The following is a 57671-nucleotide window of genomic DNA, read 5'->3' on the forward strand; positions in this document are numbered from 1 at the left end:
AGTTCGCGGAGGATCTGCGCCTCGATTCCCGGGTAGCGCCGGGGAGCCTTGATCTCCAGCAAAAGCCGCTGCCCATTTTGGTCCAGACGGCGCAAATAGTCGGCCAGCGTCGGCACCCGCTCCCCCGCGAACCGCTCCCCGAACCAGCTTCCGGCGTCCAGCCGCGCGATCTCGGCGGCCGTGAAATCCCCGACCCGCCACGGCGCCCGTCCGGGAAACACCTTCTCCACGTCCGTCGTCCGGTTCAGGGTCGTGTCATGTATGACGACCAGTTTGCCGTCCTTGGTGCGCTGCACATCGTTCTCGACCCATACGAGTCCCCGCCGGTGCGCCGCATCCACCGCGGCGAGCGTGTTCTCCGGTGCGTGTTGGGCGGCGCCCCGATGCGCGATCACCAGTGGCGCCTCCGCACCCCGCACGGACCCGGCCTCGGCTCCGCCCCCCACACCGACCTTGACACCCGGGACGGCCGCCACCGCGGAGGACGACATCGCCGTCGTGACCAGGAAGGCAAGAGCCGCGGCGACGATCCGCGTCGAACTCTGCAGCATGGACGAGCCTCCTGGTTACTCACCCGCAGACGACAACGCCCACGTCAGGTATGCCCCATGACCCCTGCAGCCCTTTCGTCCGGGAATATGGCGGCCCCTCCAACATGCCCCGATCCCCCCGCGCCCGCCACGCGAACGTCCCCCGGACCGCGCCGTATCGCCCGCCATCTCGCCCGTTTTCCGCAGGTCAGCGCGGTGCGGTCAGTCGCGGGGAGCAGCCCTCCATCCGTGCGTCACCGTCACGAAGCGTCGCGGGCGTAGGCGCGTCACGTCCGTCGGTACATTGCCGTCATCGACATATCGCCGCCATTCGCCCGATCCGGCACCAACCGCCGACTCCCGCGCCCCGCGTCCCGCGCCCCGTGTCCGCTCGGCCACTCCAGGAGAGCCGATGGTCAGTTCCTCCCTCAGCCCCTCCCTCAGCCCCTCCCTCCGCCCCTTCCGCCCCGGTGACGGCCCCTCGCTGCTGGCCGCCTGGCGCCGCAGCGTCCCGGACGATCCGATGACCGCCGCCCGGTTCCGCGCCCTGATCCTCCTCGACGCCAATTTCGAGCCGGCGGGCCTGCGGCTGGCCGTCCTCGACGGGCAGGTGGTGGGCGCCGCGTACGCCGTGCGCCGTCTCGTCCCCGCGATGGGCACCGACTTGGAGCCGGACCAGGGCTGGATCCCCTTCTTCTTCGTGGACCCGGCGGTACGCCGCGCAGGCCTCGGCCGCCGCCTGCTCACCGACGCCCTCGACTGGCTGCGCGCCCACGGCCGCACCCGCGTCGACTTCGCCTCGTACACCCCCAACTACGTCCTCCCCGGCCTCGACCGAACGGCATATCCGCAGGCCGGGCGGCTCCTGGACAGCCTTGGCTTCCGGACCCGGTACGAGGCCGCGGCGATGAGCCTCGACCTGGCCGGCTACCGCATGCCGGACGAGGTGCGTCGACTCACCGATGAGCTGACGGCGCGGGCGTACCGGTTCGGCACACCGTGCGATGACGACCTCGTCGACCTGGTCCGGCTGGCGGGCGAGGAGTTCGGCCCCGATTGGCCACGGACGATCCGGCAGTGCCTGACGACGGGCATGCCGTTGGAGCGCATCGTCATCGCACGAGATCCGGCCGGGCGGCTGGCGGGCTTTGCGATGCACGGCGCGTACGAGGGCGTGGGTGACGGAATTGGCGAGAGGGCGGACAAGGGGACGGATCTGGGCCCGGGTGAGGGGAGAACGGCCGAGCGCCCGGCCGGCGGCGGAATCGAGCGGTTCGGCCCGTTCGGTGTACGGGAGGAGCGGCGCGGCACAGGCCTGGGCAGGGTGCTGCTGCATCTGACGCTGGAACGGATGCGGGCGCTGGGCGCACGGCGGGCGTGGTTCCTGTGGACGAGCGAGCGGAGCCCGGCGGGCCATGTCTATCGGCGGGCCGGATTCCGTACGACCCGCGTCTTCGAGGTGATGCGGTGGGAGGCGACGGAGTCGCGGCGGGAGACGACGGCATGAGGCGCCGTGAGTTCGGCGCCGGCGCCACCGCCGCCCTGTTGGCGGCCACCGGATGCGGCGCCCCCGAAGACGCCGGGGTTGATGACGGCGGGGTTGATGACAGCGCGGTTGAGGGCCGCGGCAGCCGCCCCGGCTCCCCCATCGTCCTCACCCTCCTCTCCCATTACGCGAGCGAGCCCCTCAAGTCGGCCCTGCAAAGCGCGGTCGACGCATGGAACGCCACTCACCGGCGCGTCAAGGTGCGGACGACGGCGGTCAAGTTCACCGATCTGCTGACCACGTACATGGTCCGCCAGGCAGCCGGTCAGGGCGCCGACATCCTCCACCCGTACTGCCTGTGGACCGGGCAACTGGTGCAGGCGGGTGTGCTGCGGCCGGCGCCGCCCGAGGCGGTGCGGCGGATCCGCCGGGACTTCTCACCGGCGGCCGTCACTGCGTCGTCCGTGCACGGCACCGTCTACGGGTATCCCACCGAGGTGCAGACGTATGCGCTCTTCTACAACAGGCGGCTGCTGCGGGCGGCCGGCTACTCCGGGCCGCCGCGTACCTGGCGCGAGTTGGAGGAGGCGGCGTACCGCACCGCCCGGCGCGACCGGCACGGCAACACGCTGGTGCAGGGTTTCGGGCTGTCGCGGTTCGACGACTCGACCGTGGTGGGGCAGACGCTCGCGCTGCTGGCCGCGCGCGGAGGCAGTCTCCTCACCCCGGACGGGCGGTGGACCGCGATCGACTCGGCCGCCGGGCGGGATGTGTTCGACCTGGAGCGCCGGCTCATCGACCGGGGCGCGAGCGATACCGGCAGCACGCTGCCCAAGGCGTTCCCGTCCGGCCAGGTGGCGATGGCGATCAGCGCGGGCTGGTGGACGGCGGTGCTGCGCGGCCTGATGGGCAGGGCCTACCGGGATGTCGGGGTGGCTCCGGTGCCGGGCCTCGCCGCGGGCGACCGCGGCACCCTGGCCACCGGGTTCCTGCTCGGCGTGAACTCCAGGTGCCGGCATCCGGAGGCGGCCTGGGAGTTCCTGCGCTGGCTGAACGCCGTCCCGGTGCCCGCCCGCGCGCGCGGAGGAGACAACGGCCGAGGCAGGGACGGGGACAGGGGCGGGGACAGCGGCAGGCAGGTTTCCGTGACGAGGATGAGCGCGCTTCAGGTCTCCGTCGGGTCTATGACCGGCCGCGCCGACGATATGCGGGCGCTGCTGGGGCCCGGCAGCGGCAGCGACCCGAATCTCGGGCCGTTTCTGGACGCCCTGCGGTACGCCGATCCGGAACCGAACGGTCCGCGCGCTCAGCGGGTCAAGTCGCTGCTGCGCAAGAACATCGAGACGGTCTGGACGGGCCGCCGGTCGGTCGACGAGGCGCTGCGTCTGGCGACGCGCCAGCTCAACCAGGAACTGGGGAGGTGACGCGAGGTGGCTCGGTGCGGGAGGGCCGGGCGCGGGACGGCTCGGCGCGGTACGGCCCCACGCAGTGCGGCTTCGTCCGGCACCGCCACGGCCGGCCGCGGCCCGGCCCGTGCCGCACAGCGGCGGCAGACCGTCATCGCCTATCTGTTCCTGACGCCCACCCTGCTGTTCTTCGCGGTCTTCCTCGCCCTGCCGCTGCTCTTCGCCGTACTGCTCGCACAATCACGCTGGGCCGGATTCAACCTCGCCGATATCGAACCGGTCGGCCTGGACAATTTCACCGACCTCTTCGCCCAGGGTTCGACATTCCTGACACCCATCCTCACCAACACCCTGCTCTACGCCATCGGCACCGTGGTGATCGCCCTCTCCGGTTCCGTCGTCATCGCCAACTGCATCAACAACCTTCGTTTCCAGGGGGTTTGGCGAACTCTCTACTTCCTGCCGATCGTGACGACCGTGGTCGCCGTCGGCAATGTCTGGAAGTACATGTACGAACCGGGTGGCCTGGTCAATGGAGCGCTCAATGCTCTCGGCCTCCCCTCCGTCGCCTTCCTCCAGGATCCCGATACGGCGCTGCCGTCGGTTGTGGCGGTGCAGGCGTGGGCGTCCGTGGGAACCGCGATCCTGATTCTCACCGCGGGCCTGAAGTCGATCCCCGAGACCTATTACGAGGCGGCCGAGTTGGACGGCGCGGACCAGTTCACCATCTTCTGGCGGATCACCCTGCCGCTGCTCCGCCCGTCCCTGCTCTTCGTCTGCATCACCCAGTTCATCACGGGATTGCAGTCGTTCGCCCTCATCAATGTGATGACGGGTGACGGCGGACCGGGTGACGCGACCAATGTCGCGGCCCTGGAGATATACCAGCAGGCATTCACCTACGGCGACTGGGGCGTGGCGGGCGCCGCCGCGTTCGTACTTTTCCTGGTGATCGCGCTGATCACGATGGCGCAGCTGTGGTTGTTCCGCCGCAAGGGAGAGGACGCGTAAATGCCCCGCATCCGCCGCCGCTTCCCCTGGATGTCATACGCCCTGGTGGGCATCGGTGCCGTGGTCACCCTCGTGCCCTTCCTCGACATGCTGCTGACCTCGTTCAAGGGCCCCGGCGAGTACGGCAGACTCCCCTACCGTTTCCTGCCCGAGGCCTTTGATCTCGCCAACTACCGCGATGCGATAAGGCAGCTGAATCTTCCGCTGCTCTTCCGCAACAGCGTCATCGCCACCGGGCTCGTCACCGGCTCCATCCTCATGACGTCCTCGCTCGCCGGCTATGCGCTCGCCAAACTCCGCTTTCCGGGACGTGACCTGATTTTCCGTCTGGTCCTCTCGACGATGATGTTCCCGCCGTTCATCTTCTTCATCCCGCACTTCCTGATCCTGGTGCACTGGCCGGGGGCCGGCGGGAACGATCTGCTGGGCCGTGGTGGCGCGGGCCTCACCGTCAGTCTCGCCGCGCTAGTCATGCCGTTCCTCGTATCGGGCTTCGGCATCTTTCTGATGCGGCAGTTCATGATTTCCATCCCGGACGAAATGCTGGAGGCGGCCCGTATCGACGGCGCCGGAGAGTTCACCGTCTGGTGGCGCATCGTGATGCCGCAGACCAAACCGGTTGCCGTCACCCTGGCCCTGCTGACCTTCGTCAATGCCTGGAACGAATACATCTGGGCGCTGCTCGTCGCCACCGCGAACCCACGCCTGATGACGCTCCCGGTCGGTATCCAGATGCTGCAGAGTTATCTCGATCCCGACCGGACGGTGCCCGTCATGATGGCCGGCCTGGTCCTGAGCATTCTGCCGATCCTGCTGCTCTTTCTGATCCTGCAGAAGCACTACATCCGGGGCGTGATGCTCAGCGGCCTCAAATGACGAACGCAGGCACACAGCAGCCGCTGGACGGCAAAGGGCGACCGCACACGGCAACCGCTGGGCGGCCGCACTTCTCGGTCGTGTAACAGCGTCCGATGAGCGGCTGTTACACGGCTGACAGGCCACCGAGAAGCGTCCCTCATAGCTTCTGTCCCGCCGACCGGGCAGCACGCACCACCGACCGAACAGCACCCCGGCGGACGACCACGAAACGGGAGCCAGAGCCATGAACCCCACCCACACCCGCCCCTCCCCCCTCACCCGCCGCAAGAGGACCGCCCTCGCGGCAGGTCTGGCCGGCGTCGCCGCCCTCGGTCTGTTCGCCACCGCCCAGGTCGCCGGCGCCGCCCCGGGACACACCGCCCCCGCCGCCGGCACCGCCCGTACGAACACCACCCCGTACGTCATCAACCACTACGGCGAGGAGAACGCCGACAAGGGCCGCGCCGAGCGCAGCCCCCAGCACCTGGTCCTCTCCGAGTTCACCGCGATCCACGACGTGACCTGGCAGAAGTGGGGCGCCAAGCAGGCCGTCGGCACCGGAAAGGTCACCGGCCACTGGTGCCTCGACACCTGCCTCGACAAGCCGCTGAAGGCGACCATCACGCTCTCCGACCCCAAGACCGTCAACGGCAGGAAGGTCTTCTCCGCCTTCACCCTGAAGCTCGACGGGAAGCCCGGCACGTACGATTCCGAGGATCTGCAGGGCAAGCGCCCGCTCGCCACCAGCTGACGCGAAAGAGACCAGAGTCCCGATGAGCAAGCCCACGGCCGTGGCCACCGTCATCGCGCTGACGCTGACGGCCGTGGGCACCGCCGGCTGCGGCGGCCCCGAACGGCTGCACGTCGAGGGCCCGGCCCCCAAGCCCACCCAGGCCACCGGGCCGGTCTACGTCTCCGACACCCTGGGCCACCCGCTGCGCCGTCCCACGGCCATCGGCCTCACCGAGTTCACCACGCTCACCCGGCTGCGCTGGCGATCCTGGGGCAAGCCCAAGGCCGTCGCCACCGGAAAGCTGAGCGGCAACTGGTGCATTCCCAAGTGCACCGACTCCCCGTACCCGGCGACCCTTGAGCTCAGCCGCCTGGAGCGTCAGGAGAACGTCTCCTATTACACCCGCGCCACCGTACGGTCCTCCCACCTCCCGCCCGCCGACTCGGGGGAAGATCTGCGCGACGTCCCCCTGCCGGTCCCCGAGCCTTAGGAACCACCAGCGATGACCGATGTGCTGCTCGTGGAGGACGACGCGCTGCTCCGTGAGGCCACCCAACTGTCCCTGGAACGCTACGGATACCAGGTGCGCACGGCCTCCGACGGCCGCGCCGGGCTGGCCCAGTTCCAGGACCGCGCGCCCGATGTCGCCGTCCTGGACGTCATGCTGCCCCATCTCGACGGGGTCAGCCTGGTCCGCCGCATCCGCGAGGAGAGCCGGCTGCCGGTGCTGATGATCTCCGCCCGCACCGACCCGGTGGACGTCGTCCTCGGTCTGGAGGCGGGCGCCGACGACTACCTCACCAAGCCGTACGACATCCCGGTACTCGTGGCCCGTATCCGCTCGGCGCTGCGCCGGGCGGCGGACTTCGCCCAGGACCTCCCGCAAGTGGCGGAGCCGCTGCTCCACTTCGGCGATCTCACCGTGAACACCGCGTCCATGGAGGTCCGCCGGGACGGCCGGCTGCTCGAACTCACCCCCACCGAACGCAAACTGGTGCTGGAGTTCGCGGCCGAACCGGGCGTGGTGCTCTCCCGGAGCACACTGCTGGAGCGGGTGTGGGACTACGCCTGGGGCGGCGACACCCGTGTCGTCGACGTCCATGTGCAACGGCTCCGCGCCAAGATCGGCCGCGACCGCATCGAGACCGTCCGCGGCTTCGGCTACAAGCTCGCCCGCTGACCGCCATGGGACTGCGCACCACAACCGCCCTGGTCGTCGCCGGAACCGCGCTCGTCGCCACGCTCATCGGGCTGCTGGTGCACCAACGCACCGCCGAGGACCAGCGGGCGAACGCCGCCCGCGCGATCGACGCGAAACTCGTCGACGCGGTCAGCGAATACGCCTCGGGTACGGACACCGGTGCCCTGATCAACCCGCCGGACCTGCCCACCGCACTCCGCGAGGCGGTCACCGACCGCCCCGTGCGCGCCACCTACCTCGGCGACCCGAAAGGGTCCGCCGCCCCCGTCATGTGGGCCGCCACCCGCAGCGACGGCGACATCATCGCCCTCCGGCGCTCCTACGCTCCCCAGGCCCGCGCCCTCGCCGATCTCGACCGGGTGTTGCTCGGCTCCGGCGCGACCGTCACCGCGCTCGGCTGTGTGCTGGGCACCGTCGTGGCGATCGGTCTGGGGCGGCGGATCGGCGCCTCCGCACGCACCGCGCAGCGCATCGCGGACGGCGACCTGACCGCCCGGGTCCGGCCCAGAGGGAACGACGAGATCGCCCGGCTCGGCGCCGCCGTCAACACGATGGCCGACGCTCTGAGCGCCCGCCTGGAGGCCGAACGCCGCGTCACCGCCGACATCGCCCATGAACTGCGCACCCCCGTCGCCGGTTTGGTCACCGCGGTCGGCCTGCTGCCCCCCGGCCGCCCGACCGAGCTGGTCCGCGGCGGCGTGGACACCCTGCGCAACCTGGTGGAGGACGTCCTGGAGGTGGCCCGCCTGGATGTGCCGGGCGTCGAGCGGGCGCAGCGCGAGGAGGTCCAACTGAGCGCCCTGGCCCAGCGGGCGGCCGGCCTGGCAGGCGGCGACGTCGAGGTGCGGGTGGTGCACGAAGCCGTCGTCGAAACCGATCCCCGCCGCGTGGAACGCATCCTCGCCAACCTCATCACCAACGCCCATCGCCACGGTGCCCCACCGGTCGTGGTGGAGGCCGACGGCGCAGCGGTACGCGTACGGGACCAGGGCCCCGGCTTTCCCGAGGACTTGCTGGCCCAAGGACCCCAACGCTTCCGCACCGGCGCCCGCGAACGCGGCACCGGCATCGGCCTGGGCCTGACCATCGTCGACGGCCAAGCCCGCGTGCTGGGCGCCGAAGTGCGGTACGAAAACCCCACGGAGGGCGGCGCTCAGGCGACCCTCGACCTCGGCCCGGGCGCGGCGGGATCGCCACCGGACTGCTGACCGGACACAGCAGCAACTATCGGGCGAGCCAGGCGAGTTGACACAAGACGGCCGAACCGGCATCGCGCCCGCATGGGGAGCCGCGCTTCGACACAGGTCACACAGCTGGAACCCCCAAGACGACTACTGCTAGTGTTTATTCGGTCACAGAAGGCAATCAGGCCTCTATGCACAGGTATCGAAGGGCCGAGGGTTCCATGCGCAAGCTTCAGCAGGTCGTGATCGTCGCCGCCGCAGCAGCTGGCGGCCTGTCCGCCGTCGGTGCCGGCGCCGGCACCGCCTACGCCCACGATGGCGGACCGAAGGTGAAGGAGATCTTCCGTCCGTACCAGGAGTGCAGTCCTCAGACGTTCTCCGACATCAACTTCCCGATCGGCGTGCTCGCCGTACCCCAGACGTTCGGCACGACCTGCGATCAGTTCAACCGCGCCTTCAACGGGTAACACCGCCGGGGGAAGCCGCACGCGACAAGTGTCGCGGGCCCTTCGAGGGGATCCCTCGGAGGGCCCGTTTGCGTATGACCTGCCGAACGGGTCGCACCCGGCGCGGCCAAACAGGTGGTTCACCGCCTGCGATTCACCGGGGAAGCGCCCGTCCGGCCGGGCCCACCAAGGCCCTGACCTGCCCAGGACCCGGGAAACTCCCGGGTCGTCGCCCATTGGCCATGGTCATACCATCCGGCGCGTCGTGGCGCGACTTCAGGACATTTCGTATTAGCTTTCAGTAACTGTCCGAAGTCGATCCATAACGGGTTGCTTCCTATCAATCCACCGGAGAAGAAATGCGCAAGCTTCACAAGGCTGCCGTGGTGGTCGCCACGCTCAGCAGCATCGGGATCCTCGGCGCCGGCACCGCCCACGCCGACGGCGGCAACCTCAACGTCGGTCAGGCCAGCCAGTGCCGGTCGCACGACCTGAACGTCAACGTCCTTGGCGAGGTCGGGCTCGTCAACGGCCTGCTGGGCAGCGCGCTCAACGGCGAGGGCTCGCCGGGTGCGCAGCAGACCCACCAGGGCTCGGACATGGGCTGCAACAACGCCGTCAGCGGCGGCGAGGACAAGTAACCGAATGGGGTCCCGGTGTCCGAGCCACAGGCCCGGCACCGGGGCCCGTTTTCTGCCCCTTCTCTAGGCCCGGGCGCGGGCCGGTTCTCGGTGCATGGCGCCCGGGCATCGATCACAAAGGAACAGCACATGTTCAGTGGGAAGAAGATCGCAGTCGTCTCGGGACTCCTGGGCGGCATCGCCATGACGTTCGCCGGCGCCAACCAGGCGAACGCCGGAGAAGCCACGGCCAGTTGCTCTCCCTACTTCCAGACCTGCATCCAGAACAACAGCGGCTACGCCAGTCCGGACGGCAGCCTCAAGGTCAACCAGTCGCAGGACTGTTTGGGTACGAAGCCCGTGGCGATGCCCGCAGGTGGCCTGCTGAACAGGGGTGCCACGCAGATCGGGCCCCAACTCACCTGTAGCAACAGGAACCCGGCGACCCAGGCCCAGGCCCAGAACCAGCAGAATCCAGGCCAGCTTCCCCAGGAGAACGGGTTCTGATCCCCGGAGCCTGAACCACCCTCGTACGCCTTGCCCGCCTTACCCGCCTCGCCGGTCACGACCGGACGAGGCCCGGCCAGAACCTCTCGAACGGCGGATGGCCAGACCGGGTCGACCCCCGGCCGGCCATCCGCCGTTTGCACGCCCGCCCGTACGGGATGCGGAGCCCGAGAAAAGCCACCCGGCCCGGAGAAGGCCATAGAGCCGAAGAAGGCCATAAACACAAAGGGGCCCCGGCGCCGAGCCTGTGGCTCGGACGCCGGGACCCCTTTCGGTTGGCTACGTGACTGCCCGACGCTCAGAAAGCGTGGTTGTCGCAGCTCATCTTCGAGCCGAGCTGGCTGGGCTGCGCACCCGGGCTGCCCTCGCCGTTGACCGCGTTGCCCAGCGTGCCGTTGAGAACCCCGACCGCCCCGAGCACGTCGACGTTCATATCGTGCGACTTGCAGTGGGTCGCCTGCTTGACGTCGACGTCGTGGCCCGGCTCGCCGTGGGCGGCTGCGGTGCCGACCCCGAGACCGCCGACGCTGCCGAGGACGGCGGCCATCACGGCAGCCTTGTGAAGCTTGCGCATTTCTTCTCCGGGTGATTGAGCGGATGCGATCCGAATCAGATCGACTTCTTATCGGTGGCGGGAGCCCAGATGACGGGAGCCCAAGATGAAACGCCCCGCACCGCCCGGCACCGCGTGGACGGGCCGGAACGGGCGGCGACGCCCCGCGGCCGGGCGCCGATGACGCCCCGGGCCTCGGGGGTGGGACCGGACGGTTGCGGCGGGCCCGCCGGAACGGCTCCCGCCGGCACCGCCGGACGGCCGATGGCGGCCGGAGCGGGCCCCGCCTCCGCTCCTACCGCGCGCCGGGGGCGGGGGCCGTTCCGGACCGTCCTCGAACGGTCAGCCGACGCCGGGCAGATCAAGCTGTCCCACCGGAGACGCCGCGAGCCGCCCGAGCCCGACCGGGGAGAGCTGCTGGCCCGGGGCGATCAGCGGGTTCACCAGCGGGTTGACGGTCGGGTTGATCTGGGGGCTGACCTGCGGGGCGGCGTGCGGGACGGTCTTGTGGGGGAGCTCCGGAACGGCGACCTGCGGGGCGACCTGCGGAGTCACCTGCGGGGCGGCCTGCGGCGTCACCTGCGGGACCACCTGCGGGACCGACTGCTGAGCCGGCGCCGGGGCAGCCGCCTGCGGAGCGGACTGCTGCGGAGCGTGATGCGAGACGGCGGCACGGGAGGCGCCCTGCGAAGAGGCCGACGCAGTGGCGTGATGGGGGGCGGCGTGCTCCTGGACGGGAGCCGGAGCGGACTGCGGGGCCGGCTGCTGCGGAGCGGGGGCCGGAGCAGGAGCCGGAGCCGGCGGAGCGGGGGGAGCCGGGGGTGCCGCCTGCGGGGCGGGCTGCTGCGGGGCGGGCGCCGGAGCCGGAGCCGGAGCCGGCGGGGCAGGGGGTGCCGCCTGCGGGGCCGGCTGCTGCGCGACAGGAGCCGGAGCCGGCTGGTAAGCGACCGGTTGCGGGGCCGGCTGCTGCGCGACAGGGGCCGGAGCCGGCTGGTAAGCGACCGGTTGCGGGGCCGGCTGCTGCTGGACATAGGCGGGCGGAGCCGCCTGCGGGGCCGGCTGCTGCGCGACAGGGGCCGGAGCCGCCTGCTGGACCGGCTGCTGCGGAAGCGGGGGCGGGGCCGCACCGTTGTAGCCCACGGGAGCGTCGGCATGACTGACGCCGGCGCCGATGGCGGACAGACCGCCGGCGGCTGCGACGACGAGCATGGCCTTGTGAAGCTTGCGCATGGAACCCTCGGCCCTTCATTACCTGTACATGGAAATCTGAATTACTTTTTTCTGTCCTGTGCGCGCCAACAGTGGTAATCCTGGGGTTTCACACCCTGCGCACCCCCGTGACGAACCACGGCGGAAGCTTCCGCAGGCCCGCGACGGCACTCACGGCGCCGCCCTCCAACGCTCCTCGAAGCCGACGGCAGATCACATCGCCCCTCCTCGGATTCGCGTCGGACAACATTGCCGGCGTGCTCGCCGCGGGCCGCCCCGGTGCCGGGGAGTAGCACTTCCCGGCGGCAACCCACGGGCCCATTCGCTGTTCTCTCCCAAGGGGCAACGGGATTTCCCCCGGCCCGGTCACGGGAACCCCTGCGCGGTCACCCATTTGCCGACCCGATATCGGCTGTTGGTGACGGCTCAGCCGTAAAGAGGGCGACGCCCCAAGTCGTCGCCCAAGGTGGCGCGTACTCCCGGAAAACCCGGTCCGATCATCCGCGGACTCGACGGCCCGACGGCCGGAGAAAGCGCGGCGACGCGCGGAATTCGCCCCCTCGACAGCGGTGTCGGGGGGCGGTGGCGATCAGCGGCCCGGGGGCATCACGGAACGGCCGACCGCCACGGCCCCATGCATCCGTCAGCCTCGGATATCGGCCTTGTGCATGGGGCCCTGACGCTTGAAAAGTTCGAAAACGGGTCCCGCCACCGGGCTTGCGGCTCCGGTGCCGGGACCCCTTTCGCCTACCTACGGCGCTCAGAGAGCGCTGTTGTTGCAGCCCATGGTCGAGCCCATGTGGGTAACCTGCGCACCCGGGGAGCCCTCGCCGTTGAGCGCACTGCCCAGGACGCCATTGAGGATTCCGACCTCGCCGAGGACGTCAACGTTCAGGTCGTGCGACCTACACGACGAGCCTTGACTGATGCCGACGCCGCCGTGGGCATTGGCCGTGCCGGCGCCGAGGAAGCCGACGCTGCCGAGGACGGCGGCCACGACGGCAGCCTTGTGAAGCTTGCGCATTTCGTCTCCGGTGGATTCGAGCGGATTCGATCGGTATTTGATCGAGTTCGTACAGTTACGGGAGGCTAATACGAAATATCCCCCCGGCCGCTCAACGACGCGCCGGGTCCGACCGCCGAGCGGGTGTCGGCCCGGCAGGCGCCCCGCACGCCCATCAGGCCGGCCCCTCGACCGGCCGAAACCGGCGCGGATGCCCCGTGACGCACCACCAGTTCGACGGCACCCTCGATGAATTCGCCGCACGCACGCAAACGGGCCCTTCGGGGGGATCACCCCCGAAGGGCCCGCGGCGCGCGTCGCGCGTGGCGGCCCAGCGGCTCTTACCTGGAGCTGGAGCTGGCGAAGGCGTTGGCCTGAGTGTTCTCCTGGGTGCAGGCGGTACCGAAGGACTGCGCAGCGCCGAGCAGGCCGACCGGCAGGTCGAAGTTGAGCAGCGTCTGCGGGCTGCACTCCTGGTACGGACGGAAGAGGCCGCTCTGGTCACCCGGGCCCGACTTCGGGGGGTTGGTGATCTGCGGGGAGAGATCCGGGTTGAGCTGCGGGTTGACCTGCGGGGAGACCTCCGGGGCCCGCTCCGGGCCGGGGGCCGGAGCAGCCTGGGGGGCGGCCTGCTGCTGGCCGTGGTGCGAGCCGGAAGTGTGCGAGGTGGCCTGCGAAGCGGTCCAGGCGGCGGCCTGGGGGGTGTCTGGCGAGCCGGACTGCTGCGGAACAGGGGGCGCGGCGGCACCGCCGTATCCGACGGGGGCGTCGGCATAGCTGGCGCCGGCACTGGCGGCGGACAGACCACCGGCCGCTGCGAAGACGAGCGCGACCTGCTGAAGCTTGCGCATGGACTCGGCCCTTCATTACCTGTACATGGAAATCTGAATTACTTATTGCTGTCTCGTGTGCGCCAGCAGTGGTGGTCCTGGTCCTTCACACCCTGCGTATCCGGCTTCGGACGGCCCACGGGCCCATTCGCCTTCGTTCGCTTTCGCTGTTCTCTCCCAAGGGCAACGGGATCTGCGCTGATCCAGTCACGGGAGCCGGCACCGGGTCACCCGTTTGCCGACTGACCTGAATCCTTTGGGGTGTTGGCCGCCGTACCTTCACAACAGCCGGCGATATCCGCCCGGTTACTACGCGAGCGCGCGTACAGCCGTCACTTCCCACACAGGCCAGTACCGCGGCGGGAACCGGCCATCGCCCAACACCGCTGATAATTCCCAACGTTCAGCCCTGACGCCCCGATCAAGGCAGGGCCTCGTATGAGTGTGGGACCCGGCGACCACCGGGCCCCACATTCATACGTGACGAAGTGACAGCCGCGAACAGCTGTCGCTGCCCACTACCTTCAGCTGCGGGCGGCGGCGCGGCGGCCCCGGCGGTAGAGCAGGATGCCGCCCACCATCAGCCCGGCGCTGAGCGGAATCGCCAGACTGACCCTTTCCGAACCGGTGCGTGCCAGCTCGGGGAGAGCGGGAGACGCGGCCTCCTGGTGACGGTGGTGCGTCACCTCAGCCTTGTGGACCGGAGCCGACGGCGGACGGTGGCGATGCACCGGCTTGTCGTGCTGCTGCTCCGGCTTCTGGGGCAACGACTGGTGGTGGTGGCGGTGCCCCTTGCCCTTGTGGCCCGATCCCTCGACGTTGGCGCAGCGGTTGCCGAAGGTGGGGTTGAGCACTCCGATGCCATTACCCGAGTTGCCGCACACGTTCACCGGCACATGCACCGGAATCTGAGCCAGGTTCCCGGACAGGACTCCCGGGGAGCCGGCGGCCAGACCCTGGGCGTGCGGTCTGCCCTTGCCATGGCCGTGGTGGCCGTGGCCGCCGATGTTGGCGCAGCGGTTCCGGAGGGCGGGGTTGAGCGCCCCGATGATGTTGACCGTGTTGCCACAGGCGTTGATCGGGATGTGAATCGGCACCTGAAGCACATTGCCGGACACGACTCCGGGAGAGCCGACGGCGGCGCCCTGGGCACCGGTGTCGGCAACGGTCGTGCCCGCGCTCGCGAGCAGCAGGCCGCCGGTGGCAGCCGAAGCGGCAATGACCTTTTTGATCATGTGACTCCTCCTTGGCGGTGCGGTCACGGCCGCGGACCGCACAAGTCTCAACGACACCGAAGGAGGAAGGCTACGAATCCGGCATTTCGATCACTCTCTCGGCTCGGTGCAGTGCGTTACTCGGCAGAGGAGTGATGCTATTTCCGGTTTTATGGAGAGATCTTCTCAACGCTATGGAGAGATCTTCTCGATAGCGATCACCTCCGGGACGTCCGGCGCTATCGCAGCGGTCCACCGAGAGGGAAACCGAATCGAAAACGCCGCACATTCTCCCGTCCGCCCCAGCCGGAGGCACCGGCCGCCCCGCACCACGGACCCGCCCGCCCTCGCGGACACACCCCGGCCGGTGCACGACCGCGATCGAATGATCAGCGCTGGCTGGGCACCGGCCACGGCAGCTCACCGAAGCGCAGCCCGGCGATGTCGGAGGCGGCCTTCACGGGGTGGCCGAGGACACCGGCGATGCCCGTAACGGGTTTGTCGGCGTGGACGGGGGCACCGATGTCGTCGGCGTGGGCGGGGACGGAGAGGGCCCCGGTGAGAGCGAGGGCTCCGACGACGGTGGCGAGTGCACGGCGCATGGCGGCTCCTACTTCACTTTGTGTCGTGGGTGTGCTGCTTGCGCAGGCCACCCTTGCACCCGTGCGCGAACGCACGAGGTGCGGCTCGCCGACAGCCCGAAGGCATCACGCAGCTGCGTGACACGCGGGGACGTTCTGGCGTCGCGGAGGTGACGGGGGCCGGAAAGGACGCGGGCGAACGTCGACGAACCACTACTCGCGCCGCTTGCCCCTGAGCGCGGGTGCGGGCGGCCCCGCCCGAGCCTCGCCGCTGGGCACCCGGCCACCCAAATCTCCGGTTTTCGCGAAGTGTTGCGCCCCAGGACGGCGGCGTCGCCCCTTGACGGACGGGTCTGACCTCAGCCGCCGGAGACCCAAGGGGCGCAACCCCGTCAGCGGCGACGCCGGCACGGGCGGAGGCGCCCCGGGACGCGGCCGCGGCCCCGGCCGAGGGGTGCGCGGCCGAACCATTCGTGTGCGATGCGGCCGAACAGGTGGTTCACCGCGTACCACCTGCTCCGGTTCCCGCCCGTCGACGTTCTGAACTGCCCGGGGGGCGGGGCGACTTCCGTGTTGACGCCAAATTTTTGATCCTACTATCCGGCGCGTCGCTGTGCGACTTCGGGACATTTCGTATTAGCGTCCGTAACTGTACGAAGGCGATCGGTTACAGATCGCATCCGCGCTACCACCGGAGAAGAAATGCGCAAGCTTCACAAGGCCGCCCTCGTGGCCGCCGTCCTCGCCAGCGTCGGCATCCTCGGCGCCGGTACCGCCACCGCCGACGGTCACGGCGGCAAGGGCGGCAAGAAGGGTGGCGGTGACATCACCATCACGCAGGGCAGCTCGTGCAGGTCACATGACACGAACGTCGACGTCCTCGGCGAGGTCGGGGTCTTGAACGGCCTGGCCGGCAACCTGCTCGGCGGCGAGGGCTCTCCGGGCGCGCAGTCCACCCACCTGGGTTCGACCATGGGCTGCGACAACTCCGTCGGCGGCGACAAGTAACGGAAAACGGAAACAGGCCCCGGCGTCCGAGCCACAAGCTCGGGCGCCGGGGCTCATTCATGCCTTTTTCCAGTGGGTCGGCCCTCGAGTGACCAGGCCGGGCCGGGCCGGGCCGCTCCGGGCGGCCGGATCCCCGCCCGTCCGGATCACGGGCGACGTTTGAGCCTCCACGGGCCTCACACCGGCCGGAGGAATTCCCCCGACCTCGCGGATCCGCCGTGCTGAGCACGCGTCATGGACGACGACCGATGCCCCTGCTGGAGGCCGGGAGGCCAGGAGGCGTTGACCGGGCGGTCATCTCACGTGTCACACCAGGCGTACTGACACCCCGCCAGTACGGAACACGGGCGCACGGCCACACGGCCTCCGCCCCATCCCCGTAGCCCCATCTCCCGCGCCCCCTCCCCCGCGCCCCCATCTCCCCCCGACACAGCAGTGCCGGGCTCGGATTTCCATCCGGCCCGGCCATGCACTGTCTGACGTTCAGAGCCCAATACGGGGCTTCTTGATGTGGGGCATCTTGAAGCCCCTGGGCAGCCGTGCATCGTTGGAGCAGTCCACGACCGGCCCCACCTTCGTGTACCCCCCGCCCAGGAACTCGCTGTGGGGCCACACCACATGATGGCGGGAGACCGTCTCGCAGCTCTTGTTCTGCTTGATGACGTGCTTGCCGCCCTTGGTCCTGTAGACGGACTCGCTCTTGTCCTCGCAGATGGTGTTGCCCTGGGCCGTGTGGCGGCAGCCGTTCGAGTCCCCGCCGGCGTACGCCTGGGTGGTGGCACCGGCGAACGTCACGGCGAGGCCGCCCAGAATTCCCGAGACGACAACGAGCTTCTTCCCACTGAACATGCGTTGTGTTCCTTTGCGGTCGATGCCCGGGCGCGCACCGCGAAACGGACCGCGCCCGGGCTGACGAGGGTCGAAAAGCGGGCCCCGGTGCCGGGCCTGAGGCTCGGCACCGGGGCCCCTTCCCGTTACTTTTCGCTCTTGACGGTGTTGTCGCAGCCCATGTTGGAGCCCTGCTTGGTGTGCTGCGCACCCGGGGAGCCCTCACCGTTGAGCGCGTTGCCCAGCGCGCCGTTCAGGATCCCGACCTGGCCGAGGACGTCGACGTTCAGGTCGTGCGACCGGCACTGGGTGCTCTGCTCGATCTTGACGTCACCCCTGCCGTGGTGGTGGCGGCGGCGCTTGGCCTCCTGGTCCTCCTCCTGGGCCGGGGCCTGCGGAGCGGCCTGCGGAGCCGGGGCAGCCTGCGGGGCCGGCTGCGGAGCGGCCTGCGGAGCCTGGGCGATGGGGACGACCTGCGGGGCCGGCTGGGGAGCGGCCTGGGGAGCCGGCTGCGGAGCCATCTGCGGGGCCGGGGCGACAACCTGCGGAGCCGGCTGCGGAGCCACCTGGGGAGCCGGAGCCTGCGGGGCCGGCTGGGGAGCGGCCTGAGGGGCCGGCTGCGGCGCCATCTGCGGGGCCGGGGCAGCCTGCGGAGCCATCTCCGGAGCCGAGTGCAGGTACCCGCCGTGCCCACGGCCGGCATCCGCGCTGGCCCCCGAAGCAGACGCCGACCATGCAGAGACCTCCGGGCCGCCACCGTGAGCCAAGCTGACGCCGGCACCGAAGGTGGACAGACAGCCGACGGCTGCTACGACGATCGCGACTTTCTGAAGTTTGCGCATGAACCCTTGATCCTTCATTCCAGGTGGATGGAGACCGGACTTGACTACTTGTTGTAACAATATGCACACCAAAAGTAGCCATCCTGGGATTTCATCCCATTCCGCACCCCGTGTCGGACCACGAAGTAAGCCTTCCGCGGGTCCGACGCGACACTCGCAGCGCCGATCTCCGGCACATTTCGAAGCCGACGGCGGACCCCATCGCTTCTCCCCTGATTCGCGTCATGCGCGTCAGAAGCAACACTCCCTCAGGAAATATCGAGGACACGGCCGCGGCGGATTCACCCGCCGCACTCCCTGGGAGAGCAACGAGACGTCACCCCGTTCTGGTCACGGGAGTTGATACGCGGTCACCCATTTGCCCCGCGGCCACACCGGCGACTCCACCTCGGCTCAACGCGCAAGAAGCCGCTTTCTTACGGAACGTGATGCTGCGGGCCAGGACGCGCCCGTGCGGAGCGCGAAAACACCGGAACTCGCTGACGGAGAGCCGATGATCCGGCGATACGACCGAAGGCCATCGGATGCCGATGACGTTGCCAACCACCAAGCCGGAAGGCGCCGTTCCCCTCCAGGAAAGCGCTGTTCCCCTCCGGGAAAGTGCTGTTTATCTCCAGAGGCAACCGTTGTTGATCAGTTCCGGAGCAGCGCAGACTATGCCTTCTGCCGCCCCCGGTCAGCGTGGACTTCGTGTCGCTCCGGCGCTTCGCGCCGCACACAACAACCGGTCCGGTAGCCCTTCTTCATGTCCCTAGGCCGCTGGCTTCGGTCCGCACCGCTACCTCGAGAGCCTGAACAACTTCATGAATTCCCACATAGCCGTTTGCCGGCGCCGCCTTCCCGTCTGGCTGATCCCGATGTTGTGGACTTTCGCACTCGGCCTGTGGGGGCTTTCCCGGCAGCACAGCGTATGGCGCGACGAGGCCGCCACCTGGCAGGTGGCCCGACGGACCGCCGCTGAGATCTGGCACATGTTGGGACAGGTCGATGTCGTGCACGGGCTCTATTACCTGCTGATGCATGGGCTCTTCGAGATTTTCGGCCCCAGCACCACGACTCTGCGGCTGCCTTCCGTGCTGGCAACGGCAGTGGCGGCGGGCTGTCTGGCGGTCATCGGCAAGCGGCTGGCCGGGTCCTGGACGGGCTTGGGGGCAGGGCTGGCGTTCGGGCTGCTCCCGGCCGTGCAGTTCTATCTCCAAGAGGGCCGCCCGTACGCGCTGGTCGTCGCCGGGTCCGCGATCTCCACGCTGCTGCTGGTGACGGTGCTCAAGGGCCGTGGCTGGGCGATGCGCTGGGCGGCGTACGGCGGGACGGTCCTGGTGTGCGGGCTGCTGAACTGGCTGTCGCTGCTGATCCTGCCCGCGCACCTGGCAACTCTGGCCTGGACACGGGCCGGTCGCGGTGTGTGGACACGCTGGGCAGCGGCTTCGACGGCCGCTGTGGCGTGCGTACTGCCGCTGATCCTTTTCAGCCGAGGACAGTCCGAGCAGGTGTCCTGGATACCGCCGCTGACCTGGCACATGATGATCGGCCCGGCGGTCCTGCTGACGATCGGCGGCCTCGGAGCCCTACTGGACCGGCCACGGGCAGGCCAACTCTCGGCGGCGGTCGTCGGGTTGCCGCTGCTGGCGGTGCCGCAGATCGCCCTGATCGGTATCTCCCTGGCCCAGCCGCTGTTTCTGGACCGGTACATCTTGTTCAGCATGCTGGGGCTGGCCCTGCTGATCGGGGCGGCGCTGAGTGCGGCCATACGCGCGGCCGCACCGCGGTTCCCGAGAGCATCGATGTGGATCCTCCCCGTGGCGGTGGCCGTGGCGATGGTGGCACTGCTGCCGCAATCGCTGGCCAAGCGCTCCCCCGACAGTCGGGTGGACGACGTCCTGGCGGTGGCGGCGGACGTACGACGACTCAAGGAGACCGGAGCTGCGGTGCTCTTCATACCCGCGGCACGGCGCGACACCGAGCTGGTCTCCCCCGAAGCCTTCACCGGCCTCCGGGACATAGCCCTCATGGAGGGCCCGGAGGAGTCCGGAACGCTGAAGGGTGTGGAGGCCGACCCGGCCCGGATACGGGCTGCGATGCTGACCCAGCAAAGGATCCTGCTGGTCACGGACGCCACGGAGGTGGCACAGCCGGTGTCGGCGGAGCGGGACAGGGTGAAGACCTCCGTGCTGAAGGAGTACTTCACGGTGGTGGCGGACCAGCAGATACGCGGCCGGAGGGTGACGGTCTACAAGCGCCTCGGCACACCCGGGCCAGTCGGACCAGGAGGCATGTCAGCCGCCATGTGAGAGGGAGCCCACACCTCTCGAAGGAGGCGATGCGGCGCAGGGGGCGTTCTTCGATCCCTCTGCCCCGGTGCCGCGGCTGAACGAAAAACCCCAGGTCGGATCTGCTCCGACCTGGGGTTTCGACTGAGCCGCCTTCGGGATTCGAACCCGAGACCTACGCATTACGAGTGCGTTGCTCTGGCCAACTGAGCTAAGGCGGCGTGGTGCGCGGCCCAGTCTACACATCGTGGAGGGGTGGTCTGTAACCGGTTTACGGGCTGGTCAGAGGTCGGGTGTGGGGTGGGTCACCGGCAGGTCTTGTTCTTGGGTGGGGTGGTGCCTTCGAGGAGGTAGGTGTTGATCGCGGTGTCGATGCAGTCGCTGCCGCGGCCGTAGGCGGTGTGGCCGTCGCCTTCGTAGGTGAGGAGGGTGGCACTGGAGAGCTGGGCGGCGAGGCCCTTGGCCCAGGTGTACGGGGTGGCCGGGTCGCGGGTGGTGCCGACGACGACGATCGGGGCGGCGCCCTTGGCCTCGATGCGGTGGGCCTCGCCGGTGGCCTTGACCGGCCAGTACGCGCAGTTCAGGGCGGCCCAGGCGAAGTTGTCGCCGAAGACCGGGGAGGCCTTGCGGAAGCCGGGGAGGGCTGCGCGGACCTGGTCGGGGGAGGCGAAGGCGGGTGGCAGGTCGAGGCAGTTCACGGCGGGGTTGGCGAACATCTGGTTGGCGTACGAGCCGTCCGGGGAGCGCTCGTAGTAGCTGTCGGAGAGGGTGAGCAGACCGCGGCCGTTGCCGTCCTTGGCCTGGGCGAGGTACTCGCGGAGGATGGGCCAGGCCTGTTCGTCGTACATGGCGGCGATGACGCCCGTAGTAGCCAGGGATTCGGTGAGCGGGCGGGCCTCGCCGGTCGTGGCCGGGTGCGCGTCGAGCTTCTTGAAGAGGGCGGAGAGCTGCTCGCCGGCGTCCTCGATGCTCTTGGTGCCCAGGGGGCAGTCCCGCTGCTTGATGCAGTCCGCGGCGAACGCCTTGAAGGCGGTGTCGAAGCCGGCGGTCTGGTTGACGTTGATGGTGCGGGAGTCGAGCTCCGGGTTCATCGCGCCGTCGAGGACCAGGCGGCCGGTGTGGGTGGGGTAGAGGCCGGCGTACGTCGCGCCGAGGAAGGTGCCGTAGGAGGCGCCTACGTAGGTGAGCTTCTTGTCGCCCAGGACCTGTCGCAGCACGTCCATGTCCCGGGCCGCCTCGATGGTGGAGACATGCGGGAGCACCTTGCCGGAGCGGGTCTCGCAGCCCTTGGCGAAGTCGCGGTAGGCGGTGGTCAGCTTGTCGACCTCGGCGGAGTCGTCCGGCGTCTGGTCGGTCTGGGTGAAGCGGTCCATCTGCTTGTTGGCGAGGCATCTGACCGGTTCGCTGCGGCCCACGCCGCGCGGGTCGATCGCCACCATGTCGTAGCGCGCACGGACCGCCGCCGGCTGCGGCGCGTACTGCTGGAGGTACTCGATCGCCGAGCCGCCGGGGCCGCCCGGATTGACCAGGAGGGAGCCGATCCGGCTGCCGGGTCCGGTGGCCTTCTTACGGGCCACGGCGAGTTTCAGGTCCGTGTCCGCGCTGGGCTTGGCGTAGTCCAGGGGTGCCTTCATCGTCGCGCACTCGAAGCCCGCCTCGCCGCAGGGGTGCCAGCTGAGCTTCTGGTCGTAGTACGGGCGGAGGTTCGCCGGGGTGGCGTCGGGCAGCGGCGCGAGGGCGGGGGACCCGCTGGGGGCGGTGCGTCCCGGGCCGGCCGTCGCGTGCCCCTGAGACGCTTCGCTGCCCGAGGACGAACTCCCGGACGAGCAGCCGGACATCAGCAGAGCGGCGGCCGCGATGGCGGCGGAGGTGGTGCGGAACAGGCGGCTGGTGGCCATGGGTGGTCCCTCGGTCTCGGCCGGCCCCGGAAGCGGCTGCTGCGTGGCGCTTCGAGCGGATGCGTCGGCTGCTTCGGTGGCTTCGGCGGCGATGGCGTCGGAGAGAGCAGGGGGATGGGGTGGGGAGGAGGGATGGGGTGGGGGACGGGGTGGGGGCGTGGAGTTGTGGGGCTGGTGAGTGGTGGGAGGGGTGGTGGCGGCGAGGGGTGTTAGCGGAGCGTATCGGGGTGGAGGCGGTGGGTGATCGGATCCTTTCAGGGGCTGGTCGGGGTCGGGGGCGGATCAGGTCAGGGGCGTCAGCCGGCGCGTAGGGCGGCGGTCATCGCTTCGACGGCGAGCAGGGGTGCCACATTGCGGTCCAGGGCGCCACGGCAGGCGATCACCGCTTCTATCCGGCGGAGGGTGCGCTCCGGGGTCGAGGAGGCGGCGATGCGCTGGATGTTGTCCCGGACCTCGTCGTTGGCGAGCGGCACCGAGGCGCCCACCTGGACGGCGAGGACATCGCGGTAGAAGCCCGTGAGGTCGATCAGGGCGAGGTCCAGGCTGTCGCGCTGGGTACGCGTGGAGCGGCGCTTCTGCTTGTCCTGGAGTTCCTTCATGGCGCCCGCGGTGCCGCGCGGCAGCCGGCCACCCGTCCCGGCGGCGGCGCCGAGCGCGGCGCGCAACTCCTCGGTCTCCTTGGCGTCGACCTCCTCGGCGACCTGCTTGGCGTCCTCCCCCGCGGCGTCGATCAGCTCCTGGGCGGCCTTGAGGCAGCCGCCGATGTCGTCGATGCGGAGGGGCAGCTTGAGCACCGCGGCACGGCGGGCGCGGGCCCGCTCGTCGGTGGCCAGCCGGCGGGCCCGGCCGATGTGGCCCTGGGTGGCGCGGGCGGCGCGGGCGGCGGCCTCCGGCTCGATGCCGTCGCGGCGGACCAGGACATCCGCCACGGCGCTCACCGGAGGCGTCCGGAGGGTGAGGTGCCGGCAGCGGGAGCGGATGGTGGGCAGGAGGTCCTCGATGGAGGGGGCGCAGAGCAGCCAGACCGTACGGGGCGCGGGCTCCTCGACGGCCTTGAGGAGCACATTGCCGGCGCCCTCGGTGAGGCGGTCGGCGTCCTCCAGGACGATCACCTGCCAGCGGCCGCCGGCCGGGGAGAGGGAGGCCCGGCGGACCAGGTCGCGGGTCTCCTTGACGCCGATGGACAGCAGGTCCGTACGGACGATCTCGACGTCGGCGTGGGTGCCGACCAGGGTGGTGTGGCAGCCGTCGCAGAAGCCGCAGCCGGGGGCGCCGCGCTCTTGTGTGGGATTGGGGGAATCAAACACAGCGCGGTCGGGGCTGACGCATTGCAGGGCGGCGGCGAACGCGCGCGCTGCGGTGGACCTGCCGGATCCGGGCGGGCCGGTGAACAGCCAGGCGTGCGTCATCTGGGACGCGCCCGTCCGCCCGGCGGGCGCCGGCTCACCGAGCGGCGCCTCGGCGGCCGCGCCCGCCGCGCTGTCGGCGGCCACGATGGCGTCCGCGTCGCGCGCGGCCGCGGCGAGCTGCTCCGTCACCCGGTCCTGGCCGACCACGTCGTCCCATACCGCCATCGCTTGCCCGCCGTTCCCTTCGTTTCCGTCGTGCGCCGGACCTGTGCTGCTTGTGCCCGTGCTGCTCGTGCCTGCGTCGTGCCGAGTGCCGTACGCCGCGCCGCAGGTCGTGCTGTACGCAGGTCATGCCGTACGCGGGTCATGCCGTACGCAGGCCGCAACGCCCTGCCGCGCGTCACGCTCTGCGCAGCGCCACGCCCCGCGTCTGACCCATTGTGGTGCAACCCACTGACAAACGAATCCGGGGAACGGGCCCGCAGCCCCCGCCCGTGCACCCCGACGGACCGGGAAACGGCCGTGGGCCCCGCAGTTGCGCGGCGGCCCCCGCCCGCGCCGAAGGGGGGGGCCCCCCACCCCCCCCGGCCCCCCCCGCGGGCCGGGGACCGGGCGGGGCCCGCAGCATTTCCGCTGCGGCCACGGCCGGATCATCAGGGGGCGGCCCGAACGGCCCTAACCGCGCCGTCCCCGGCCTCCTCGGTGGCCTCCCTCGCCGCCGCGCCCGTTGTCCGTGTCCTCGTCCGGGCGCGGGCCGAGGAGCTCGTCGGCGAGCGTCGGCAGGTCGTCCAGCGGGGTCTCCTCCGCCCATTCGGGGCGGGGGCGGCTGCGCTGCGACGGCTCCACGGGGCGGCCCGTCGCCGGGTCGATCTGCGGGAGTTCGCGGGTCCGCTCGACGCCCGACCCGGCGGCGCCGGACTGCTGCCGCGACGCTGCGTCATCCGGGTGATCCGGGCCGGTCGCGCCGGCCGGGTCGTCCTCGCGGAACATCCACGGCGGCACCCGGTCAGCGGGCTCGTCGCCCCGCGCACCGTGGTCCCGGCGGGCCTGGCCGGCGTCCCGTGCGGCCGGCAGGACGGCGGTCTCGTCCGCGTCCTGGCCGGCGAAGCGGGCGTCCCGTACGGGCGGCAGCACCGCCGTCTCGTCCGCGGCGCCCTGCGCACCCGGCCGCGGCAGCGACTCCGTCCGCTCGATGTCCGTAGCGGAGCCGGAGCCAGAACCGGAGCCTGAGTCGGGGCCGGCACCGGAACCCGAGCCGCCGTAGGAGTCGGTGGCCTCCGTGGACGACTCCCCGGACTCCCCCTCCCCCACCCGCTTGCGCAGATCCGCGACCGGCGTCTCCTTCGTAGGCGCATCTGCCGCCTCGGCAGCCTCTGCCGCCGCCTTCGCCTCAGCGGCCGCCGCAGCCTCGGCCGCCGCCACCCGAGCCTGTTCGGCGCGGAGCAGCGCCGCCTCCGCCTTGCGCTGCTTCTCCAGGCGGCGTTCCTCCGCCTCGGCGCGCAGCCGCGCCTCCTCCTCGGCCTGCTTGCGCAGCCGCTCCTGTTCGGCCTGGCGGGCCCGCTCCTCGGCCTCGCGGCGCTGGCGCTCCGCCTCCGCCGCCTGGCGTGCCTCCTCGGCGCGCAGCCGCGCCTCCTCCGCCTGGCGGGCGGCCTCCCGCGCCTTGGCCTCCTCGAGCTCGCGGCGCTTGCGCTCCTCTTCCTCGGCGCGCAGCTTGGCGAGCTGGGCCTGCCGCTCACGCTCCTGGCGCTCTTCCTCCGCCTTGCGCGCGGCCTCTTCCTCGGCCCTGCGGCGGGCTTCCTCCTCGGCCGCCCTACGGGCCTCGGCCTGTGCCTCGACCTCGGCCTCGGACAGCGGCAGCACCTGGTCGAGACGGTGCCGTACGACCGTGGTGACGGACTCCGGCTCCTGCCCGGCGTCCACGACGAGATAGCGCGCGGGGTCGGCGGCGGCCAGGGTCAGGAAGCCGGCCCGTACCCGCTCGTGGAATTCGGCGGGCTCGGACTCCATACGGTCCGGTGCCTCGGTGAACCGTTCCCGCGCGGTCTCCGGGGAGACGTCCAGCAGCACGGTCAGATGCGGGACGAGTCCGCCGGTGGCCCAGCGGTTGATCCGCGCGATCTCCGTGGGCGCGAGATTGCGCCCGGCGCCCTGGTAGGCCACGGAGGAGTCGATGTACCGGTCGGTGATGACGATCGCGCCGCGCTCAAGGGCGGGCCGGATGACGCTGTTGACGTGTTCGGCCCGGTCGGCGGCGAACATCAGCGCCTCGGCGCGGTCCGAGAGCCCGGACGTCGAGACGTCCAGGATGATCGAGCGCAGCCGCTTGCCGATGGCGGTGGCGCCCGGCTCGCGGGTCACCACGACCTCGTGGCCCTTGCCGCGGATCCACGACGCGAGCGCCTCGACCTGGGTGGACTTCCCGGCGCCGTCGCCGCCCTCCAGGGCGATGAAGAAGCCGGTGGCGGACGGCGCCTGCGTCGCGTCGCCGCCGCGCAGCGCCTCGCGGAGATCGGTCCGCAGTGTGACGCCCTGCCGGTCGTCGACCTTGCCGAGCACCCAGGCGGCGACCGGCAGCAGCAGCGCGCCGACCAGCATCAGCGTGAAGGCGGCACCGCCGTGCGCCAGCTCGAAGGTCCGGCCGCCGATGCGGTGCGGGCCGATGACCGCGGCCAGCACCGGGGCGACGATGGCGGCCAGCGCGACCGCGATGCGTACGACGGCGTGCAGATGCTCGGTCGTACGGGCGGTACGGAATTCCTCGGTCTCCTGCTCCAGCAGCACATGGCCGGTGTTGGCGGCGACACCGGCACTGACGCCCGCGAGCAGCGCCAGCAGCAGGACCGTCGTCGGGTCCGGCACCAGGCCCATGGCCAGCAGCGCGAGGCCGGTGACGGAGACCGCCAGGGCCAGCAGCCGGCGCCGGGAGAGCGCGGGCAGCACCTTGCGCGCGCCACGGATCCCGGCGGCCGTGCCGCCGGTCAGTGCGAGCACCAGGAGCGCGAAGGAGGCCGGTCCGCCGGCGAGGTCGAGGGCGTGCAGAACGGCGAGCGAGACGGCCGCGGAGATCGCGGCGGCGGTCGCCGCGCAGGCGAACACCAGCAGCGGGATCGCGCCGGTGCGCCCCTTGTCGACGCCGTTGGCGTTCTTCGGCCGGCGCAGGCCCTCCAGGGGGGAGCGCGGCCGCGGCGTCTGCGCGCCGGGGAACTCGATGAAGTAGAGGATCGACACGGAGGCGGCGAACAGGCCGGCGGAGACATACGAGCCCAGGGCGGCCTGGTGGCCGTCGAACCAGTCGATGCCGGTGCCCAGCAGCTTTCCGACGAGCGCGATGACCACCAGGGCGGCGGCCGCGATCGGCAGCGCGACGAAGCTGGTGCGCAGAGAGAGCCGGCGCAGCGCGTCCATGTTGTCGGGCAGCGGCCGCACGGCGGCGCCCTCGGGGGGCGGCGCGGGCAGCAGGGCGGGTGCCGCGCTCTCCCGTGCGACGGTCCAGAAGCGCTCGGCGACGCCGACGACGAAGACCGTGACCAGCAGCCAGGCCAGTGCGTCGGCCGGCGTCCAGTCGATCCAGAGGGGGGCGACGACCAGCAGCGCCAGCCGCAGCCCGTCGGCGCCGATCATCGTCCAGCGGCGGTCCAGCGGCCCGGAGGGCGCGGTCAGCGCGGACAGCGGGCCCAGCAGGACGGCGCCGAAGAGGAGCGTCGCCAGCAGCCGGGCCGCGAAGACCACGGCCACCGCCAGGGCCGCCCCCCGGTAGCCACCGCCGAAGGCGGCCTGGCCGCCCACCGGTACGTACAGCGCCGCCTGGAGGGTGAGCAGTACGAGGACAAGCATGGACAGGGCATCGCCGATGGCCCCGACGAACTGGGCGCTCCACAGTCGCTTCAACGGGGGGAAGCGCAGGAGGGCTCGCACGGCGCGCTCGCGGGAATCCGCGGCAAGGGCGCCTGAAGTGGGGGTCACGACCGTTGGCTGCTCGGCACGCGTCATCTCGCCAGCCTATCGGGAGGGTGCCCACGTTCGGACGCCTGGCCGAACAAACAGGCGGGCCCGACGGACCAGTGTCCGCCTTGCCCGCCTTGTCCTGCGGTGATGCGGCGATCGCCGCTACCGGAAGATCCTCAGTCCTCGGCCGAAGCCGCCGTCTTCTTGGCCGCCGCCGTCTTGGCGGTGGCCTTCTTGGCGGTCGTCTTCTTCGCCGTGGTCTTCTTCGCGGTCGTCTTCTTGGCCGCGGTGGTCTTCTTGGCGGCCGTCTTCTTCGCCGCCGTCTTCTTCGCCGGCGCCTTCTTGGCCGTCTTCTTCTTCGCCGGCCCCTTGGCGCGCTTCTCCGCCAGCAGCTCGTAGCCGCGCTCGGCGGTGATCGTCTCGACGTCGTCGTCCCGCCGCAGCGTCGCGTTGGTCTCGCCGTCGGTGACATACGCGCCGAACCGGCCGTCCTTCACCACCACCGGCTTGCCGCTCACCGGGTCGGTGCCCAGCTCCTTGAGCGGCGGCTTGGCGGCGGCCCGGCCACGCTGCTTGGGCTGCGCGTAGATCGCCAGCGCCTCGTCGAGGGTGATGCCGAACAGCTGCTCCTCGGTCTCCAGGGAGCGCGAGTCGGTGCCCTTCTTGAGGTACGGGCCGTAGCGGCCGTTCTGCGCGGTGATCTCCACGCCCTCGGCGTCCTTGCCGACGACCCGCGGCAGCGACATCAGCTTCAGCGCGTCCTCAAGGGTCACGGTGTCCAGGGACATCGACTTGAAGAGCGAGGCGGTGCGCGGCTTGACCGCGTTCTTGCCGGTCTTCGGGGTGCCCTCGGGCAGGATCTCGGTGACGTACGGGCCGTAGCGGCCGTCCTTGGCGACGATCTCGTGGCCGCTGACCGGGTCGGTGCCCAGCGCGAAGTCACCGCTCGGCTTGGCCAGCAGCTCCTCGGCGTACTCCACGGTCAGCTCGTCGGGCGCGAGATCGTCGGGGACGTCGGCGCGCTGGTGGCCCTCGGCGTCCTTCTCCCCGCGCTCGACGTACGGGCCGTAGCGGCCGACCCGCAGCTTGATGTCGCCGCCCACCGGGAAGGACGAGATCTCCCGGGCGTCGATCGCGCCCAGGTCCTCGACCAGCTCCTTCAGCCCGCCGAGGTGGTCGCCGTCGCCGTTGCCGGCGTCCGACGCGGCACCCGCGGCCTCGGCCTCGCCCTCGCCGAAGTAGAAGCGCCGCAGCCACGGCACGGACTGCGCCTCGCCCCGCGCGATGCGGTCGAGGTCGTCCTCCATCTTGGCGGTGAATCCGTAGTCGACCAGCCGGCCGAAGTGCTTCTCCAGCAGGTTGACCACGGCGAAGGAGAGGAACGACGGGACGAGCGCGGTGCCCTTCTTGAAGACATAGCCGCGGTCCAGGATCGTGCCGATGATCGACGCATAGGTCGACGGACGGCCGATCTCGCGCTCTTCCAGCTCCTTGACCAGCGTGGCCTCGGTGTAGCGGGCCGGCGGCTTGGTGGCGTGCCCGTCGGCGGTGATCTCCCGCGCGGTCAGCGCGTCGCCCTCGGCGACCTGCGGCAGCCGCCGCTCGCGGTCGTCCAGCTCGGCGTTCGGGTCGTCCGCGCCCTCCACATAGGCCTTCATGAAGCCGTGGAAGGTGATCGTCTTGCCGGACGCGCTGAACTCGGCGTCCCGGCCGTCGCTCGCCGTGCCACCGATCTTGACGGTGACGGAGTTGCCCGTCGCGTCCTTCATCTGGGAGGCGACGGTCCGCTTCCAGATCAGCTCGTAGAGCTTGAACTGGTCACCGGTCAGCCCGGTCTCCGCCGGGGTGCGGAAGCGGTCGCCGGAGGGGCGGATCGCCTCGTGCGCCTCCTGGGCGTTCTTGACCTTGCCGGCGTAGGTACGCGGGCGGTCCGGCAGGTAGTCGGCGCCGTAGAGCTGCGTCACCTGCCGCCGGGCCGCGGCGATCGCGGTGTCCGAGAGCGTGGTGGAGTCGGTACGCATATAGGTGATGAAGCCGTTCTCGTACAGCTTCTGTGCCACCTGCATGGTGGCCTTGGCGCCGAAGCCGAGCTTGCGGCTGGCCTCCTGCTGGAGGGTGGTCGTACGGAACGGGGCGTACGGGGAGCGCCGGTACGGCTTGGACTCCACGGACCGTACGGCGAAGTCGGTGCTCTCCAGGGCGGCGGCCAGCGCGCGGGCGTTGGCCTCGTCCAGGTGCAGGACATCGGCGTTCTTCAGCTGCCCGTTGGGGCCGAAGTCGCGGCCCTGCGCGACCCGGCGGCCGTCGACGGTGGTCAGCCGCGCGGCGAGGGTCGACGGGTCACTCGCGTCGCCGGCGCGTCCGGTGGCGAAGGTGCCGGTCAGGTCCCAGTACTCGGCGGAGCGGAAGGCGATGCGCTCGCGCTCCCGCTCGACGACGAGACGGGTCGCGACGGACTGCACCCGGCCGGCCGACAGCCGCGGCATGACCTTCTTCCACAGCACCGGCGAGACCTCGTAGCCGTAGAGGCGGTCGAGGATGCGGCGGGTCTCCTGGGCGTCGACCAGCTTCTGGTTCAGGTCGCGCGGGTTGGCGACGGCCTCGCGGATCGCGTCCTTGGTGATCTCGTGGAAGACCATCCGGTGGACCGGGACCTTGGGCTTGAGGATCTCCTGGAGGTGCCAGGCGATGGCCTCGCCCTCGCGGTCCTCATCGGTGGCGAGGTAGAGCTCGTCGGATTCGGCCAGCAGCTCCTTGAGCTTCTTGACCTGGTCTCTCTTGTCGCTGTTGACCACGTAGATCGGCTGGAAGTCGGCGTCGACGTTGACACCGAGGCGGGCCCAGGGCTCGCCCTTGTACTTCGCCGGGACCTCCGCCGCGCCGTTGGGCAGGTCACGGATGTGCCCGACGCTGGCCTCGACCACGTAGCCCGGGCCGAGATAGCCCTTGATCGTCTTCGCCTTGGCAGGCGACTCGACGATGACGAGTCGGCGGCCGCCGCCCTCTGTGGCTTCGCTGGTCGGGGACAACTTCGCTCTTCTCTCCGGTCGACGCTTGTGATGCTCCCGGGCCGGACGCTCGGGGCGTTCTGCGGTGACGCTTGACGCTGCGGAGTGTGACGGTACATCCCGCCCCCGTGTCAAACGGAAAAACCCCGCAACGCCACTCGAACGGTAACCCGACTACATGCCTTCATGTCGCCCCGCACCGCACTCGGCCCCCGCAACACGGCCCCGGCGATCTTCCGCCGCCGGGCCGCCGCCCCCTCCCTTCGCCGCCCGGAGCCCCGCGAGAGCCGCCCACCGGCACCGTCGGCGATGTCCCGGTGATCTCGCACAGTGACGGTCGCCACGGCGGCCGGCCCGGCATCCGGGCCCACCCGGTGCCGGCGAACGGCGAACGGCGGCTCCGGGAGCCGTCGCTTTCTTGATGTGAGCACGGAAGGCGGCTGGCAGGATGGACGCGGCACGGCTCACCGCTTCGAGCCGAGGACTGCCGTCAGTACGCACCCTCGGGGGGTCAGATCACCATGGCGAACCAGTACCCCGGACCGCCGCCGGAAGAGCCCGACCAGAATCCGTACGCCCAGCCACCGGGCGGCCAGCCCGTCGAGGCCGGTTACGGCTACCCGCAGGGCGGCAAGCCGGGGGACCCCGGATACGGATATCCGCAGGCCGGCCAGCCCGCCGACCCCGGGTACGGCTATCCGCAGGCCGCTCCGGGGACGCCGCCGAGTACTCCGCCGCCGCCACCGGCCGCGCCGCCCGCGCAGCCCGCGCCCGCCGGCGGCGGGATGCAGCTGATGTCGATCGGCGATATCTCGGTCACCGGCGACACGATCGTGACGCCGGGCGGTCCGATGCCGCTCAAGGGCGCGGCGTGGACGGCGACGGACATGTCGCGGACCGAGGTGACGACGCCGCCGTACGCGGTCGTGCTCGCCATCGTCTTCTTCTTCGCCTGCCTGCTCGGACTGCTCTTCCTCTTGATGAAGGAACGGAAGACGACCGGATTCGTGCAGGTCACGGTGAACAGCGGCGGCCGTCATCACGCCACGATGATTCCGGTGCAGTCTCCCGACCAGGTCATGTTCGTGCTGAACCAGGTCAACTACGCCAGGTCGCTGAGCGTGTGAGCCCCTCGGAACACATGAACCCCGTGCCGTCGGAACACATGAATCCCGGGGAACCCGTGCACCTGAACCCCGGGGAGCCCGTGCACCCCGTAGCGCCTCCGACGCCCAGCGCCGCCTCCATCCGGAAACGCACCGTCCTGCGCGCGTCCGCGGCGCTGGGCGTCGGGCTGGCGGGCGCCGTCTACCTCTGGCACACCAATCCGCACGAGCCCGGACATGTGCTGATCCCCTGCCCCCTGAAATGGGCGACCGGGGTGCTGTGCCCGCTGTGCGGCGGGACCCGGATGGCGTACGACCTGCTGCACGCCGATGTCGTGACGGCGTTCCACGACAACATGGTGCTGCTCGTCCTGGGCGTGCCGGCGGTGGCGTACGGCGTCGCGCGCTGGCTGATCGCGGGGCTGAAGGGGCGCTATTTCCGGCCGCGGCTGACCGGCCGGGGCAATGCCGTGGTGCTGGGCATCGCGGCGGTGTGGATGATCACGCGCAACCTCGTCGGCTGAGGCGGTCCGGCCACGGAACACGGTGGCGAGGTCCGGCCCGCGTCCGCCGCGGGCCGGACCGCCGCCGTCAGCGGACGGTGACCGTGACCACCGGCGAGACCGTGCTGCCGGCGCCGACGCGGAGCTGGTTGACGCCCTTGATGCCGAGCTTCACCCGTACCCCGTACGTGCCACTGGCGTTGACCGGCGCCGACGCGGGCAGCGCGACCCACTTGCCGCCCTGCTTCTGCTGGACGGTGACCTTGCTGCCCGCCGCTATGCCCTTGGCGATGCCGGTGATCCGGAACTGCTCCCATGCCTTGACCGTGGTCACGCTGGCCTTGGCGGTCAGCGACGCCGCCGTCGGCGCGGTGGCCACGACGGAGGTGGGCTTGTGCAGATCCTGCGGCGCGGCGAAGGCTCCCGCCGTACCTCCGGCGAGCAGGGCTACGGCGGCCACGCCCACGGCGGTGTAACGGAGTGCACGGTTCATATCGGTTCCTCACTGATGGGCCGGTTGATGACCTTCATCGAGGAACACGGGTGACGCGAGGGGAAGGTTCCTTCGAACCGTGACACACCGGCCACCCGTTGCAGAACTGGCCGAAAGCGAAGGGGGCTGCCTCATGCGGCAGTTGGGACGCGAGCGCACGGCCCATGCGAATCTGGCTGAAAGCGTGCGGTCGTGCCGCCGCTACAGCGAGACCAGCAGCCAGCATCCCGTGGCCAGGAACACCGCACCGAACAGCAGCGCCGCCACCATGCCGACCGGGCGCCTGACGCCGTCGGCGACCGGCTGCCCGGTCGATACGGCAAACCCCGTCCACAACAGCAGTCCGGCGCCGAACAGGGCGAAGGCCGCACCGGCGAAGACCTCGGGTCCACTCTCCATACGGGCAGCGTGGCACCCCTGGCTGGCGCTCGGGCGAACACCGGATGAACGGCGTCCGCTTCGGCCTTCCCTCCCGCCCCAGGCCTGCTCTCCTGTCTCCCCCTCCCCCCGCGCTCAGCTCTCCGGAGTCACCGGCTCCAGGAACCCCTGTCCGATGAGCATCCGGATCGACTCCGGCGTACGGTCCCGCAGCCGGACCGGGTCCTCGCCGACGAGCTGGGCGATGGCGTCCAGAATCCGCCCGGCCGGCAGCGAGCCGTCACACACCCCGGCGAAGCCCGCGCCGACCGTGTCCACCTTCGTGGCCCGCCGCATACCGCGGTTCTGGCGCAGCACCACATGCTCCGGGTCCTCCGCCCCGGGCAGCCCGACCTGCTCCTGCACCACCTCGTCCGCCAGCCGGAAGTGCCCGGCCAGCAGCGCCGCGTCGTCCGTCGCCCGCAGATAGTCATGCCGCTCGAAGTGCCGTACGACGCAGTCCCCCAGGGGCTGTTCCACCGGATGCGGCCACTCCTCGACCGTGATGGACGGGTTGCCGGACCCGGACTTGCGCAGCGCGATCCAGCCGAATCCGACGGCCCTGGTCTTGCGCGCCTCGAACTCGTCGAGCCAGGCGTCGTACCGCTCGGCGTACGCCTCACCGCCGGCCCGGTGGTCACCGGCGTCGCGCAGCCACAGCTCGGCGTACTGCGTGACGTCCTGCACCTCGCGCTGCACGATCCACGCGTCGCAGCCACGCGGCACCCACGAGCGGACCCGGTCGGTCCACTCCTCGCCCTCCACATGCTGCCAATTGGCCAGCAACTGGCAGTACCCGCCGTCGTTGAGATGGGCCGCGGCCTGCTGGACCAGCGTCCGGCACAGGTCGTCGCCGCCCATCCCGCCGTCCCGGTACGTCAGGCGTGCCCCTTCGGGACGGAGGGGAGAGATCACGAACGGCGGGTTGGAGACGATCAGGTCGAAGGTCTCGTCCCCCACCGGCTCGAACAGCGAGCCCTCCCGCAGGTCCGCCGGGCGCGCCCCGGAGAGCGCCAGCGTCAGCGCGGCGATCCGCAGCGCCCGGGGGTTGAGGTCGGTGGCCGTCACCCGGGTCGCGTGCTGGGCGGCGTGCAGCGCCTGGATGCCGGAGCCCGTACCGAGGTCGAGCGCCTTGGAGACGGGCCTGCGGGCGGTGATCCCGGCGAGGGTCGTGGACGCGCCGCCCACGCCGAGCACCAGCTGCGCCCGGTCCGCTTCCCCGGCGCCCCGGATGCCGCCGGCGCCGCCGACCGCACAGCCCAGGTCGGAAACGATCCACCAGTCCTGGCCCTCGGGGCCGCCGTACGGCCGGACGTCCACACTGGCGCGGACGTCGTCGCCCTCCTGCACCAGCCAGCCGTCGGTGAGGCAGTCCGCCACCGGCAGCGCGGCCTTGGCCAGCGCCGGCGCCACCGGACGCTGCAACAGAAACAGCCGCACCAGGGTCTCCAGCGGGCTGTCACCGCGTGTCGCCCGGAGCGCGGGGACGGTCTCGCTGCGGGCCAGCGCGGCATAGGCCGGCGCGCCGAGCAGGTCCAGCAGGCCGTCGGCGGTGAAGTCGGCGGCCAGCAGCGCTTCGCGCAGCCGGGCGGTGCGGGCGCTGCTCTCGGGGTCCTGGGCATCTGCGGTGGGGAGGTGCGTACTCACGCTCCCCATTGTCAGGGCAACCACTGACAATCGGCGACGGCCCGACGCCGCACCCCTCTCGGGCGCGTCGCCGGGCCGTGTGCCGGACCGTCTCCTGAACGCTCTCGCTACGACTCCCGCCAGGACTTCCAGCGGGTGCGACTTCCAGCGGCTACGACTTCTTGGGAGACGGCGCGCCGGACCCGCCCTGGCTCTGGCACCCCTTCTGGGCGGCCATCGCCTTGCCGACGTCGCCGGACTCCAGGTTCTTGAAGGCCGCCTCGCTCTGCTTGTTGAGCTTGTTGATGCCGTTGGAGAGATTCCGCAGGCCGTCCGCGAACTTCAACTTGTCCTTGGTGTCCAGGGACTCGACCTGCTTCTTGAGGTCGGCGTACCCCTTGGACAGCGAGTTGAGTTCCTTGACCGCGTTCTTCTGGGCCTCTTCGCCGCCCTCGCTCGGCGGGGCGCCCGCCGTGTCCAGGGACTTGGCCAGCGACGCATAGGCATGGGAAATCTTCTGGAAGGCAGCCGAGTCGGTCTGCTGGACCTTCTTGGAGTCCGTGCTGCCGTCATCTGCCGTCTGCATGGCGGCGTTGGCGTCCTGGATCTGCTTGAACTGAGCCTGCGCAGGGTCGCAGAACTTCTTCGCCCAGTCGTTGAGCTCTTTGTTTTCGTCGCTGCAGCCGGTCAGCGCGAGGAGGAGTGCCGCACCGCCGGACAGTGCAGCCACTAGCTTCTTGTTCACCGGATTGGTCCCTTCCATGGCTCTCGGCCCCGGAACATACACGTCCAAAGGGCCTGGTCCCTCAGCCGGGCGTCCCGGCCGCCCCTCATTGCAGCCATTTGCACCAAGGAGCGCAGGGCCACCCGGGCACGCCGAAGGCGGGTGCCCGGCACGCACAAAACGCGCCGGACACCCGCCCGTTGACCTGCTCGGGGGCCCTTTCGCGGACGCCGTAGCGGCTAGGACGCCACCGCCGTCTCCGCCGACTTCGCGGTCTTTTCCGAGTGCTCCCGGCTTCCGGAGTTGCCTTCGTCACCCACCGCGATTCCGCGCCTCTTGGAGACGTACACCGCCCCGACGATCACGCCGATCGCGAGCACGGAGACGACGATTCGCACTCCGATGCTCTTGTCCTCGCCGTAGGAGAACTTGACCACGGCGGGCGCGATCAGCAGCGACACCAGGTTCATGACCTTCAGCAGCGGGTTGATCGCCGGGCCCGCGGTGTCCTTGAACGGGTCGCCGACGGTGTCGCCGATGACGGTCGCGGCATGCGCCTCGCTGCCCTTGCCGCCGTGGTGACCGTCCTCGACGAGCTTCTTGGCGTTGTCCCACGCGCCACCGGAGTTGGCGAGGAAGACCGCCATCAAGGTGCCGGTGCCGATCGCGCCCGCCAGGAACGAGCCGAGCGCACCGACGCCGAGCGTGAAGCCGACCGCGATCGGGGTGAGCACCGCCAGCAGACCCGGTGTCGTCAGCTCGCGCAGCGCGTCCTTGGTGCAGATGTCGACGACGCGTCCGTACTCGGGCTTCTCGGAGTAGTCCATGATCCCGGGCTTCTCACGGAACTGGCGGCGCACCTCGAAGACCACCGCACCGGCGGACCGCGACACCGCGTTGATCGCCAGCCCGGAGAACAGGAAGACGACCGAGGCGCCGAGGATCAGCCCGACCAGGTTGTTGGGCTGCGAGATGTCCAGGCTGAGCCCCATCCCGCTGGCGGCTTGGCCCACTTCCCGTACGGCGTTGGCGATCGCGTCCCGGTACGAGCCGAAGAGCGCGGACGCCGCCAGCACCGCCGTCGCGATGGCGATGCCCTTGGTGATGGCCTTGGTGGTGTTGCCGACCGCGTCCAGGTCGGTGAGGACCTGCGCGCCGTCGCCGGTGACGTCGCCGGACATCTCGGCGATGCCCTGGGCGTTGTCGGAGACCGGGCCGAAGGTGTCCATCGCGACGATGACGCCGACCGTGGTCAGCAGGCCGGTGCCGGCCAGGGCCACCGCGAACAGCGCCAGCATGATGGAGGCACCGCCCAGCAGGAACGCCCCGTAGACGGCCAGGCCGATCAGCACCGCCGAGTAGACCGCGGACTCCAGGCCGATCGAGATCCCGGAGAGGACGACGGTCGCCGGGCCGGTCAGCGAGGTCTTGCCGATGTCTCGTACGGGCCGCCGGGTGGTCTCGGTGAAGTAGCCGGTCAGCTGCTGGATCAGCGCGGCCAGCACGATGCCGATGGCCACCGCCACCAGGGCCAGCATCCGCGGATCGCCGCTCCGGCCGAGGATGTCCGGGTCGGTGACGCCGGACAGATCCCGGTAGGAGGACGGCAGGTAGGTGTACACCGCGACGGCCACCAGGGCCAGCGAGATCGCCGCGGAGATGAAGAAGCCGCGGTTGATGGCGGTCATGCCGCTGCGGTCGGAACGCCGGGGTGCCACGACGAAGATGCCGATCATCGCCGTGAGCACGCCGATGGCCGGGACCAGCAGCGGGAAGGCGAGTCCGGCGTCGCCGAAGGCCGCCATGCCCAGGATCAGCGCGGCGACCAGCGTCACGGCGTACGACTCGAAGAGGTCGGCCGCCATACCGGCGCAGTCGCCGACGTTGTCGCCCACGTTGTCCGCGATGGTGGCGGCGTTGCGCGGGTCGTCCTCGGGGATGCCCTGCTCAACCTTGCCGACGAGGTCGGCGCCGACGTCAGCGGCCTTGGTGAAGATGCCGCCGCCGACCCTCATGAACATCGCGATCAGCGCGGCGCCGAGACCGAAGCCCTCCAGCACCTTGGGCGCGTCGACCGCGTACACGAGCACCACACAGGAGGCGCCGAGCAGGCCGAGCCCCACCGTGAACATTCCGACGACGCCACCGGTGCGGAATGCGATCTTCATGGCCTTGTGCGCGACCGCCGTAAGATCCTTTTCCCGGTTCTCGCCCTCGGCCGGAGTGGCTTCACGGGCGGCGGCCGCCACGCGCACATTGCTGCGCACCGCGAGCCACATGCCGATATAGCCGGTGGCCGCCGAGAAAGCGGCGCCGATCAGGAAGAAGGCGCTGCGTCCGGCCCGTTGTGTCCAATTGTCCGCGGGCAGCAGCATGAGCAGGAAGAACACCACGACGGCGAATACGCCAAGGGTCCGCAACTGCCGTGCCAGATAGGCATTTGCGCCTTCCTGCACCGCGGCCGCGATCTTCTTCATACTGTCGGTTCCCTCGCCGGCCGCCAGTACTTGGCGCACCAGCACCGCCGCGACAGCCAGCGCCGCCAGGGCGACGACGGCGATCACCAGCACAAGGCCGCGATTGCCGGTCGTCAGCGACGGGCCGGCCAGAAAAGAGGGGGTGTCAAGCAACTGAGGGGTGTAAGGCCCCGCCATTCGTCCTCCTTGACGTTTGGCACATGGGCGCGCGGAAGCACGCTCAGGCGTCCTGAGCAAGATGTGGACGGATTCTAGGGAGCCGCACTAGATCAAAACAGTGCGCGACAAAGGGAATTCGCCGGTAGCCGCGAAGATCAAAAGGATGGCGTCCGCAGAATTCGCCCGGACGAAGGAATACGAAGAATTCGCTGACCGCTGCCCGATGATCTCTCTGTCATACCGCCAGTGCCCTGATCGCCGCTGCTCAAAGACGCCGTGCGCCGGTTTGCTGCGGCAGTGATGGGCGTGGCGGCAGGGACGGTTGGGCCCGGCCGCACCCGTCGACCGGCGGCCGTACGGCGCGCTGCCGCTCCCGGAGAATCGGCTGATGAGGCATCAGATCGAGTCCGGATCGCAACGCATGTGGCTGACGCGAGGGGGGAGGGAGGCGGGTGGCCCACGGCGGTCAGCAGTGGCCCTCGCGCCCGGCGGCCGTCCGCTCGTGCCGCGGCAGGACGGCTCCCGCGCCGCCGGACGTGCCCCGTACGGTCCGGACCCGGGCGATGGCCATGCGGAAGGCGGCGTCCGCGCCGTGCGCGGTGATCTCGTAGCGGGTGATGCCGCTGTCGTCGCGGGGCTGCCCCAAGGAACCTTCCGGTCGGCCTCGGCGCGACTGGCGGCATCGGCCTCCGCCCGCTCGACTCGTACGAGGCCCGCGCGAAGGGCGCCCCCCGTCCGCGTCCTCGACGGCGTCGCGTATCAGGACGGCATCGCGTATCGGCCAGTCGTGCACGCCGCCGCGCGCGTCGTAGGAGCTTCAGGGCCTGGCCGCCTCATGAACCACGTCGCTCAGCGCGCCGTCGCTCCAGCGGCTGCTGGACCACAGTCCGAAGATGACGGCGCCGGCGATGACCGGCGTCAGCACGATCAGCGCTGGGCCGATCGGGTTGCGGTGGTGGTGGACGTAGTGATTCGCCCCCACCGGCTGCGGACGAAGACCGGCTCGTCGTCGTCCCCCTGATCCACCGCTGGGCGCTAGGGAACGGCCGGGGCGGCCGCCGTGGGCCAGCTCATCCGGATCACTCCGCCGTTCTCGCCGGAGGTCACCTCGACGTCGTCGACCAGCCCGCTGATCACGGCGAGGCCCATCTCGTCCTCGCCCTCGGCGTCGCCGCCCTCCGCGCCTTCGAGGCCGGCACCCGCCGCGGCGTCCGTACCGGCACCGCCGGGCACACCGTCGCCCACCTCGATCGAGAACGACTTCTCGTCCTCGATCAGCAGCACCCGCACCGGGGCCGCGATGTCATTGCTGGCGTGCAGCCCCACCGCGCGGCTGCAGGCCTCACCGACGGCGAGCCGCACCTCGTCCAGCACGGCCTCGTCCACCCCGGCGCGCCGTGCCACCGCGGCAGCGACCAGACGCGCGGTCCGAACGTGCTCGGGAAGGGCGCTGAAGCGAAGTTCGACGGTGGCCATGCCATCCCCCTCGTTTTACGGACGTGCAACGCGGGGGGCCGGACGGCTACGTCCGGGACCCCCCACTACTTCCTCCCCGCGCCGGGGGCGCGGGCACCATGAAACCGTCAGTCTGTCGCGGAGACGGCTTCGTCGACCGAAGTGTGAATCGGGAACACCTTGGTCAGACCGGTGATACGGAAGATCTTGAGAATGCGCTCCTGGTTGCAGACCAGGCGCAGCGAGCCCTCATGGGCACGCACCCGCTTGAGTCCGCCGACCAGCACGCCGAGCCCAGTGGAGTCGAGGAAGTCGACACGTTCCATGTCCACCACAAGGTGGTAGCTTCCGTCGTTCACAAGCTCGACCAGCTGCTCCCGCAGCTTGGGCGCGGTGTATACATCAATCTCGCCACCGACCTCGACGACCGTACGGTCGCCAACGGTCCGGGTCGACAGGGACAGGTCCACGGATCCTCCAGCACCTTGCTATCGAGCGGTCGCCCCCCTGGGGCCTCCCCACCGTAGGTAGGGGCGGATCGGCAGCCGCGATGGCATTCAATCACTTACGAGCAGGCATGCACGACGCCTTGCCAGCATTGTCCGTCACTCCGGTGACACACTCGGTGCCGATGGCCTCCAATCGACTCCCGCCGGATGCGGGCGCCAGCCCGTCCCCAGGCATGATTCTCGACCGTCTCGCCCGGGGCGCGACCCGCGCTGCGCGCATCACTCATACGGAGCACTTGCCCCCGCGGATCGGCAGCCATGCCGACTGGCCCGATCAGATCCGGTCGGAAGTGATCGGGGCCATCCGTTCGGCCGGAATCGATCGCCCCTGGGCTCACCAGGCACGGACATCCGAACACGCGCTGCGCGGCGAATCGGTCGTCGTCGCCACCGGCACCGCCTCGGGCAAGTCGCTGGCGTATCTCGCGCCGGTCCTCTCCACGCTCCTGGACGGCTCCGAGGCCCCGAACGGCAGGGGGACCACGGCCCTGTACCTGGCCCCCACCAAGGCGCTGGCGGCCGATCAGCGGCGCGCCGTGCGCGAGCTTGCCGATCCGCTCGGCACGGCCGTCCGGCCCGCGGTCTACGACGGCGACACGCCGGTCGAGGAGCGCGAATGGGTCCGCCAGTACGCCAATTACGTCCTGACCAACCCCGACATGCTGCATCGCGGCATCCTTCCCGGGCATCCCCGCTGGTCCTCCTTCCTGCGCGCGCTGCGCTATGTGGTCATCGACGAGTGCCACTCCTATCGCGGGGTGTTCGGCTCCCATGTCGCGCAGGTCATCCGCCGGCTGCGCCGGGTCTGCGCCCGCTACGGCTCCGACCCGGCGTTTCTGCTCGCCTCAGCCACCGCCGCGGAACCCGGACAGGCGGCCACCCGGCTCACCGGTCTTCCCGTGGTGGAAATCACGGAGGACACCTCGCCCCGCGGCGAGTTGGTCTTCGCACTGTGGGAGCCGCCGCTGACCGAACTGCACGGCGAGCAGGGCGCCCCGGTCCGCCGCACCGCCACCGCCGAGTCCGCCGATCTGCTCACCGACCTCGCCGTCCAGGGCGTCCGCAGCGTCGCCTTCGTACGTTCCCGGCGCGGCGCCGAACTGATCGCCCTGATCGCGCAGGAACGGCTCGCTGAGGTGGACCGCTCGCTGCCCTCGCGGATCGCCGCGTACCGGGGCGGTTATCTGCCCGAGGAACGCCGCGCCCTGGAACGCGCCCTGCACAGCGGCGAACTCCTCGGCCTGGCCGCCACCACCGCGCTGGAACTGGGCGTGGACGTCTCCGGTCTGGACGCCGTGGTCATCGCCGGCTATCCGGGCACCCGCGCGTCCCTGTGGCAGCAGGCCGGCCGGGCCGGACGCGCCGGGCAGGGCGCCCTCGCGGTGCTCGTGGCCCGGGACGACCCGTTGGACACCTATCTCGTGCACCATCCCGAGGCGCTCTTCGACCAGCCGGTGGAGTCCACCGTCCTGGATCCCGACAACCCCTACGTCCTCGCCCCGCACCTCTGCGCGGCGGCCGCCGAACTTCCGCTCACCGAAGCCGACTTCCCGCTCTTCGGCTCGGCGGCCGCCGGACTGCTGCCGCAGCTGGAGTCCGCGAATCTGCTGCGCCGGCGCGCCACCGCCTGGCACTGGACGCGCCGCGAGCGGGCCGCCGATCTCACCGACATCCGCGGCCAGGGCGGCTCCCCGGTGCAGATCGTCGAGGAGGGCACCGGGCGGCTGCTGGGCACCGTGGACGCGGGCGCCGCGCACACCGCCGTCCACGACGGCGCCGTCCACCTCCACCAGGGCCGTACGTATCTCGTCCGGCACCTCGACCTGGAGGATGACGTGGCACTTGTCGAGGAGGCCAACCCGCCCTATTCCACGACCGCGCGCGACACCACCGCCATCTCCATCCTCGAAACCGACACCGAGGTCCCCTGGGGCGACGCCCGGCTGTGCTTCGGCTCCGTCGAGGTCACCAATCAGGTGGTCTCCTTTCTGCGCCGCAAGCTGATCTCGGGTGAAGTGCTGGGCGAGACCAAGCTGGACCTGCCCCCGCGGACGCTGCGCACCCGTGCGGTGTGGTGGACCGTCACCGAGGATCAGCTCGACGCCGCCCGTGTCCATCCCCGGCAGCTGGGCGGCGCGCTGCACGCCGCCGAACACGCCTCCATCGGCATGCTGCCGCTCTTCGCCACCTGCGACCGCTGGGACATCGGCGGCGTCTCCATCCCCCTCCACCCGGACACCCTGCTGCCGACGGTCTTCGTCTACGACGGCCATCCGGGTGGCGCGGGCTTCGCCGAGCGCGCCTTCCACACCGCCCCCGAGTGGCTGGCCGCCACCCGCCAGGCCATCGCCTCCTGCGAGTGCGACGCCGGCTGCCCGTCCTGCATCCAGTCCCCCAAGTGCGGCAACGGCAACGACCCGCTCCACAAACGGGGCGCGATCCGCCTTCTGGGCGAGCTGCTGCGCGGGGTACCGGAGGCGTAGCGGGCCCACCGCTGCGCTGTCGTCGCCAGGCCGGGGCTCCGCCGCCTCGGGGGCGCCGCTCAGCCCCCGTACGGCAGTCGCCGGTCCGGCCCGTGCGCGTACCCGAGACGTGAAGGGGCGGCGGCCGGCCTCGGCGGAAACATCGGCGACCGCGCCCGTCAGTGCACAGCGCACCAGACGGGTGTGCTGCGCGGCCGCCACCCGCCGCGCCGCCGCGCAGGCCACCGCCCGGCCCTGGAGGGCGCGGTCCGCGGCGGCCAGCGCGGCCAGGTCGGCGGCGCCGCCCGCACGGTGCCGCGCCGTGACGGCCTGGCCGACGCCGATCAGCGCCACGAAGACCGCGCACAGCGCCGCCGCGGCGAAGACCGTCCACACCGTCGCGGACCCCTCATCGCCCGAGCGTCTCCTCAGCAAGAGCCACCGCCTCCCCACCGACCCGTACCGTCAGCCGGCCGACACCCGGCAGCTCGACCGCGACCCGTACCCGCACCAGATCGCCCTCCCGCGCCAGCGCCACCCGCGCGCCCCGTGGAGCCGCGGCGCGCGTCGCCCGGATCACCGCCGCCCGTGGTTCCGACCGCGCCGCGGCCCGTGCCCCGGCCCTGGCCGCGTCCACACACTCGATCCGGGCACAGACCGCCATCAGGCCCCAGATGAGCGCCGCCACGACCGCCACCAGCACCGGCAGCACCACGGCCGTCTCGGCCGTGACAAAGCCCGCGTCGCGCACGATCCGCCCGGCGGGGGCACGGGGGCGGGCCGTCCCGCCGCCCTCAGAACGGGACATCGAGCGCCCCCTGGACCAGCGACGTCAGCCGAGCCTGGACCGCGGCACTGGTCAGGACCTTGAACAGCACCGCCGCCAAGGCACACGCGGCCAGCGTCCCCACGGCGTACTCCCCCGTGACCATCCCCCGGTCAGGCTGCGCGGTACGCAGCGCCGTCCACCATCGTCGAAACATCGCCATCCCCCTCGAACTCGGCTTCATCAACAGTTCAGTTACGCCCCAGCAGGCCGCTCGCCAGGCCGATCAGCACCGGTGCCACCCCGAGCGTCAGAAACGCCGGCAGAAAGCACCCGGACAGCGGCAGGGTGACCAGCACACCCGCCCGCCGGGCCCGCGCCGCCGCCGCTCTGCCCCACTCGGCTCGGAGCTCCGCGGCGATACGCGACACCGGCTCGACGGCCGGTGCCCCGGATATCCCGGCGCGCTCCAGGCACCGCGCCAGCCCTTCGGCCCCGGGAAGGGCGGCCAGCCGCGACCACACGGCGGCCGGTTCGCCGCCCAGGCGCAGTTCCGCCGCCACATGGCGCAGCCGCTCGGCGACGACCCCGTCCAGCGACCCGCCCACCGCCTCGGCCGCCTCCCGTGGTCCGGCTCCCGCGGCGAGGCAGGCGGCCAGCAGATCTCCGGCCGGCGCCAGCTCCGTACGCACCGTGGCCTGCTCCAACTTGTGCGCGTCGGCGACGCGTTGCCGGACCAGCCAGCGATGCGCCCCGAAACCGGCGGCGAGCCCCGCCAGCAGTCCGGCCACCCCGCCCACGAGAACGGCGACAAAGCCCGCCGCCCCGATCGGTCCGGCGTACGGCTTCAGTCCCCCGGCCCGGCGCCCGTCGTCCGTCGCGGTCCGTCCCCTGCCGCGCCATCGGGCCGGAGTGAGGCGACCGGCCGGCCGCGGTGCGCCCAGAATGACCGAGATCCGTTTCCGTACGACCCGCCCGCGATGCACCTCCCGTACCGCCGCGCCCACGTACAGCGCACCCAGTGCGGCCGAGACCGCCATCCCCACCCTGTGGACAACTTCTGGGCCGCAGCCCGGATTCACCACTTCGTCCCCCTCTCACAGCTGCTGATTTCCGCCCGCGACACATCCGGGTGTCGCTCCACCGCCGGCATCGCGCCGGCCACGATCCGGGCCGTCCAGGCCACCCCGCCCCACTCCAGAAGCCCGCCGATCACCAGGCAGCCCCAGCCGACCGGGGTGTGCAGCAGCACCCGCAGCGGGTCCGCGCCGAGCGCGCCGCCCATCAGGAGCCCGCACACCGGGAGCAGCGCGAGCATCAGGGCCGTGGCCCGAGGGCCCGCCAACTGGGCCCGCAGCTCCTCGCGTTGATCACGCCGGGCGCGCAGCCCGGCCGCGATCCGCTCCAGTCCGGCGGCCAGTCCGGCGCCGCCCTCCACCGCGACCTGCCAGCACGCCGCCATACCGGTCAGCCCCTCGGCCCCCGGCAGCCGCGCCGCCGCACGCAGCGCCCGGGGCACGTCACCTCCGTAGCGCGCGGCCGCCCATACCGCCGGGCCGGCCGTCCCAAGTCCCGGCGTCTCTGCGGCGAGCAGGGCCGGTGCCGGCTGCCGCCCGGCACGCAGCTCGCCCGCCACCCCCGCGCACAGGCCGATCACCGCGTCGGCCCGCCGGTCCCGTTCGCGCTCCGCCTCACGGGCGGCCAGCCACCGGCGGACGACGAACAGGGCCGCCACCGAGACCAGGACGGGCACCACCGACCTGCCCAGCGCCCCCAGCCCGAGCCCCGCCGGCAGACACCAGACCTCCCGCCCGACGCGCCCCCGCCAGGCAAGGCGAGCAGCACGCCACCGCTCCGCCATTCCCCCTACGGCCCGGCCACCCGTACCGCCCCCGAGGAGCTCCCGAGCCCGCCGCCGCGCGCCATCCCGGCCGCCCGTGGCCAACCAGCCCGCGGTCCCCGCACAGAGCACCGCGAGCCACCCCGCGATCGACGTGACCGTCACCACCGCTCACCCCCGCCCCGCGCACACAGCCGCGCCAACCGCCCCCAGCCGGGCGCCTCTTGGAAGCCGTCCGGGCTCCAGATCGCAGCCGGGACGGTCACCACGAAGCCGTCGCGGTCCCGCTCCAGGACATGGATCTCGGCGATCCGCCGCCGCCCGCCCCGGTCCCGTACGAGATGCAGGACCACGGAGACGGCAGCGGCCAGTTGGCTGTGCAGGGCGGCACGGTCCAGCCCGGCCGTCGAGCCCAGCGCCTCCAGCCGCGCGGGGACGTCGCAGGCGGCATTGGCGTGCACCGTGCCGCAGCCGCCCTCATGCCCCGTGTTGAGCGCGGCCAGCAGGTCCGTGACCTCGGCGCCGCGCACCTCGCCCACCACCAGCCGGTCAGGTCGCATCCGCAGCGCCTGCCGGACCAGGTCCTTCAGCGCCACCCGTCCGACGCCCTCCTGGTTGGCCGGCCGCGTCTCCAGCCGCACCACATGGGGATGGTCCGGGCGGAGCTCCGCCGAGTCCTCGGCCAGCACGATCCGCTCGGCCGGTCCCACCAGCCCCAGCAGGGCGCTGAGCAGCGTCGTCTTGCCCGATCCTGTGCCCCCGGTGATCAAGAAGGAGAGCCGGGCGGCCAGCAGCGCGGTGAGCAGCCGCTCGCCTCCCGGCGGGACCGTTCCCGCCGCGACCAGCTCCGCGAGGGCGAAGGCCCGGGGCCGCAGCACCCGTAAGGAGAGGCAGGTTCCGGCGACCGCCACAGGGGGGAGCACGGCATGCAGCCGCGTGCCGTCCGGCAGCCGGGCGTCCACGAACGGCCGGGCGTCATCGAGCCGTCGACCGGCCACCGCCGCCAGCCGCTGGGCCAGCCGGCGCACCTGCGCCGCGTCCTGGAAGCGCACGTCGGTACGCTCCAGCCCGCCGCCCCTGTCCACCCAGACCTCGTCCGGCGCGGTGACCAGCACATCCGTCACCTCGGGCGCGGCGAGCAGCGGCTCCAGGGGCCCGGTGCCGACCATCTCGGACCGCAGCGCGGCCACCACCCCCAGCACCTCGGCGTCCCCGAGGACTCGTCCTTCCTCCCGCAGCGCCAGCGCGACCCGTGCCGGCGTCGGCTCGGCTCCGGCCTCGGCCAGCCGGCCGCGCACCACCTCCAGCAACTCCCGGGTCATGACCGCCCACCGCCCGGCGCCCCGGCGGCCGCTCCGCCGCACTCCGGCATCAGCGCCCAGAACCCCGCGCAGAACCGGGCCAGCGGCCCCCGCGCGTTCGCCCCCGGTGGCACATCCCGCGACGGCTGCGCCAACAGGCCGTGTTCCCAAGGAAGTTCGCCGGCCAAGGGGAGCTCCAGAAGGCGCGCGATCTCGTCCGGATCCAGTCCCGTACCCGCTCCCGGGACGCCGCGCGCCACCGCTCGCAGATCGCGCAGGGCCGTGCGGACTCCGGCCGCCACCCGGTGGGCGGCCGCGACCGCCCGCACTTCCAAGGGGACGAGCAGCAGGCCCACATCCACCTGTGCCAGCGCCTCCGCCACCGCCGCATCGACCCGGCGCGGCAGATCCACCACCACGACACCGCCGCGCCGCCGGGCCGCCGCCATGACGGCGCGCACGGCCGATGGCGCGATCGCGACCTCGGCACCGCGATCCCAGCTCAGCAACCGCAGGGAGTGCAGCCGCGGCAGCGACTCCTCCAGGGCGCCGCAGGCCACCCGGCCGCGCGAGGCGCAGAAGGCGGGCCAGCGCAGGCCCTTCTCCTTCTCGCCGCCCAGCAGGACGTCGAGCCCGCCGCCCAGCGGATCCCCGTCCACGAGCATGGTGGGCCGTCCCGTACGGGCAGCGGTGAGGGCCAGCGCACAGGCCAGGGTGCTGGTGCCGGCTCCACCGCGGCCGCCGATGACGCCGACCGTGAGTGCCGGCGGCCCGACACCTTCGACCGCGTCGGCGATCCGGTCGACCAGCCAGCGCTCGTCGCCGGGAAGGGTCAGAACCCGCTCCGCCCCGATGGCGACGGCCCGTCTCCACAGCCCGGGGTCCTGTGCGTCCGAGCCGACGAGAACGACGCCGTCTCTCCGTTCGACGCCGGCCAGCCGGGCCGCCCGGTCGTCTCCGACGATCACCAGGGGCGCCGCCTCCCAGCCCCCGTCACGGGCCGGCAGGCCGTGAGCCACTTCGGGCAGCGCGCCGGCGGCCGCGCACAGCCGCAGAAGATCGTCGAGGAGCCGTTCGTCCTCGGTGATGATCAGCGGTCCGCCGTGTTCTCCGCCGGTCGAAGCCGACCGATCGGATGCGTTGGATCCGGCCATGTTCTGTCCCCCTATCGCTGCACAACTCGCCCATCCGCGAACTACGCGGACTTTCACGGTGCAGCGATCGGGAAAATCGCGGGGATCTTGACCCAAATCTGTGGACAACTCCGCGCCTGTGAATATCCCCGTCACCTATTCAAGCGACGAACGACTACTTCTGGGGCGGGAGAGGGGCCTCCGCAGAGCAGTGCGACAACTACGGTGAGTGACGAAATGCGCGTAGATGATGGGGCTGCGGCGTAAGAGGGAGGGGAATGAGCGACTCCGGGTCCGGCGACGCAAAATGCGTCCGGACATGCGACGACCCCCGCCGGGGGGGAGAGCGGGGGTCGTCCCCACGGCCGACTCGGGGGGGGGAGGAGCCGGACCGGGTTAGCACGGTCGCGAACGATCCGTGACTTCCATGGTGTACCCGAGAGCCTTCTCAGGCAAACCCACGCGCCGCACCTTACGCCGAATGGTTGGCGCCCTATGCTCGCCCCGTGGAAAACCACTCCGTAGCTCAGTCGACGCCCCGTACTGCCGCGTTCTTCGACTTGGACAAGACCGTCATTGCAAAGTCGAGCACGCTGACCTTCAGCAAGTCGTTCTACCAAGGTGGCCTGATCAATCGCCGGGCCGTACTACGCACCGCGTATGCCCAGTTCGTGTTCCTCGCGGGCGGCGCGGATCACGATCAGATGGAGCGGATGCGCGAATATCTGTCATCGCTCTGTCGCGGCTGGAACGTGGCGCAAGTCCGCGAGATCGTCGCCGAGACACTGCACGATCTGATCGACCCGATCATTTATGACGAAGCGGCCTCACTCATCGAGGAACACCACGCCGCAGGCCGCGATGTCGTGATCGTCTCCACTTCGGGCGCCGAGGTCGTCGAGCCGATCGGTGAACTCCTGGGCGCCGACCGGGTCGTGGCCACTCGGATGGTCGTCGGCGACGACGGCCGTTTCACCGGCGAGGTCGAGTACTACGCCTATGGGCCGACCAAAGCGGAGGCCGTCCGGGAGCTCGCCGCGTCCGAGGGCTATGACCTGGAACGCTGCTACGCGTACAGCGACTCGGTGACCGATGTCCCGATGCTCGAAGCGGTCGGCAACCCCTACGCGGTCAATCCGGACCGTGCGCTGCGCCGCGAGGCGCTCGGCCGCGGCTGGCCGGTGCTGTCCTTCAACCGCCCGGTGCCGCTCAAGCAGCGGCTGCCGGCGCTGTCGCTGCCGCCGCGTCCGGTGCTCGTCGCCATCGCCATGGCAGGCGCGGCGGCCGCCACGGCGGGCCTGGTCTGGTACGCGAGCCGACGGAAAACGGCAAGAGAACGGCTCGCCCGTATTACCCGTCTTTGAAGGCAACGGTAAAGATCTGCGGGGTGGGGTTCCGCTTATCCCGCATCGGTAGTACAAAGGACTTAACGGCCCGCGAGACCAAGGACATCCGAAAGGAAGACCTTTAGCGCAGTAAGGCCCACGGACCGATGCATGAATGTCGGGCACCCACGCGACGCCGACCCGTCGATTACGGGCCAGCCGCACCAGGTAACCGGACGAAGATTCCGACCTGATCGGCAAATTTCGTGCACGCATGGTAACCCGTCAAACATGCCAGCGGCGGTACCGCAGGGATGGGTACCGCCGCAACCCTTGTTCAGGGCGGATAAGCCGAAGTCAGAGGCTCCTTGCCCAGAAGCCGCAAGAGGCCGCCGGCTCCCTGACGGCTTCCGCGCCCGCTCCGTTTATGCCGCGCCGCGCTGCAGCGCCTCGCAGACCGCGGTGCTCTCCCGTGAGCCCAGCGCGACCGCGCGACCACAGTGCACGATCCACTCCGCGACGCCCTCCGGGGTGCCCGAGGCATAGCCCTCCAGGGCCGCGAGATAGGCCGCGCGCCCCTCTTCGGCGTGCCCGACCTCCGCGGGGCAGATCGACTTCGGGTCCAACCCGCTGCCGATCAGCACGATCCGCTCCGCCGCACGCGCGACCAGCCCGTTGTACGACCCGAAGGGGCGCAGCGTGAGCAGTTCGCCGTGCACCACAGCGGCGGTCACCAGGGCCGGGGCCTCGGTGCCGGCCAGCAGCAGTCGGGCCAGCCCGTCCAGCCGCCCGGCGACCTCGTCGGCGTCCGGCAACGGCAGCTCGACCAGCGGTTCGTCCACCGGCTCGCCCATCAGCCGCGGCCTGCCCACGGTGTCGTCCGCCTGCCCGCCGCCGGCCGCCACCAGATGGAGCCGGGCCAGGACCCGTAGCGGCGACTGCCGCCAGACGCTCAGCAGCTGTCCGGCCTCCGCGGTCAGCCGCAGCGCCGCGCCGACCGTGCGCGGCTCGCCGTCGACGCCGAAGTCGGTGCGCCGCCTGACCTCTTCGAGCGCCCAGTCGGCACCGGAGAGCGCCGCGGAAGCGCGCGCTCCGCGCAGCGCGGCCTCCGAGGTGACCTCATTGCTGCGGCGTCGCATGATCCGGTGGCCGTAGACCCTGTCGACGCTCTTGCGTACCGCGTCCACGGAGTCGGCGACCCCCGGGAGCGACGCCAGGGCCACGAGCGGATCGTCGCTCGCTTTCGGGGGAACGGGGGGCGTTGCCCCGGAGTGTGCAGCCATGGGTACGACCCTACGCACCACTGGGCCACGCCCCTCGAAGGAGTGGTCTTCTTCACGTAAACCTCTCACCTAAAGCAATGTGACGATTACCCTTGGTGAACATGAAGATCGCTTTCGTAGGCAAGGGTGGCAGCGGGAAGACCACCCTGTCCTCCCTGTTCATCCGGCATCTCGCCGCGTCCCGTATCCCGGTGGTCGCGGTGGACGCCGATATCAATCAGCATCTGGGCGCCGCCCTCGGCCTGAACGAGTCGGAGGCCGCCGCGCTGCCCGCGATGGGCGCCCATCTCCCGCTGATCAAGAACTACTTGCGCGGCAGCAACCCGCGGATCCCGTCCGCCGAGACGATGATCAAGACGACGCCGCCCGGCGAGGGCTCGCGGCTGCTTCGGGCCGACGGGGACAACCCCGTCTTCGACGCCTGCGCCAGGACCGTGCCGCTGGACGACACCTCGGTGCGGCTGATGGCGACCGGCCCGTTCACCGCGTCGGACCTGGGCGTGGCCTGTTACCACTCCAAGGTCGGCGCGGTCGAGCTGTGCCTGAACCACCTCGTGGACGGCCGCGAGGAGTACGTCGTCGTCGATATGACGGCCGGTTCGGACTCGTTCGCCTCCGGCTTGTTCACCCGCTTCGACATGACTTTCCTGGTGGCCGAGCCGACCCGTAAGGGCATCGCCGTCTATCGCCAGTACAAGGAGTACGCGCGGGACTTCGGCGTCCCCCTGAAGGTCGTGGGCAACAAGGTGCAGGGCCCCGACGACCTGGCGTTCCTGCATGCGGAGGCGGGCGACGACCTGCTGGTGACCTTTGGGCACTCCGACTGGGTGCGCGCCATGGAGAAGGGCCGGCCGGCTCACTTCACCCGTCTCGAAGAGGCCAACCGCCGCGCCCTCGCGACGCTGCACGCCACGGCCGACGAGGCGTACGAGCGCCGCGACTGGGAGCGCTACACCCGCCAGATGGTGCACTTCCACCTCAAGAACGCGGAGAGCTGGGGCAACGCCAAGACGGGCACCGACCTGGCGGCCCAGGTCGACCCCGCGTTCGTCCTCTTCGAGGGAACGACCGCTCCGCAGCCCGCCTGATCCGCCGACCCCCTTCGGCGCCTTGCCCACGGGCAGGGCGCCGTCGTGTTTGCGGGCCCGTCCCTCTTTGCGGGCCCGTCCGCCTTTGCGGGCCTGTCCGTCTTTGCCGGCCCGTCGCGGAACACCACGGGCCACGTGGGCCGTTGCTCCCGCCCGGCGGCCGCCCTCTTCCACTCAATTCCCCTTGCGACAAGCGCCGTCCGAGTGATTAACGGGAGCATTTTTCGGCAAACCCGCATTCCCCGAGAAGAGGCGGAAAAAGCTCCTGCCGATGGCCGCCGCATTCACCCAAGAGGGGGAATGACTGGCTCGTATGCCCGAAAAGACTTCTCTTTCTCTTTACGCGTCATTACGATTCATTTACCGATGCTTGAGAGTCACCGGAACGTCACTCACAGCGACCATCGCCGGTCACTCGCGTCCCGCCGCAGCACACCGCCGCCCACGATCGCGCCCCGCGCGACCGCGCCGCCCCGGAGGAGACGGGAATGTCGCAGATCGAGAAGCCACAGCCGCAGCACCCAGAGGTCCGCCCCGAGCCGTCCCGTTCGAAACCGGGACCCAGACGCCGAACGCGGGTGGTCCGTGACGCGTTCCGCCGGGACCTCTCCGCCTCGATCGTCGTCTTCCTGCTCGCCGTCCCGCTGTCGCTCGGGCTCGCCCTCGCCACCGGCGCCCCGCCCGAGGCCGGGCTGGTCGCCGCGGTCGTCGGCGGCATCGTCGCCGGTCTGCTCGGCGGCGCCCCGCTCCAGGTGACCGGGGCCGCGACCGGCCTCCTGGTGGTCACCGCCGACCTCGTCCAGCGCTACGGCTGGCGCGCCACCTGCGCGATCACGGTCCTGGCCGGTGTGGTCCAACTCGTCCTGGGCGCGCTGCGCGTGGCCCGCGCCGCGCTGGCCGTCAGCCCGGCGATCGTGCACGGCATGCTCGCCGGCATCGGCGTCACCATCGCCATCGGGCAGCTCCACGTAGTGCTCGGGGGCAGCCCCGACAGCTCGGCGCTCGACAACGCCGCGGCACTGCCCCGCCAGTTGGAGCATCCGCACGCCATCGCGATGATGATCGGCGCCATCACCGTCGCCGTACTGGTCGGCTGGGGCCGGCTGCCGGGCCGCGTCGGGCGGTGGGCGCGGGCCTTCCCGGCCCCGCTGGCCGCCGTCCTCGCCGCGACGGCCGCCAGCGCGGGGCTGGCCGTGCCCCGGGTGACGCTGCCGACCTGGCGGGTGCCCGAGCTGCCCGCGCTGCCGGACGCCTCCTGGCCGGCCATCGCCGCAGCGGTGCTGACGGTGACCCTCGTGGCCAGCATGGAGTCACTGCTGTCCGCGGTGGCCGTGGACCGGCTCGCGGCCGAGCAGCCGGGCGCCACCGGGGGCCGTACCCACCTCAACCGCGAGCTGGCCGGCCAGGGGGTCGCCAACGCCGTATCCGGGCTGCTCGGCGGCCTGCCGGTCTCCGGGGGCGCGATCCGCGGCTCGGCCAATGTGCAGGCCGGCGCGGTCGGCCGCCGGGCCACCGTGCTGCACGGCGTGTGGGTGCTGCTCTGCGCGGGCCTGCTGGCCGCCGCGCTGGAGCTGATCCCGCTGGCCGCGCTCGCCGCGCTGGTCATGGTCGTCGGCGTACGGATGGTGAGCTTCGCGCACATCCGGCATGTGCAGCGGCACCGCGAATTCCCGGTGTACGCCGCCACCTTGGGCGCGGTCGTCGTCTTCGGCGTCCTGCACGGCGTGGCGACGGGTGTCGCGGTCGCGGTGTTCCTGGCGCTGCGGCGGCTGACGCACACCCGTGTCACGGTGACGGAGGAGGCCGAAAGCCACCGGGTGCGCGTCAGCGGGCAGTTGACGTTTCTGGCGGTGCCGCGGCTGACCCGGGCGCTGGCACTGGTGCCGCCGCGCGCGAACGTCGTCGTGGAGCTGTGCGGCTCGTTCATGGACCACGCCGCCTATGAGGCGCTGCAGACCTGGTCGGCGGCCCATCGGGCGCACGGCGGCTGGGTGACGCTCGGCGGCCGTGCGGGCCGTCCGATCGCCGAACCGGCCAGCGCCCACTCCTGCCGCCCGTGGACGCCCTGGCGCAACCACCACTGCACCCGGTCGGCGCCGGCCCTCGAATCGGTCCCGGGGAGCAGCGGCAGTCAACTGCTGAACGGCGTCAGCGCGTTCCAGCGCCACACCGCCCCGCTGGTGCGCGAGGAGCTCGCCCGGCTGGCGCGCGAGGGCCAGCGGCCCACCCAGCTCTTTCTGACCTGCGCCGACTCCCGGCTGGTCACGAGCATGATCACGTCCAGCGGTCCGGGCGATCTGTTCACCGTCCGCAACGTCGGCAATCTGATGCCGCCGCCGGGCTCGGACGCGTCCTGCGACTCGGTCGGAGCGGCGATCGAGTACGCGGTGGAGGTGCTGAAGGTCGGCTCGATCACGGTGTGCGGGCATTCGGGGTGCGGCGCCATGGGGGCGCTGCTCAACTCCGTGGCATCCGGAGAGCTGGACGCGCCGGACGGCGGTGAGGCCACCCCGCTCGCCCGCTGGCTGCGGCACGGCCGGCCGAGCCTGGCCCGCATGGAGCGGATCGGGCGGCTGGGGAGGGGCGAAGTCGCCCTCGCCGAGCGGCCGGTGGCGGACGATCAAGAGCGGCTTGCGCTGGTCAACGTCATGCAGCAGCTCGACCACCTGAGGGCGCACCCGTGTGTGGCCCGCCGGGTCGCCGAGGGCTCGCTGGCGCTGCACGGCATGTACTTCCATGTCGGTGAGGCCCAGACGTACGTCCTGGACGAGGCCACCCGGAGGTTCTCCGCGGTCCGTCCGGAGCCGGCGCCGATGAAGGTCTGACCTGCGGAACGACCGGGGCACAGACCGTAATCGGACAGGTCTACACCAATTTTTATCCACAGGCCTTGTCAGGGCCTGGTACGGGCTGATGAGCTATGTCTTGGGACACATCGGACGCCCTGGGAATTGGGAGATGTCGTGAGCAACGAAAGTCTGGCCAACCTGCTCAAGGAGGAGCGGCGGTTCCCGCCGCCCGCCGATCTGGCCACGCACGCCAACGTCACGGCAGCCGCGTACGAACAGGCCGCGGCCGACCGACTGGGCTTCTGGGCCGAGCAGGCGCGGCGCCTGTCCTGGGCCACGCCGCCGACCCAGACACTCGACTGGTCCAACGCGCCCTTCGCGAAGTGGTTCGCCGACGGCAGGCTCAATGTCGCCTACAACTGCGTGGACCGTCATGTGGAGAACGGCCTGGGCGACCGGGTCGCCATCCACTTCGAGGGCGAGCCGGGCGACACCCGCACGATCACCTACGCCGAGCTGCAACGCGAGGTCTCCAAGACCGCCAACGCGCTGACCGAGCTGGGCGTACGGGCCGGCGACCGGGTCGCCATCTATCTGCCGATGGTCCCGGAGGCGGTGATCGCCATGCTGGCCTGCGCGCGCCTCGGCGCCCCGCACTCCGTCGTCTTCGGCGGTTTCTCCGCGGACGCGCTGGCGACCCGTATCGAGGACGCCGACGCCCAGGTCGTCATCACCGCGGACGGCGGCTACCGGCGCGGCAAGCCGAGCGCGCTCAAGCCGGCCGTGGACGAGGCCATCGAGCGGGTGGACCGGGTCCGCCATGTCCTGGTCGTCCGCCGCACCGGCCAGGAGGTGGCCTGGAACGACAGCCGCGACGTGTGGTGGCACGACATCGTCGAGCGGCAGTCGGACCAGCACACCCCCGAGGCCTTCGACGCCGAGCACCCGCTGTTCATCCTCTACACCTCCGGTACGACGGGTAAGCCCAAGGGCATCCTGCACACCACCGGCGGCTACCTCACCCAGGTGTCGTACACCCACCACGCCGTCTTCGACCTCAAGCCGGAGACCGACGTCTTCTGGTGCACCGCCGACGTCGGCTGGGTGACCGGCCACTCGTACATCGCCTACGGCCCGCTCTCCAACGGCGCGACCCAGGTGCTCTACGAGGGCACGCCCGACACCCCGCACCAGGGCCGCTGGTGGGAGATCGTGCAGAAGTACGGCGTGACGATCCTCTACACCGCGCCGACCGCGATCCGCGCCTGCATGAAGTGGGGCGACGACATCCCGGCCAAGTTCGATCTGTCCTCGCTCCGGGTCCTCGGGTCGGTCGGTGAGCCGATCAACCCGGAGGCGTGGATGTGGTACCGCAAGCACATCGGGGCCGACGCCACGCCCATCGTCGACACCTGGTGGCAGACCGAGACCGGCGCGATGATGCTCAGCCCGCTGCCGGGCGTCACCGAGACCAAGCCGGGCTCGGCCCAGATGCCGCTGCCCGGTATCGCCGCGACCGTGGTGGACGACGACGCCAACGAGGTGCCGGACGGCGCCGGCGGCTACCTCGTCCTGACCGAGCCGTGGCCGTCGATGCTGCGCACCATCTGGGGCGACGACCAGCGCTACCTCGACACCTACTGGTCCCGCTTCGAGGGCAAGTACTTCGCGGGCGACGGCGCCAAGAAGGACGACGACGGCGACATCTGGCTGCTCGGCCGGGTGGACGACGTGATGCTGGTGTCCGGCCACAACATCTCCACCACCGAGGTGGAGTCGGCGCTGGTCTCGCACCCGAAGGTCGCCGAGGCCGCGGTCGTCGGCGCCACCGACCCGCAGACCACCCAGGCCATCTGCGCCTTCGTCATTCTGCGCGGCGGTGCGGACGAGAGCGAAGGCCTCGTCGAGGAGCTGCGTGCGCATGTCGCCAAGCACCTCGGCCCGATCGCCAAGCCCAAGCGGATCCTGCCGGTCGCGGAGCTGCCCAAGACGCGCTCCGGCAAGATCATGCGGCGGCTGCTGCGCGACATCGCCGAGAACCGCGACCTCGGCGATGTCACCACGCTCACCGATTCATCGGTCATGGACCTGATCCAGGCGAAGCTGCCGAGCGCCGCCAGCGAGGACTGAGCGGGACCCGCCAGCAGGAGGGGGCGCCGGCCGCGGCGGCCGGTGCCCCCTTTGGCATCTCCGACGCGCCCGGCCGTAGCTCCTCCGGCGGCCGGACCCGTCCCCTCCGGCAGCCACCCGCCCGATATGCCCGTAAAGTCATGCCCACCGGATAACCCCTCGCACCCGACGGGTAAAGTGGTGAGCGCGTCAATGACACGCTAAGAAACTCTGGGTGCGCCGGGAAGTCTGGTCGGCAACTGCAACAGCCGTACACAGCTGCCGAAATGACCGGAGGTCCATCGCGTGAGCGCGCCCTGCAAGCAGACGATCGAGAGGCGCGCGCCGCGCGAACGCCGGCCTGCCGAGCGCAGCGAGGTCGACGCATGAGCGCCCCCGACAGCCGCCGTTCCATATTCCTCGGGCGGATGCCGCTGCCCGAGCGGAACTTCATCGCGGACGCACTGCGCGCCGAGACCGTGGGCGGCGTTCTCCTCCTGGTCGCCGCCGTCGTGGCCCTCGCGTGGGCGAACACCCTCAGCGGCAGCTACGAGGCGATCCGCGACTTCCACCTCGGCCCGGCCGCCCTGGGCCTCGACCTCTCCATCCAGCACTGGGCCGCCAACGGGCTGCTCGCCGTCTTCTTCTTCGTCGCCGGCATCGAGCTCAAGCGCGAGCTGGTCGCCGGCGAGCTGCGCGACCCCAAGGCCGCCGCCCTCCCCGTGATCGCCGCGATCTGCGGAATGGCGACGCCGGCGCTCGTCTACGCCGCCGTCAACGCCATCGGCGGCGGATCGATGCGGGGCTGGGCTGTCCCCACCGCCACCGACATCGCCTTCGCGCTGGCCGTCCTCGCGGTCATCGGCACCTCCCTGCCGTCCGCGCTGCGCGCCTTCCTGCTCACCCTCGCGGTCGTCGACGACCTCTTCGCGATCCTCATCATCGCGGTCTTCTTCACCTCGACGATCAACTTCCTGGCGCTCGGCTTCGCCGTCGTCGGCCTCGCGATCTTCTATCTGCTGCTCCGCAAGGGCGTCCGCGGCTGGTACGTCTACGTCCCGCTCGCCCTGGTCATCTGGGGCCTGATGGAGAACAGCGGGGTGCACGCCACCATCGCCGGCGTCGCCATGGGCCTGATGCTGCGCTGCACCCGCCGCGACGGCGAGCAACAGTCCCCCGGCGAGCACATCGAGCACCTGGTCCGCCCCCTCTCGGCCGGCCTCGCGGTGCCGCTGTTCGCCCTCTTCTCCGCGGGCGTCTCGATCTCCGGCGGCGCGGTCCACGAGGTCTTCACCCGGCCCGAAACGCTCGGCGTCGTCCTCGGCCTGGTGGTCGGCAAGGCGCTGGGCATCTTCGGCGGTACGTGGGCAACCGCCCGCTTCACCAAGGCCGAACTCAACCCCGACCTCAAGTGGCCGGACGTCTTCGCCGTCGCCTCACTGGCAGGCATCGGCTTCACCGTCTCCCTGCTCATCGGTGAACTGGCCTTCGCCGACGACCTGGTGCTGGCCGACGAGATCAAGGCATCGGTGCTGATCGGCTCGTTGCTCGCGGCCGTCGTCGCATGCGTCCTCCTCAAGCTCCGC

Annotated in this window: 50 protein-coding genes, 1 tRNA gene and 1 pseudogene (2 of these 52 running past the window's edge); 21 read left to right on the top strand and 31 right to left on the bottom strand. The window is 71.0% G+C overall.

From position 1 onward, the window contains the following. Positions 1-551, bottom strand: partial view of a glycerophosphodiester phosphodiesterase gene (locus FCH28_RS33490; RefSeq protein ID WP_136743985.1) — the 5' portion only. Its footprint begins 334 nt before the window's first position; the window shows 551 of its 885 coding nt (coding positions 1-551); its start codon is at positions 549-551; the stop codon falls past the left edge of the window. A 391-nt stretch (positions 552-942) separates the two neighbouring features. Between FCH28_RS33490 and FCH28_RS33495 the strand changes: the two genes are divergently transcribed. The 11 genes from FCH28_RS33495 to FCH28_RS33545 all read left to right on the top strand — a co-directional run bounded on the left by FCH28_RS33495 (position 943) and on the right by FCH28_RS33545 (position 9982). Further along, complete coding sequence (locus FCH28_RS33495) at positions 943-2037, top strand: GNAT family N-acetyltransferase (RefSeq protein WP_136743986.1); 1095 nt, start codon at positions 943-945, stop codon at positions 2035-2037. After that, positions 2034-3440: an extracellular solute-binding protein gene (locus tag FCH28_RS33500; protein ID WP_136743987.1), complete on the top strand. Its 1407-nt coding sequence runs from the start codon at positions 2034-2036 to the stop codon at positions 3438-3440. The genes FCH28_RS33495 and FCH28_RS33500 overlap by 4 nt, the downstream gene beginning before the upstream one ends. A 6-nt stretch (positions 3441-3446) precedes the next feature. Beyond that, a complete protein-coding gene (locus FCH28_RS33505; RefSeq protein ID WP_187363990.1) occupies positions 3447-4433 on the top strand; it encodes a carbohydrate ABC transporter permease in 987 nt (328 codons plus the stop codon). Further along, on the top strand, positions 4434-5309 hold the full coding sequence (locus FCH28_RS33510; RefSeq protein ID WP_136743988.1) for a carbohydrate ABC transporter permease: 876 nt from the start codon (positions 4434-4436) through the stop codon (positions 5307-5309). A 226-nt stretch (positions 5310-5535) separates the two neighbouring features. Then, complete coding sequence (locus tag FCH28_RS33515; RefSeq protein ID WP_136743989.1) at positions 5536-6042, top strand: hypothetical protein; 507 nt, start codon at positions 5536-5538, stop codon at positions 6040-6042. A 22-nt stretch (positions 6043-6064) separates the two neighbouring features. Continuing rightward, positions 6065-6514: a hypothetical protein gene (locus FCH28_RS33520; RefSeq protein WP_136743990.1), complete on the top strand. Its 450-nt coding sequence runs from the start codon at positions 6065-6067 to the stop codon at positions 6512-6514. A gap of 12 nt (positions 6515-6526) precedes the next feature. After that, complete coding sequence (cseB, locus tag FCH28_RS33525) at positions 6527-7204, top strand: two-component system response regulator CseB (RefSeq protein WP_136743991.1); 678 nt, start codon at positions 6527-6529, stop codon at positions 7202-7204. 5 nt (positions 7205-7209) lie between these two features. Beyond that, entirely contained in the window at positions 7210-8433 is a 1224-nt protein-coding gene (locus FCH28_RS33530) for a sensor histidine kinase (protein ID WP_136743992.1), read from the top strand. Between the two features lie 197 nt (positions 8434-8630). Next, complete coding sequence (locus FCH28_RS33535; RefSeq protein WP_136743993.1) at positions 8631-8876, top strand: hypothetical protein; 246 nt, start codon at positions 8631-8633, stop codon at positions 8874-8876. 338 nt (positions 8877-9214) lie between these two features. Further along, positions 9215-9496, top strand: a complete 282-nt coding sequence (locus FCH28_RS33540; RefSeq protein ID WP_136743994.1) for a hypothetical protein — start codon at positions 9215-9217, stop codon at positions 9494-9496. A 129-nt stretch (positions 9497-9625) separates the two neighbouring features. Beyond that, positions 9626-9982 carry a hypothetical protein gene (locus FCH28_RS33545; protein ID WP_136743995.1) on the top strand — a complete coding sequence of 119 codons (357 nt, stop codon included), beginning with the start codon at positions 9626-9628 and terminating at the stop codon, positions 9980-9982. A gap of 298 nt (positions 9983-10280) precedes the next feature. On the opposite strand, the gene FCH28_RS33550 is transcribed toward FCH28_RS33545, so the two are convergent. The 6 genes from FCH28_RS33550 to FCH28_RS33575 form a co-directional block, all read right to left on the bottom strand. Beyond that, positions 10281-10556: a hypothetical protein gene (locus tag FCH28_RS33550; protein WP_136743996.1), complete on the bottom strand. Its 276-nt coding sequence runs from the start codon at positions 10554-10556 to the stop codon at positions 10281-10283. A 321-nt stretch (positions 10557-10877) separates the two neighbouring features. Then, positions 10878-11765 (bottom strand): hypothetical protein, encoded by an 888-nt coding sequence (locus FCH28_RS33555; RefSeq protein WP_136743997.1) that lies wholly within the window; start codon positions 11763-11765, stop codon positions 10878-10880. A 739-nt stretch (positions 11766-12504) separates the two neighbouring features. Further along, positions 12505-12768, bottom strand: a complete 264-nt coding sequence (locus tag FCH28_RS33560) for a hypothetical protein (protein WP_136743998.1) — start codon at positions 12766-12768, stop codon at positions 12505-12507. Between the two features lie 320 nt (positions 12769-13088). Beyond that, complete coding sequence (locus tag FCH28_RS33565; RefSeq protein ID WP_136743999.1) at positions 13089-13598, bottom strand: hypothetical protein; 510 nt, start codon at positions 13596-13598, stop codon at positions 13089-13091. Between the two features lie 503 nt (positions 13599-14101). Next, a complete protein-coding gene (locus tag FCH28_RS33570; protein WP_169314318.1) occupies positions 14102-14812 on the bottom strand; it encodes a chaplin in 711 nt (236 codons plus the stop codon). A 368-nt stretch (positions 14813-15180) separates the two neighbouring features. Further along, positions 15181-15393 (bottom strand): hypothetical protein, encoded by a 213-nt coding sequence (locus tag FCH28_RS33575; protein ID WP_136744000.1) that lies wholly within the window; start codon positions 15391-15393, stop codon positions 15181-15183. A 681-nt stretch (positions 15394-16074) separates the two neighbouring features. Between FCH28_RS33575 and FCH28_RS33580 the strand changes: the two genes are divergently transcribed. After that, positions 16075-16380, top strand: a complete 306-nt coding sequence (locus FCH28_RS33580) for a hypothetical protein (RefSeq protein WP_136744001.1) — start codon at positions 16075-16077, stop codon at positions 16378-16380. Positions 16381-16863: 483 nt separating this feature from the next. On the opposite strand, the gene FCH28_RS33585 is transcribed toward FCH28_RS33580, so the two are convergent. Both FCH28_RS33585 and FCH28_RS39795 read right to left on the bottom strand, forming a co-directional pair. Further along, on the bottom strand, positions 16864-17229 hold the full coding sequence (locus FCH28_RS33585) for a hypothetical protein (protein WP_136744002.1): 366 nt from the start codon (positions 17227-17229) through the stop codon (positions 16864-16866). A 125-nt stretch (positions 17230-17354) separates the two neighbouring features. Further along, a complete protein-coding gene (locus FCH28_RS39795) occupies positions 17355-18050 on the bottom strand; it encodes a hypothetical protein (RefSeq protein WP_187363994.1) in 696 nt (231 codons plus the stop codon). 857 nt (positions 18051-18907) lie between these two features. Between FCH28_RS39795 and FCH28_RS33595 the strand changes: the two genes are divergently transcribed. Beyond that, positions 18908-20341 carry a glycosyltransferase family 39 protein gene (locus FCH28_RS33595; RefSeq protein ID WP_246103445.1) on the top strand — a complete coding sequence of 478 codons (1434 nt, stop codon included), beginning with the start codon at positions 18908-18910 and terminating at the stop codon, positions 20339-20341. Positions 20342-20467: 126 nt separating this feature from the next. Here FCH28_RS33595 and FCH28_RS33600 read toward each other — a convergent pair. The 5 genes from FCH28_RS33600 to topA all read right to left on the bottom strand — a co-directional run bounded on the left by FCH28_RS33600 (position 20468) and on the right by topA (position 30541). Continuing rightward, positions 20468-20541, bottom strand: a tRNA-Thr gene (locus tag FCH28_RS33600). Between the two features lie 84 nt (positions 20542-20625). After that, positions 20626-22218: an alpha/beta hydrolase gene (locus tag FCH28_RS33605; RefSeq protein WP_136744004.1), complete on the bottom strand. Its 1593-nt coding sequence runs from the start codon at positions 22216-22218 to the stop codon at positions 20626-20628. Positions 22219-22514: 296 nt separating this feature from the next. Beyond that, entirely contained in the window at positions 22515-23792 is a 1278-nt protein-coding gene (locus FCH28_RS33610; protein WP_136744005.1) for a DNA polymerase III subunit delta', read from the bottom strand. A gap of 450 nt (positions 23793-24242) precedes the next feature. Further along, the gene (gene tmk / locus FCH28_RS33615; protein ID WP_136744006.1) at positions 24243-27557 is read right to left on the bottom strand and encodes a dTMP kinase; all 3315 of its coding nucleotides are present in this window, start codon (positions 27555-27557) and stop codon (positions 24243-24245) included. A 131-nt stretch (positions 27558-27688) separates the two neighbouring features. Then, positions 27689-30541 (bottom strand): type I DNA topoisomerase, encoded by a 2853-nt coding sequence (topA, locus tag FCH28_RS33620; RefSeq protein WP_136744007.1) that lies wholly within the window; start codon positions 30539-30541, stop codon positions 27689-27691. A gap of 500 nt (positions 30542-31041) precedes the next feature. Here topA and FCH28_RS33625 point away from each other — a divergent pair, with 500 nt between their 5' ends. After that, positions 31042-31647, top strand: a complete 606-nt coding sequence (locus FCH28_RS33625) for a hypothetical protein (protein ID WP_136744008.1) — start codon at positions 31042-31044, stop codon at positions 31645-31647. Positions 31648-31685: 38 nt separating this feature from the next. Then, positions 31686-32150: a DUF2752 domain-containing protein gene (locus FCH28_RS33630; RefSeq protein WP_136744009.1), complete on the top strand. Its 465-nt coding sequence runs from the start codon at positions 31686-31688 to the stop codon at positions 32148-32150. A gap of 67 nt (positions 32151-32217) precedes the next feature. Here FCH28_RS33630 and FCH28_RS33635 read toward each other — a convergent pair whose 3' ends face one another. The 9 genes from FCH28_RS33635 to bldG form a co-directional block, all read right to left on the bottom strand. Continuing rightward, positions 32218-32622, bottom strand: a complete 405-nt coding sequence (locus FCH28_RS33635) for a hypothetical protein (RefSeq protein ID WP_136744010.1) — start codon at positions 32620-32622, stop codon at positions 32218-32220. 201 nt (positions 32623-32823) lie between these two features. Continuing rightward, positions 32824-33021: a hypothetical protein gene (locus tag FCH28_RS33640; RefSeq protein WP_136744011.1), complete on the bottom strand. Its 198-nt coding sequence runs from the start codon at positions 33019-33021 to the stop codon at positions 32824-32826. A 114-nt stretch (positions 33022-33135) separates the two neighbouring features. Next, entirely contained in the window at positions 33136-34695 is a 1560-nt protein-coding gene (locus FCH28_RS33645; RefSeq protein WP_425472057.1) for a DUF7059 domain-containing protein, read from the bottom strand. Between the two features lie 142 nt (positions 34696-34837). After that, positions 34838-35410, bottom strand: coding sequence for a small secreted protein (locus FCH28_RS33650; protein WP_136744013.1), 573 nt, complete (start codon positions 35408-35410; stop codon positions 34838-34840). Between the two features lie 218 nt (positions 35411-35628). Continuing rightward, positions 35629-38043, bottom strand: a complete 2415-nt coding sequence (locus tag FCH28_RS33655) for a sodium-translocating pyrophosphatase (protein WP_136744014.1) — start codon at positions 38041-38043, stop codon at positions 35629-35631. A 448-nt stretch (positions 38044-38491) separates the two neighbouring features. Then, complete coding sequence (locus FCH28_RS33660) at positions 38492-38671, bottom strand: hypothetical protein (protein ID WP_136744015.1); 180 nt, start codon at positions 38669-38671, stop codon at positions 38492-38494. Positions 38672-38842: 171 nt separating this feature from the next. Further along, on the bottom strand, positions 38843-39007 hold the full coding sequence (locus FCH28_RS38395; protein ID WP_169314319.1) for a hypothetical protein: 165 nt from the start codon (positions 39005-39007) through the stop codon (positions 38843-38845). A gap of 53 nt (positions 39008-39060) precedes the next feature. Continuing rightward, positions 39061-39501 (bottom strand): ATP-binding protein, encoded by a 441-nt coding sequence (locus FCH28_RS33665; protein ID WP_136744016.1) that lies wholly within the window; start codon positions 39499-39501, stop codon positions 39061-39063. 107 nt (positions 39502-39608) lie between these two features. Then, on the bottom strand, positions 39609-39950 hold the full coding sequence (gene bldG / locus FCH28_RS33670; protein WP_046926810.1) for an anti-sigma factor antagonist BldG: 342 nt from the start codon (positions 39948-39950) through the stop codon (positions 39609-39611). An 80-nt stretch (positions 39951-40030) separates the two neighbouring features. Here bldG and FCH28_RS33675 point away from each other — a divergent pair, with 80 nt between their 5' ends. Next, the gene (locus FCH28_RS33675; RefSeq protein WP_136744017.1) at positions 40031-42472 is read left to right on the top strand and encodes a DEAD/DEAH box helicase; all 2442 of its coding nucleotides are present in this window, start codon (positions 40031-40033) and stop codon (positions 42470-42472) included. 141 nt (positions 42473-42613) lie between these two features. Here FCH28_RS33675 and FCH28_RS33680 read toward each other — a convergent pair. From FCH28_RS33680 to ssd, 7 genes and pseudogenes are all read right to left on the bottom strand, one after another. Beyond that, positions 42614-42904 (bottom strand): annotated as a pseudogene (locus tag FCH28_RS33680) (Rv3654c family TadE-like protein); the annotation flags it as partial. Then, entirely contained in the window at positions 42861-43259 is a 399-nt protein-coding gene (locus tag FCH28_RS33685; protein ID WP_136744018.1) for a TadE family type IV pilus minor pilin, read from the bottom strand. The gene FCH28_RS33685 and the pseudogene FCH28_RS33680, both read right to left, overlap by 44 nt. Then, positions 43246-43434, bottom strand: coding sequence for a DUF4244 domain-containing protein (locus tag FCH28_RS33690; protein WP_136744019.1), 189 nt, complete (start codon positions 43432-43434; stop codon positions 43246-43248). Before FCH28_RS33690 ends, FCH28_RS33685 begins: the two co-directional genes overlap by 14 nt. A 34-nt stretch (positions 43435-43468) precedes the next feature. Then, positions 43469-44257: a type II secretion system F family protein gene (locus tag FCH28_RS33695; RefSeq protein ID WP_136744020.1), complete on the bottom strand. Its 789-nt coding sequence runs from the start codon at positions 44255-44257 to the stop codon at positions 43469-43471. Positions 44258-44295: 38 nt separating this feature from the next. Next, positions 44296-45222, bottom strand: a complete 927-nt coding sequence (locus FCH28_RS33700; RefSeq protein ID WP_187363991.1) for a type II secretion system F family protein — start codon at positions 45220-45222, stop codon at positions 44296-44298. After that, entirely contained in the window at positions 45219-46379 is a 1161-nt protein-coding gene (locus FCH28_RS33705) for a TadA family conjugal transfer-associated ATPase (RefSeq protein ID WP_136744022.1), read from the bottom strand. Before FCH28_RS33705 ends, FCH28_RS33700 begins: the two co-directional genes overlap by 4 nt. Then, the gene (gene ssd / locus FCH28_RS33710; protein WP_136744023.1) at positions 46376-47512 is read right to left on the bottom strand and encodes a septum site-determining protein Ssd; all 1137 of its coding nucleotides are present in this window, start codon (positions 47510-47512) and stop codon (positions 46376-46378) included. Before ssd ends, FCH28_RS33705 begins: the two co-directional genes overlap by 4 nt. A gap of 485 nt (positions 47513-47997) precedes the next feature. Here ssd and FCH28_RS33715 point away from each other — a divergent pair, with 485 nt between their 5' ends. Then, a complete protein-coding gene (locus tag FCH28_RS33715) occupies positions 47998-48855 on the top strand; it encodes an HAD family hydrolase (protein ID WP_136744024.1) in 858 nt (285 codons plus the stop codon). A gap of 386 nt (positions 48856-49241) precedes the next feature. Here FCH28_RS33715 and FCH28_RS33720 read toward each other — a convergent pair whose 3' ends face one another. Continuing rightward, positions 49242-50099, bottom strand: coding sequence for a Fic family protein (locus FCH28_RS33720; protein ID WP_136744025.1), 858 nt, complete (start codon positions 50097-50099; stop codon positions 49242-49244). 101 nt (positions 50100-50200) lie between these two features. On the opposite strand from FCH28_RS33720, the gene FCH28_RS33725 reads away from it, so the two are divergent. The 4 genes from FCH28_RS33725 to nhaA form a co-directional block, all read left to right on the top strand. Beyond that, the gene (locus FCH28_RS33725) at positions 50201-51187 is read left to right on the top strand and encodes an ATP-binding protein (RefSeq protein WP_136744026.1); all 987 of its coding nucleotides are present in this window, start codon (positions 50201-50203) and stop codon (positions 51185-51187) included. Positions 51188-51675: 488 nt separating this feature from the next. Beyond that, complete coding sequence (locus FCH28_RS33730; RefSeq protein ID WP_136744027.1) at positions 51676-54012, top strand: SulP family inorganic anion transporter; 2337 nt, start codon at positions 51676-51678, stop codon at positions 54010-54012. 138 nt (positions 54013-54150) lie between these two features. Further along, positions 54151-56106, top strand: a complete 1956-nt coding sequence (gene acs, locus FCH28_RS33735; RefSeq protein ID WP_136744028.1) for an acetate--CoA ligase — start codon at positions 54151-54153, stop codon at positions 56104-56106. Positions 56107-56471: 365 nt separating this feature from the next. Then, positions 56472-57671: the 5' portion of a Na+/H+ antiporter NhaA gene (nhaA, locus tag FCH28_RS33740; RefSeq protein WP_136744029.1), read on the top strand. It continues 195 nt past the right edge of the window; 1200 of the gene's 1395 nt are visible here — the first part of the coding sequence; the start codon lies at positions 56472-56474; the stop codon falls past the right edge of the window.

It is taken from the genome of Streptomyces piniterrae (assembly GCF_005048155.1).
GTDB classification, from domain to species: Bacteria; Actinomycetota; Actinomycetes; order Streptomycetales; family Streptomycetaceae; genus Streptomyces; species Streptomyces piniterrae.

Coding starts and splice junctions, on each gene's coding strand:
- FCH28_RS33535 (WP_136743993.1), top strand. CDS start 8,631: ATGCGCAAGCTTCAGCAGGTCGTGATCGTCGCCGCCGCAGCAGCTGGC.
- FCH28_RS33695 (WP_136744020.1), bottom strand. CDS start 44,257: ATGGCGGTCTCGGCCGCACTGGGTGCGCTGTACGTGGGCGCGGCGGTA.
- FCH28_RS33675 (WP_136744017.1), top strand. CDS start 40,031: ATGGCATTCAATCACTTACGAGCAGGCATGCACGACGCCTTGCCAGCA.
- FCH28_RS33635 (WP_136744010.1), bottom strand. CDS start 32,622: ATGAACCGTGCACTCCGTTACACCGCCGTGGGCGTGGCCGCCGTAGCC.
- FCH28_RS33540 (WP_136743994.1), top strand. CDS start 9,215: ATGCGCAAGCTTCACAAGGCTGCCGTGGTGGTCGCCACGCTCAGCAGC.
- FCH28_RS33555 (WP_136743997.1), bottom strand. CDS start 11,765: ATGCGCAAGCTTCACAAGGCCATGCTCGTCGTCGCAGCCGCCGGCGGT.
- FCH28_RS33730 (WP_136744027.1), top strand. CDS start 51,676: ATGTCGCAGATCGAGAAGCCACAGCCGCAGCACCCAGAGGTCCGCCCC.
- FCH28_RS33625 (WP_136744008.1), top strand. CDS start 31,042: ATGGCGAACCAGTACCCCGGACCGCCGCCGGAAGAGCCCGACCAGAAT.
- FCH28_RS33510 (WP_136743988.1), top strand. CDS start 4,434: ATGCCCCGCATCCGCCGCCGCTTCCCCTGGATGTCATACGCCCTGGTG.
- FCH28_RS33570 (WP_169314318.1), bottom strand. CDS start 14,812: ATGATCAAAAAGGTCATTGCCGCTTCGGCTGCCACCGGCGGCCTGCTG.
- FCH28_RS33565 (WP_136743999.1), bottom strand. CDS start 13,598: ATGCGCAAGCTTCAGCAGGTCGCGCTCGTCTTCGCAGCGGCCGGTGGT.
- FCH28_RS33595 (WP_246103445.1), top strand. CDS start 18,908: ATGTTGTGGACTTTCGCACTCGGCCTGTGGGGGCTTTCCCGGCAGCAC.
- FCH28_RS33685 (WP_136744018.1), bottom strand. CDS start 43,259: ATGTCCCGTTCTGAGGGCGGCGGGACGGCCCGCCCCCGTGCCCCCGCC.
- FCH28_RS33585 (WP_136744002.1), bottom strand. CDS start 17,229: ATGTTCAGTGGGAAGAAGCTCGTTGTCGTCTCGGGAATTCTGGGCGGC.
- FCH28_RS33605 (WP_136744004.1), bottom strand. CDS start 22,218: ATGGCCACCAGCCGCCTGTTCCGCACCACCTCCGCCGCCATCGCGGCC.
- FCH28_RS33720 (WP_136744025.1), bottom strand. CDS start 50,099: ATGGCTGCACACTCCGGGGCAACGCCCCCCGTTCCCCCGAAAGCGAGC.
- FCH28_RS33500 (WP_136743987.1), top strand. CDS start 2,034: ATGAGGCGCCGTGAGTTCGGCGCCGGCGCCACCGCCGCCCTGTTGGCG.
- FCH28_RS33655 (WP_136744014.1), bottom strand. CDS start 38,043: ATGGCGGGGCCTTACACCCCTCAGTTGCTTGACACCCCCTCTTTTCTG.
- FCH28_RS33705 (WP_136744022.1), bottom strand. CDS start 46,379: ATGACCCGGGAGTTGCTGGAGGTGGTGCGCGGCCGGCTGGCCGAGGCC.
- FCH28_RS33610 (WP_136744005.1), bottom strand. CDS start 23,792: ATGGCGGTATGGGACGACGTGGTCGGCCAGGACCGGGTGACGGAGCAG.
- FCH28_RS39795 (WP_187363994.1), bottom strand. CDS start 18,050: ATGCGCAAACTTCAGAAAGTCGCGATCGTCGTAGCAGCCGTCGGCTGT.
- FCH28_RS33515 (WP_136743989.1), top strand. CDS start 5,536: ATGAACCCCACCCACACCCGCCCCTCCCCCCTCACCCGCCGCAAGAGG.
- FCH28_RS33690 (WP_136744019.1), bottom strand. CDS start 43,434: ATGTTTCGACGATGGTGGACGGCGCTGCGTACCGCGCAGCCTGACCGG.
- FCH28_RS33645 (WP_425472057.1), bottom strand. CDS start 34,695: ATGGGGAGCGTGAGTACGCACCTCCCCACCGCAGATGCCCAGGACCCC.
- FCH28_RS33495 (WP_136743986.1), top strand. CDS start 943: ATGGTCAGTTCCTCCCTCAGCCCCTCCCTCAGCCCCTCCCTCCGCCCC.
- ssd (WP_136744023.1), bottom strand. CDS start 47,512: ATGGCCGGATCCAACGCATCCGATCGGTCGGCTTCGACCGGCGGAGAA.
- cseB (WP_136743991.1), top strand. CDS start 6,527: ATGACCGATGTGCTGCTCGTGGAGGACGACGCGCTGCTCCGTGAGGCC.
- FCH28_RS33575 (WP_136744000.1), bottom strand. CDS start 15,393: ATGCGCCGTGCACTCGCCACCGTCGTCGGAGCCCTCGCTCTCACCGGG.
- FCH28_RS33520 (WP_136743990.1), top strand. CDS start 6,065: ATGAGCAAGCCCACGGCCGTGGCCACCGTCATCGCGCTGACGCTGACG.
- FCH28_RS33725 (WP_136744026.1), top strand. CDS start 50,201: ATGAAGATCGCTTTCGTAGGCAAGGGTGGCAGCGGGAAGACCACCCTG.
- FCH28_RS33665 (WP_136744016.1), bottom strand. CDS start 39,501: ATGGCCACCGTCGAACTTCGCTTCAGCGCCCTTCCCGAGCACGTTCGG.
- FCH28_RS33560 (WP_136743998.1), bottom strand. CDS start 12,768: ATGCGCAAGCTTCACAAGGCTGCCGTCGTGGCCGCCGTCCTCGGCAGC.
- FCH28_RS33630 (WP_136744009.1), top strand. CDS start 31,686: ATGAATCCCGGGGAACCCGTGCACCTGAACCCCGGGGAGCCCGTGCAC.
- tmk (WP_136744006.1), bottom strand. CDS start 27,557: ATGACGCGTGCCGAGCAGCCAACGGTCGTGACCCCCACTTCAGGCGCC.
- FCH28_RS33580 (WP_136744001.1), top strand. CDS start 16,075: ATGCGCAAGCTTCACAAGGCCGCCCTCGTGGCCGCCGTCCTCGCCAGC.
- FCH28_RS33530 (WP_136743992.1), top strand. CDS start 7,210: ATGGGACTGCGCACCACAACCGCCCTGGTCGTCGCCGGAACCGCGCTC.
- FCH28_RS33640 (WP_136744011.1), bottom strand. CDS start 33,021: ATGGAGAGTGGACCCGAGGTCTTCGCCGGTGCGGCCTTCGCCCTGTTC.
- FCH28_RS33545 (WP_136743995.1), top strand. CDS start 9,626: ATGTTCAGTGGGAAGAAGATCGCAGTCGTCTCGGGACTCCTGGGCGGC.
- FCH28_RS33550 (WP_136743996.1), bottom strand. CDS start 10,556: ATGCGCAAGCTTCACAAGGCTGCCGTGATGGCCGCCGTCCTCGGCAGC.